General features: G+C 67.3%; 50 protein-coding genes (1 of these 50 cut by a window edge). 26 read left to right on the top strand and 24 right to left on the bottom strand.

Annotated elements, in window-relative coordinates:
• Nucleotides 1–879 (bottom strand): LysR substrate-binding domain-containing protein (locus tag HTY53_RS10660; protein WP_174106472.1); only part of this gene is annotated, 879 nt, incomplete at its 3' end.
• Between the two features lie 133 nt (nt 880–1,012).
• Between HTY53_RS10660 and HTY53_RS10665 the strand changes: the two genes are divergently transcribed.
• The 3 genes from HTY53_RS10665 to HTY53_RS10675 all read left to right on the top strand — a co-directional run bounded on the left by HTY53_RS10665 (nt 1,013) and on the right by HTY53_RS10675 (nt 4,279).
• A complete protein-coding gene (locus tag HTY53_RS10665; protein ID WP_174106473.1) occupies nt 1,013–2,506 on the top strand; it encodes an amidase in 1,494 nt (497 codons plus the stop codon).
• 75 nt (nt 2,507–2,581) lie between these two features.
• A complete protein-coding gene (locus HTY53_RS10670) occupies nt 2,582–3,571 on the top strand; it encodes a Bug family tripartite tricarboxylate transporter substrate binding protein (protein ID WP_174106474.1) in 990 nt (329 codons plus the stop codon).
• A 219-nt stretch (nt 3,572–3,790) separates the two neighbouring features.
• Nucleotides 3,791–4,279: a Rid family hydrolase gene (locus tag HTY53_RS10675; RefSeq protein WP_174106475.1), complete on the top strand. Its 489-nt coding sequence runs from the start codon at nt 3,791–3,793 to the stop codon at nt 4,277–4,279.
• Nucleotides 4,280–4,332: 53 nt separating this feature from the next.
• Here HTY53_RS10675 and HTY53_RS10680 read toward each other — a convergent pair whose 3' ends face one another.
• On the bottom strand, nt 4,333–4,941 hold the full coding sequence (locus tag HTY53_RS10680; RefSeq protein WP_174106476.1) for a glutathione S-transferase: 609 nt from the start codon (nt 4,939–4,941) through the stop codon (nt 4,333–4,335).
• Nucleotides 4,942–5,041: 100 nt separating this feature from the next.
• A complete protein-coding gene (locus HTY53_RS10685; protein WP_174106477.1) occupies nt 5,042–6,280 on the bottom strand; it encodes an L-dopachrome tautomerase-related protein in 1,239 nt (412 codons plus the stop codon).
• 322 nt (nt 6,281–6,602) lie between these two features.
• On the opposite strand from HTY53_RS10685, the gene HTY53_RS10690 reads away from it, so the two are divergent.
• Nucleotides 6,603–7,499 (top strand): LysR family transcriptional regulator, encoded by an 897-nt coding sequence (locus HTY53_RS10690; protein ID WP_174106478.1) that lies wholly within the window; start codon nt 6,603–6,605, stop codon nt 7,497–7,499.
• A gap of 16 nt (nt 7,500–7,515) precedes the next feature.
• Here HTY53_RS10690 and HTY53_RS10695 read toward each other — a convergent pair whose 3' ends face one another.
• Nucleotides 7,516–8,304, bottom strand: a complete 789-nt coding sequence (locus tag HTY53_RS10695; RefSeq protein ID WP_174106479.1) for an aldolase — start codon at nt 8,302–8,304, stop codon at nt 7,516–7,518.
• A gap of 11 nt (nt 8,305–8,315) precedes the next feature.
• Entirely contained in the window at nt 8,316–9,023 is a 708-nt protein-coding gene (locus HTY53_RS10700; RefSeq protein WP_174106480.1) for an HAD family hydrolase, read from the bottom strand.
• Between the two features lie 102 nt (nt 9,024–9,125).
• On the opposite strand from HTY53_RS10700, the gene HTY53_RS10705 reads away from it, so the two are divergent.
• The gene (locus HTY53_RS10705; RefSeq protein ID WP_174106481.1) at nt 9,126–9,995 is read left to right on the top strand and encodes a LysR substrate-binding domain-containing protein; all 870 of its coding nucleotides are present in this window, start codon (nt 9,126–9,128) and stop codon (nt 9,993–9,995) included.
• Here the strand turns inward: HTY53_RS10705 and HTY53_RS10710 are convergent.
• Nucleotides 9,978–10,643 (bottom strand): Vgb family protein, encoded by a 666-nt coding sequence (locus HTY53_RS10710; protein WP_174106482.1) that lies wholly within the window; start codon nt 10,641–10,643, stop codon nt 9,978–9,980. The two genes, HTY53_RS10705 and HTY53_RS10710, sit on opposite strands and share 18 nt — an antisense overlap.
• A gap of 88 nt (nt 10,644–10,731) precedes the next feature.
• On the bottom strand, nt 10,732–11,952 hold the full coding sequence (locus HTY53_RS10715) for a helix-turn-helix domain-containing protein (protein WP_174106483.1): 1,221 nt from the start codon (nt 11,950–11,952) through the stop codon (nt 10,732–10,734).
• A gap of 151 nt (nt 11,953–12,103) precedes the next feature.
• Between HTY53_RS10715 and HTY53_RS10720 the strand changes: the two genes are divergently transcribed.
• Together HTY53_RS10720 and HTY53_RS10725 are read left to right on the top strand one after the other, a co-directional pair.
• Entirely contained in the window at nt 12,104–12,883 is a 780-nt protein-coding gene (locus HTY53_RS10720; protein ID WP_174106484.1) for a DUF899 domain-containing protein, read from the top strand.
• Nucleotides 12,884–12,956: 73 nt separating this feature from the next.
• Complete coding sequence (locus HTY53_RS10725) at nt 12,957–13,700, top strand: DUF2182 domain-containing protein (RefSeq protein WP_368040969.1); 744 nt, start codon at nt 12,957–12,959, stop codon at nt 13,698–13,700.
• Nucleotides 13,701–13,747: 47 nt separating this feature from the next.
• Here HTY53_RS10725 and HTY53_RS10730 read toward each other — a convergent pair whose 3' ends face one another.
• The 7 genes from HTY53_RS10730 to HTY53_RS10760 form a co-directional block, all read right to left on the bottom strand.
• Nucleotides 13,748–14,701, bottom strand: coding sequence for a phosphatidate cytidylyltransferase (locus tag HTY53_RS10730; protein WP_174106486.1), 954 nt, complete (start codon nt 14,699–14,701; stop codon nt 13,748–13,750).
• Between the two features lie 6 nt (nt 14,702–14,707).
• Complete coding sequence (locus HTY53_RS10735) at nt 14,708–15,334, bottom strand: lysophospholipid acyltransferase family protein (RefSeq protein WP_174106487.1); 627 nt, start codon at nt 15,332–15,334, stop codon at nt 14,708–14,710.
• 4 nt (nt 15,335–15,338) lie between these two features.
• Nucleotides 15,339–15,809, bottom strand: a complete 471-nt coding sequence (locus tag HTY53_RS10740) for a hypothetical protein (protein ID WP_254599901.1) — start codon at nt 15,807–15,809, stop codon at nt 15,339–15,341.
• The gene (locus HTY53_RS10745; protein ID WP_174106722.1) at nt 15,799–17,205 is read right to left on the bottom strand and encodes a phosphatase PAP2/dual specificity phosphatase family protein; all 1,407 of its coding nucleotides are present in this window, start codon (nt 17,203–17,205) and stop codon (nt 15,799–15,801) included. Before HTY53_RS10745 ends, HTY53_RS10740 begins: the two co-directional genes overlap by 11 nt.
• Nucleotides 17,206–17,258: 53 nt before the next feature.
• Nucleotides 17,259–19,022, bottom strand: a complete 1,764-nt coding sequence (locus HTY53_RS10750) for a bifunctional alpha/beta hydrolase/class I SAM-dependent methyltransferase (protein WP_174106488.1) — start codon at nt 19,020–19,022, stop codon at nt 17,259–17,261.
• A 3-nt stretch (nt 19,023–19,025) separates the two neighbouring features.
• Nucleotides 19,026–19,676: a CDP-alcohol phosphatidyltransferase family protein gene (locus HTY53_RS10755; protein ID WP_174106489.1), complete on the bottom strand. Its 651-nt coding sequence runs from the start codon at nt 19,674–19,676 to the stop codon at nt 19,026–19,028.
• A 275-nt stretch (nt 19,677–19,951) separates the two neighbouring features.
• Nucleotides 19,952–20,365, bottom strand: coding sequence for a GFA family protein (locus HTY53_RS10760; RefSeq protein ID WP_174106490.1), 414 nt, complete (start codon nt 20,363–20,365; stop codon nt 19,952–19,954).
• Between the two features lie 254 nt (nt 20,366–20,619).
• Between HTY53_RS10760 and HTY53_RS10765 the strand changes: the two genes are divergently transcribed.
• From HTY53_RS10765 to HTY53_RS10775, 3 genes are all read left to right on the top strand, one after another.
• Nucleotides 20,620–20,961: a winged helix-turn-helix transcriptional regulator gene (locus HTY53_RS10765; RefSeq protein WP_174106491.1), complete on the top strand. Its 342-nt coding sequence runs from the start codon at nt 20,620–20,622 to the stop codon at nt 20,959–20,961.
• Between the two features lie 44 nt (nt 20,962–21,005).
• Complete coding sequence (locus HTY53_RS10770) at nt 21,006–21,893, top strand: alpha/beta hydrolase (RefSeq protein ID WP_174106492.1); 888 nt, start codon at nt 21,006–21,008, stop codon at nt 21,891–21,893.
• Between the two features lie 213 nt (nt 21,894–22,106).
• Nucleotides 22,107–23,663, top strand: coding sequence for a serine hydrolase (locus HTY53_RS10775; RefSeq protein ID WP_174106493.1), 1,557 nt, complete (start codon nt 22,107–22,109; stop codon nt 23,661–23,663).
• A 55-nt stretch (nt 23,664–23,718) separates the two neighbouring features.
• Here the strand turns inward: HTY53_RS10775 and HTY53_RS10780 are convergent, their stop codons facing one another.
• The 4 genes from HTY53_RS10780 to HTY53_RS10795 all read right to left on the bottom strand — a co-directional run bounded on the left by HTY53_RS10780 (nt 23,719) and on the right by HTY53_RS10795 (nt 38,033).
• Entirely contained in the window at nt 23,719–25,923 is a 2,205-nt protein-coding gene (locus HTY53_RS10780; RefSeq protein ID WP_174106494.1) for a phosphocholine-specific phospholipase C, read from the bottom strand.
• 33 nt (nt 25,924–25,956) lie between these two features.
• Nucleotides 25,957–26,163, bottom strand: a complete 207-nt coding sequence (locus HTY53_RS10785) for a hypothetical protein (RefSeq protein WP_174106495.1) — start codon at nt 26,161–26,163, stop codon at nt 25,957–25,959.
• Nucleotides 26,164–26,451: 288 nt separating this feature from the next.
• Entirely contained in the window at nt 26,452–31,542 is a 5,091-nt protein-coding gene (locus HTY53_RS10790) for an autotransporter-associated beta strand repeat-containing protein (protein ID WP_174106496.1), read from the bottom strand.
• Nucleotides 31,437–38,033: an autotransporter-associated beta strand repeat-containing protein gene (locus HTY53_RS10795; protein WP_174106497.1), complete on the bottom strand. Its 6,597-nt coding sequence runs from the start codon at nt 38,031–38,033 to the stop codon at nt 31,437–31,439. Before HTY53_RS10795 ends, HTY53_RS10790 begins: the two co-directional genes overlap by 106 nt.
• A 313-nt stretch (nt 38,034–38,346) precedes the next feature.
• Between HTY53_RS10795 and HTY53_RS10800 the strand changes: the two genes are divergently transcribed.
• From HTY53_RS10800 to HTY53_RS10820, 5 genes are all read left to right on the top strand, one after another.
• On the top strand, nt 38,347–38,562 hold the full coding sequence (locus tag HTY53_RS10800; RefSeq protein ID WP_371558059.1) for a DUF2905 domain-containing protein: 216 nt from the start codon (nt 38,347–38,349) through the stop codon (nt 38,560–38,562).
• Between the two features lie 126 nt (nt 38,563–38,688).
• Complete coding sequence (gene phnC, locus HTY53_RS10805; protein ID WP_174106498.1) at nt 38,689–39,540, top strand: phosphonate ABC transporter ATP-binding protein; 852 nt, start codon at nt 38,689–38,691, stop codon at nt 39,538–39,540.
• Between the two features lie 74 nt (nt 39,541–39,614).
• Nucleotides 39,615–40,595 (top strand): phosphonate ABC transporter substrate-binding protein, encoded by a 981-nt coding sequence (phnD, locus tag HTY53_RS10810; protein ID WP_174106499.1) that lies wholly within the window; start codon nt 39,615–39,617, stop codon nt 40,593–40,595.
• A gap of 106 nt (nt 40,596–40,701) precedes the next feature.
• Nucleotides 40,702–41,511, top strand: a complete 810-nt coding sequence (phnE, locus tag HTY53_RS10815; RefSeq protein WP_174106500.1) for a phosphonate ABC transporter, permease protein PhnE — start codon at nt 40,702–40,704, stop codon at nt 41,509–41,511.
• A 66-nt stretch (nt 41,512–41,577) separates the two neighbouring features.
• Nucleotides 41,578–42,045, top strand: a complete 468-nt coding sequence (locus HTY53_RS10820; protein ID WP_174106501.1) for a GNAT family N-acetyltransferase — start codon at nt 41,578–41,580, stop codon at nt 42,043–42,045.
• Between the two features lie 19 nt (nt 42,046–42,064).
• Here HTY53_RS10820 and phnN read toward each other — a convergent pair whose 3' ends face one another.
• From phnN to phnF, 3 genes are all read right to left on the bottom strand, one after another.
• Nucleotides 42,065–42,664: a phosphonate metabolism protein/1,5-bisphosphokinase (PRPP-forming) PhnN gene (gene phnN, locus HTY53_RS10825; protein ID WP_174106502.1), complete on the bottom strand. Its 600-nt coding sequence runs from the start codon at nt 42,662–42,664 to the stop codon at nt 42,065–42,067.
• Nucleotides 42,661–43,386: a DUF1045 domain-containing protein gene (locus tag HTY53_RS10830; RefSeq protein WP_174106503.1), complete on the bottom strand. Its 726-nt coding sequence runs from the start codon at nt 43,384–43,386 to the stop codon at nt 42,661–42,663. Before HTY53_RS10830 ends, phnN begins: the two co-directional genes overlap by 4 nt.
• A 127-nt stretch (nt 43,387–43,513) precedes the next feature.
• Nucleotides 43,514–44,248, bottom strand: a complete 735-nt coding sequence (gene phnF, locus HTY53_RS10835; RefSeq protein WP_174106504.1) for a phosphonate metabolism transcriptional regulator PhnF — start codon at nt 44,246–44,248, stop codon at nt 43,514–43,516.
• Nucleotides 44,249–44,502: 254 nt separating this feature from the next.
• Between phnF and phnG the strand changes: the two genes are divergently transcribed.
• The 8 genes from phnG to HTY53_RS10875 all read left to right on the top strand — a co-directional run bounded on the left by phnG (nt 44,503) and on the right by HTY53_RS10875 (nt 51,279).
• Nucleotides 44,503–45,030 carry a phosphonate C-P lyase system protein PhnG gene (phnG, locus tag HTY53_RS10840; protein WP_438820946.1) on the top strand — a complete coding sequence of 176 codons (528 nt, stop codon included), beginning with the start codon at nt 44,503–44,505 and terminating at the stop codon, nt 45,028–45,030.
• 1 nt (nt 45,031) lies between these two features.
• Entirely contained in the window at nt 45,032–45,649 is a 618-nt protein-coding gene (gene phnH, locus HTY53_RS10845) for a phosphonate C-P lyase system protein PhnH (protein WP_174106506.1), read from the top strand.
• A 1-nt stretch (nt 45,650) separates the two neighbouring features.
• Nucleotides 45,651–46,859: a carbon-phosphorus lyase complex subunit PhnI gene (locus HTY53_RS10850; RefSeq protein WP_174106507.1), complete on the top strand. Its 1,209-nt coding sequence runs from the start codon at nt 45,651–45,653 to the stop codon at nt 46,857–46,859.
• Nucleotides 46,856–47,770: an alpha-D-ribose 1-methylphosphonate 5-phosphate C-P-lyase PhnJ gene (locus tag HTY53_RS10855; RefSeq protein ID WP_174106508.1), complete on the top strand. Its 915-nt coding sequence runs from the start codon at nt 46,856–46,858 to the stop codon at nt 47,768–47,770. The genes HTY53_RS10850 and HTY53_RS10855 overlap by 4 nt, the downstream gene beginning before the upstream one ends.
• Complete coding sequence (gene phnK, locus HTY53_RS10860) at nt 47,767–48,543, top strand: phosphonate C-P lyase system protein PhnK (RefSeq protein ID WP_174106509.1); 777 nt, start codon at nt 47,767–47,769, stop codon at nt 48,541–48,543. Before HTY53_RS10855 ends, phnK begins: the two co-directional genes overlap by 4 nt.
• A 3-nt stretch (nt 48,544–48,546) precedes the next feature.
• Nucleotides 48,547–49,275: a phosphonate C-P lyase system protein PhnL gene (gene phnL, locus HTY53_RS10865; protein WP_174106510.1), complete on the top strand. Its 729-nt coding sequence runs from the start codon at nt 48,547–48,549 to the stop codon at nt 49,273–49,275.
• 69 nt (nt 49,276–49,344) lie between these two features.
• Nucleotides 49,345–50,559 (top strand): alpha-D-ribose 1-methylphosphonate 5-triphosphate diphosphatase, encoded by a 1,215-nt coding sequence (locus HTY53_RS10870; protein ID WP_174106511.1) that lies wholly within the window; start codon nt 49,345–49,347, stop codon nt 50,557–50,559.
• A gap of 228 nt (nt 50,560–50,787) precedes the next feature.
• Nucleotides 50,788–51,279 carry a flavodoxin family protein gene (locus HTY53_RS10875; protein ID WP_174106512.1) on the top strand — a complete coding sequence of 164 codons (492 nt, stop codon included), beginning with the start codon at nt 50,788–50,790 and terminating at the stop codon, nt 51,277–51,279.
• A 28-nt stretch (nt 51,280–51,307) separates the two neighbouring features.
• Here HTY53_RS10875 and HTY53_RS10880 read toward each other — a convergent pair whose 3' ends face one another.
• From HTY53_RS10880 to HTY53_RS10890, 3 genes are all read right to left on the bottom strand, one after another.
• Nucleotides 51,308–52,678: a HipA domain-containing protein gene (locus HTY53_RS10880; RefSeq protein WP_174106513.1), complete on the bottom strand. Its 1,371-nt coding sequence runs from the start codon at nt 52,676–52,678 to the stop codon at nt 51,308–51,310.
• Nucleotides 52,675–53,034 carry a helix-turn-helix domain-containing protein gene (locus tag HTY53_RS10885; RefSeq protein ID WP_371558071.1) on the bottom strand — a complete coding sequence of 120 codons (360 nt, stop codon included), beginning with the start codon at nt 53,032–53,034 and terminating at the stop codon, nt 52,675–52,677. Before HTY53_RS10885 ends, HTY53_RS10880 begins: the two co-directional genes overlap by 4 nt.
• Before the next feature lie 202 nt (nt 53,035–53,236).
• Nucleotides 53,237–54,130: a LysR family transcriptional regulator gene (locus tag HTY53_RS10890; protein ID WP_174106514.1), complete on the bottom strand. Its 894-nt coding sequence runs from the start codon at nt 54,128–54,130 to the stop codon at nt 53,237–53,239.
• Nucleotides 54,131–54,231: 101 nt separating this feature from the next.
• On the opposite strand from HTY53_RS10890, the gene HTY53_RS10895 reads away from it, so the two are divergent.
• From HTY53_RS10895 to HTY53_RS10905, 3 genes are all read left to right on the top strand, one after another.
• A complete protein-coding gene (locus HTY53_RS10895) occupies nt 54,232–55,149 on the top strand; it encodes a dihydrodipicolinate synthase family protein (protein ID WP_238509036.1) in 918 nt (305 codons plus the stop codon).
• Between the two features lie 137 nt (nt 55,150–55,286).
• Nucleotides 55,287–56,246, top strand: coding sequence for a Bug family tripartite tricarboxylate transporter substrate binding protein (locus tag HTY53_RS10900; RefSeq protein WP_174106516.1), 960 nt, complete (start codon nt 55,287–55,289; stop codon nt 56,244–56,246).
• A gap of 51 nt (nt 56,247–56,297) precedes the next feature.
• On the top strand, nt 56,298–57,274 hold the 5' portion of the coding sequence (locus HTY53_RS10905) for an aldehyde dehydrogenase family protein (RefSeq protein ID WP_174106517.1). 454 nt of this gene lie beyond the right edge of the window; 977 of the gene's 1,431 nt are visible here — the first part of the coding sequence; it begins with the start codon at nt 56,298–56,300; its stop codon lies off the right edge, out of view.

The following is a 57,274-nucleotide window of genomic DNA, read 5'->3' on the forward strand; positions in this document are numbered from 1 at the left end:
CCCCAAAAACCCCCTAACACCCTCCGGCAACGTCCGCCCCGCCAACGTCTGCAGTTCAATCGCCCTGCCCTTCATCCCCCGCTCCCGTATCACCGCAGCGTGCAGCTCCCCGCGACGCAGCCGGTCTCCCACCGTCACCGCACCCGAAATCGACAACCCGCCGCCATGCAGCACAAAGCTGGTCAGCGTCTCGAAATGATTGGTGACCAGCACCGGCTCGAACACGATGCCGCGTTCGCCGGCGGCGATATCGAACAGCTGGCGCACCGTGTTGTCAGCTTCCGGCAATGCCAGCGGATACGGCTGCATCTGCGCCAGCGTCACGGTGCGAAAGCGCGCCAGCGGATGGTCGGGTCGCATGATGGCGATCACGGGCGCGGGCTGGCGGTGTTCGACGCGAATCCCCTGCTCCCCGGCGCGGCTATAGGTGATGCCGATGTCGGCGTCGCCGTGCAGCACGATGCCGGTGACATCGGCGGGCGATGCCACGCGGACATGGAAATGCAGCCCGGGATAGCGCTCGCGGAATTCGGCGATGCACCGCGGCAGGAATTCGATGGCGAAGCCGGCGGAGCTTGCGATGCGCACTCGGCCGCGCCGCAGCCCCTGCAGGGCGGCGATTTCCGAGACGACGCGGTCCGCCTCCAGGGCGCCCCGCAGCGCATAAGCCGCCAGCACTTCCCCGGCCGCGCTGGCGACCATGCCGCGCGGGTGGCGGTCGAACAGCGGCACGCCCAGCAGGGTTTCCAGCGCGGCCACCTGGCGGCTGACTGCCGATACGGTGACATTGAGCCGTTGGGCCGCCTCGGTCAGCGAGCCGCTGCGTACCACTTCGAGGAAATAGCGCAGGGCTGTGTCCTGCAGGCGGTGCGACAGCATGGGTTCAGCTCCCTGGCGTGAAGGCCTGTTCTGGTTTGCGTTTTACGCAAGGATATTTGAAATAATCGTCGATTGTGCGAAACCCAGCCCGACCCGTATGCTTTCTCGCATCAACGAAGGAGACACCACGACCATGGCGCCCGACCAGACCGCTTCCGGCCAGCCCACCAACCCGCCCGCCAATCAGCCCACCAATCCGATCGTCGAACTCGACGCCGTCGCGCTGTCCCGCGCCATCCACGCGCGCGAGCTCTCGTGCGTCGAGGTGCTCGACGCCTTCTTTGACCAGATCGACCGCCACAACCCCCGCGTCAACGCCATCGTTGCCCCGATGGATCGTGACACGCTGCGCGCGCAGGCGGCCGAGCGCGATGCCGAGCTTGCACGCGGACAAAGCCGCGGACCCCTGCATGGCTTCCCGCAAGCCCCAAAGGACATCAGCCCGGCCGCTGGCATGGTTACCACCAAGGGCTCGCCGATCTTCGCCGGACAGGTCACGCAGACCGATGCTGCGATCTTCGAGCGCATGCGCAAGGCCGGCGCGCTGTTTGTCGGACGCACCAATTCGCCCGAATTCGGCCTGGGCGGTCATACCTACAACCCGGTCTATGGCACCACGCGCAACGCCTTCGACCCTTCGCGCTCCGCGGGCGGCAGCAGCGGCGGTGCGGCGGTCGCCGTCGCGCTGCGCATGCTGCCGGTGGCGGATGGGTCCGACATGATGGGATCGCTGCGCACGCCGGCGGCGTTCAATCACGTATACGGGCTGCGCACGTCGTTCGGGCTGGTGCCGCATGGTCCGACTGACGAGGTCTTCTTCCAGCAGTTCAGCGTGGCCGGCCCGATGGCGCGCAACGTGCCGGACCTCGCCATGCTGCTGTCGGTGCAGGCAGGTTTCGATGTGCGCCTGCCGCTGACGCGCCGCAGCGAGCCGCCGGGCAGTTTCGCGCTGCCGCCGGAGCGCGACTGGACCGGCGTACGCGTCGGCTGGCTGGGCGATATGAAAGGCCAATTGCCTACCGATCCGGGCCTGCTCGATACCTGTGCCCGCGCGCTGGACCACTTCCGTACGCTGGGCTGCAACGTCGAACCCGCGCTGCCCGCCTTCGATCTGGAGAAGCTGTGGCAGGCATGGATCGATCTGCGCAGCTTCTCGGTGGCCGGCGCCAATGCCGCGCTATGGCACGACCCTGCCAAGCGCGCGCTGCTCAAGCCCGAGGCCGCATGGGAGATCGAGCGCGGCATGGCGCTGCCCAGTGCGCGCGTCTACGAAGCGATGTGCGTGCGCAGCGCCTGGTATCAGGCGCTAGTGCAGCTGTTCGAGCGGCACGACTATCTGGTGCTGCCCGCCGCGCAGGTATTTCCGTTCGACGCCGATTGGGACTGGCCGCACGCCATCGACGGCCGCGACATGGACACCTATCACCGCTGGATGCAGACCGTGGTGCCGGCGACGATGGCGGGCCTGCCGGCTCTTGCCGCGCCGGCCGGCTTCGGTCCGCAGGGCCTGCCCGCCGGCATTCAGATCATCGGGCCCGCGCAGACCGATGCCGCGGTACTGCAGCTTGGCCACGCCTACGACCAGGCGGGCGGATTCTCGCGGGTCCGCAGTCCCTGGCTCGGCTGAACGCCATCCCCTTACGCAACAACGCCGCCCGTTGATCGATTTCGTACCTCACCACTGCTGGCAGGAGTGCCCTTGATGACCGCAATGCCCCCGAAGCGATTCTTCCTTGCATGCACCGGCCTGGTCGCCGTATTCGCCATGGCCACCGCGCCAGCCGCGGCGCAGACGTATCCGGATCGCCCGATCCGTCTGGTGGTGCCCTTTGCCGCTGGCGGCGCGACCGACGTGCTCGGGCGTCTGCTGGCAGTGGGACTGGGCGAGAAGCTCGGTCAAACCGTGGTGGTCGAAAACAAGCCGGGCGCCAGCACGGTGATCGGTGCCACCCAGGTCGCAAAGGCCGCGCCCGATGGCTACACCCTGTTGCTCGCGGCCAGCACCACGCTGACGCTGAACCCTGCAATCCGGCCCAACCTCGCCTATGACCCGATCAAGAGCTTCACGCCGCTCGGCCTGGTCGCCGATATGAGCCTGGTGCTGGTCGCCAATCCCGACACGTCGCTGCATTCGCTCAAGGATCTGGTGGCGCAGGCAAAGGCCGATCCAGACAAGTTCTCCTACGGGTCGTTCGGCACCGGTTCGTCGGTGCATTTCGGCGGCGAGATGCTGAAGTCGGTCGCCGGCATCCGCATGGTGCATGTGCCCTTCAACGGCAGCGCACCCAATCTGACGGCGCTGGCCGGCGGCCAGGTCCAGGTAGCGGTCGACACCGTGCCAGCGAGCCTGCCGCTGATCAAGGCCGGCAGGATTCGTCCGCTCGCGGCGCTGTCGCCGCAGCGGCTGCCGGCATTGCCGCAGGTCCCGACGGTGGCGGAGAGCGGGTACCCGGGCTTCCAGATGGGAACGTGGTTCGCGCTGATCGCACCGGCCGAGCTGCCCGCCCCGGTCCAGCAGAAGCTGGAGAAGGCTCTGGCGGACGTCGTCAATGCCCCGGCCACGCGCGCCCGGCTGGTCGAACTGGCGCTGACGCCGGCCTATGGCAATGCCGCCGCGGTCAAGGCCAGGGTCGAGAAGGAGCTGCCGGAGATGCGGGCCGTTGCAGCGCGCGCAAATATTCGGGCGGAGTAAGGCATCGCCGCTGCATGCCCGCACGCCCAACCGCGGGGACCAGCAGCGTCGCCCCGGCATTATTTGACTGATCGGTACAAAACAAATTATGCTGATCGGCACGTGCTCAATCGCCTGAGCGCTGTTGCTGCTCGAGCAACGATGCAACGGGTCTCACGCACCCGTTGTTTTTTGCCAATTTCTGTACCGATCGATAATTTTTAGCCGCCAAGAATACCGATGAGCCATCCCGTCAGCAACGACATTCGCCAGATTCCGACCGCCACCGGCATGGTGGCCATCCCGGCCGAACTTGAGCCCGATGTCGCGCAGTTTCACTATGCCCCTGCCCGCCGCGTCGGCGATTTCGTCTATCTCTCCGGCGTGGTCGCCTGCAACAGGCGCACCGAGCCGATGGACGAGCCGGCGTTCTGCGACGAATTGCGTGGGGTCTTCCGGCAGATCGAGCGCCTGCTGCTCGCCTGCGACGCACGGCTGGACGATGTCGTCGAACTGCAGATGTTCCATGTCTTCGGCAGCGAACGCCTCGCCCTGGACAAGGCAGGCCAGCTGGCGGCAATCGGCCGCGTTCGGGACGAGTTCTTTGCCGCGCCGTATCCGGTCGCGGTGGAACTGGGCGTCGCGGACCTGAACCCCGATGGTGGCCTGGTGGAAATCAAGGCCACCGCCTTTGCACCGCTGGACCGTACTGGCAGACAGCCGCGCTAGCGGGCCAGGCGGCAGGCGACGCCCCCAAGGCTGGCTCAAACAAGCTCAAAGGCTCAAACAGGCGGATACGCTTCGAACACCGCGAAGCGCTCCGCAGCCGCGGTCAGCGACGCGATGGCCGGGTGCTTTGCCGGATCGACCGCGCCCGGCAGCATGGCCTGCGTGAAGGTCCATACCACCGCAGTAGTCAGTTGCGCCTGCGACAGCGCGCTCTCCTGTACCGGCACCGCCAGGCGCGCGACCTCTTCCTCCAGCAAGGCAAAGGCGCTGGTGCGCTGGCCGTCGACGCGCTCCACCCACGGCCGGTGCTGTTTCTCGGCCGGCCGCAGCTGGTGCTCGTAGACGTGCTGCACCGCCTTCTCGCACGCGGCCAGCGCCAGGCCGATCACGCGCAAATCGCGCTGCCGCGCCGCGAGGTCCGCCGGCATCAGGCTACGTCCGGCCAGCGCCTCGACGTAGTCGATGATCAGCGTCGAGTCCATCAGCACCACGCCGTTGTCGCAGACCAGCGACGGCGCCTTGACCACCGGATTGATGGCGCGGAACTGCTCGAAGGTACGGAACACCGAGACCGGTTCATGGTGGAAGGACAACCCCAGCAGGCGCATCGTGATCGCGGCGCGGCGCACATAGGGGGAATCGAGCATGCCGATCAGTCTCATCGTTTTCACTCCAGGGGTCGGTTGACGGGGATGGCGCCTATCATCGTTTGTCCACGCCCCGCTTGCCAACCCCCATCGCGTCGAATCGGCCGCGCCGGGCTCAGTTGCGCCTGCCCCGGGATTGTTGCAGCGGTTGCAGCGGCAGGCGCCACAGGTCATAGCGCTCTTCGCCGGCCTTGACCGCCCCCGCGAAATGCCCGTTCAGATGGCTGGCGGTGAACACCAGGTCGCCGTTGGGCAGCAGCGCAGGCGTATCGGGCCAGAGCACGCCCTCGTCGGCCGCGAGCAGCGACATCGCGCCAGTGGCCGGGTCGTACTTGACGATGCCATTGCGCGTGACGTCCGTGATGTACAGATTGCCCTTCGCGTCGGTAACGATCCCATCGGTATTGCCGCCGACGTCGCCCAGATCCCGCACCGCGGCGGACAACGTCTGCGCGCTGGCACCCTTGTCGCGCAGCAGCCGCGTCGGAATGGCATAGGCGTGCGTGCCCGTGGTCACGGCCCAGTACAGCGTGCCGGCATCGGGCGACAGTGCGATGCCGTTGATGCCGAGCTTCAACGGGTTGCCCGGCCACACTTCGGCGCCATGCGAAACCACCTTTGCGCCAGGCTCCGGCAACAGGCTCGCGTGGCGGTCCAGCACGCGCCGCGCCTTGCCCGCGGCAAAGTCCACCACGATCAGCCCCGCCTGATTGTCCGGCGCGCTGCGCAGGCCGCTGTCGGAGATGTAGGCGATTCGGCGCCGCTCGTCGACGACGATATCGTTCAGGAAGCTGCCCTTGCGGTCCGCCACGCCATCGAGCGCGATGCGCCGGACCATGCGGCCGGTACGCAGGTCGTAGACCATCACCTTCTGCGCGCCGATCGGCGCCTCGGCCTGGCCGGCGACGAAACCCATGTCGAGCGCCCACAGCCAGCCGTTGCGGCGGTCGATATGAAAGCCGAGCACGTTGCGCAGATGCGTCTCCGGGGCGGCATCGACCGCATTGCCGTCCACCGACGGGAAAGCCGACAGACGAGCCGGCCCGCTCTGCGCGCTGGTATCGAGAACGCTCAGCGTCGCCGGCGCGTCGACGGATACCAGACGGGGCGTACTGACGAAGGCGCGGCCCCTTGCATCGAAATGAATGCCGGCGATCGGCGCGTTGACCGAGCCGGCGAAGGGCGCCGGGTCCGCGCCCTGCCGGGACGGCTCCCAGCTGACGCCCGCATAGCTGCGCCAGCGTTCGAGGGGGACTTGGGCGGTATCGGCGAATGCCGGGACGGCGGCGATGGCGGTGAACGCGGCAAAGGCGGTGAACGTCAGCGCGGCGAGACGGGGTCGGGTAAGCAGCATGATGATGTCCGGAAGGTTGGGCCGACAGGCAGCGACGGTGTGTGGCCGTGCCTGTCGGCGGTCGGTAGCGGTCGTGGTCGGAGGTCCGTGGTCGGCTATAGGTCAGTGATGAGCTATGAGCTATGAGCGATCAGCAATCAGCAATCAGCGGTGAGCAATCAGCGATCGGCAATCAAAGGCTTCCAATGGGGCTGCCGTCCGTGTCGAGGGCGGGTCGGTCCATGGGATTCCTCGTTGTCGGGTGGTGAAGCTGGACTTTATTACCCGCACCAACGGAGATAAACTCGCCCACCGGGAATTCATCTGTTCTTCGGAGGACATAATGGCGCGCCGCTTCGACCATCTTGGGGACGTGGAAGCCTTTCTGGCGGTGGTCGAGCACGGGTCGTTCACGGCGGGCGCGGTGGCGTTGTCGACCACGCCGTCGGTGCTGAGCCGCGCCATCGCCCGGCTGGAGGCCCGGCTCGGCAGCCAGTTGCTGCGCCGGACCACGCGGCGCATCGGGCTGACCGACGCGGGACGGCAGTACGTCGAACAGGCGCGGGCGGCCTTCACCCTGCTCGACGAGGCTGAGCGCGAGATCCAGGGTCAGGAAGGGGAACTGTCGGGAAGGGTCCGGCTCAGCGTGCCGACCACCTATGGGCACTACCGGCTGCCGCCGCTGCTGGCGCGCTTTACGCGGCAATACCCGCGCGTGCAGGTGGAGCTGAACATCACCAACCGCAACGTGGATCTGGTGGCAGAAGGCTTCGACCTCGCCATCCGTCTCGGCGACCTGCCCGACAGCGGGCTGGTCGCGCGCAAGCTGGAGGACGCGGCGCTATGCCTGGTCGCAGCGCCGGACTATTTGCGCCGCGCGGGCACGCCGCGCACGCTGGACGATCTGCATCGCCACGTCTGCCTGCCGTTCGTGCTGCCGAGGACTGGCCGCATCGCGCCCTGGGTGTTTCGGGACGGCGATCGGGATATCGACTGGACCACCGCCTCGCCCATCGCGATCTCCGACGATGTGCTGGGCGTGGTCTCGCTGGCCGAGCATGGCGCCGGCATCTGCCAGAGCTACGATTTCATCGTGCGCGACCGGATCGAACGCGGGCAGCTCGTCGAACTGCTGCCGCATCTGCGTGGACGCTCGCGGCCGTTTTCGCTGATCTACGCGCCGCACCGCCGTCAGTCCGCGGCGGCACGGGCAATGATCGATCTTCTGACCGCAAGTTGAGCGGCAACCGGCTGCCTCAATCGAGATAGTCCGGCTCCAGGCGCGCCAGTTGCCGATGGATACTGGCCAGATGCAGGCGCGCGCTGTCGGGATCGCCCTCGCGCATCTGCCGCGCGCACAGGGTGGCGACGTCAGCCGGCACGGGTACCAACTTGCGACCGGTGCCGTGCGCGCGCACCTGGACTTCGGCCGCGCGCTCCAGGTAGTAGAGATCGTCCCACGCCTGCGCGATGTTCGGCGCGGTCACCATCACGCCGTGGTTGCGCAGGAAGGCGATGTCCGCCTCCCCCATCGCGTCCGCGATGCGATCGCCCTCCAGTTCATCCAGCGCCAATCCGTTGAAGGGAACCGTGGCAACACGGCCGTAGAACTTGAGCGCAGTCTGCCCGGCCCACACCAACGGTTCGCCATCGACCATCGCCAGTGCGGTGGCGTTCGGCATGTGCGTATGAAAGGCCGCCACCGCCGCGGGTTTGCGCATATGCAGGCGGGCATGGATAAAGAAGGCCGTGGCCTCGGGCTCACCGTCGCCATCGACCACGCGGCCGTCGAAATGGCAGACCAGCAGGCGCGAGGCTGTAACCTCGCAGAAGGCCAGCCCCAGCGGATTGACCAGGAACAGCCCCGGGTGTCCCGGCAGGGTCGCCGAGAAATGGTTGCAGATCCCCTCCGCCATCCCGAGCCGCGCCGCCATGCGCAAGCACGCCGCCAGATCGATGCGGGCCTGCCGCACTGCGGGGTCGCCGCGCAGCGCTGCGGCCATCTCGGCGTCGCCCGCGGCCCGGCTGGAAAGTTGATGCGCCATCTATCGCTCCTTCACGGTTGCACCCACCGCAGCGTAGCAAATGTCTGGCGCAGCGCGGCGAGATCGGACAGCACGGCGTCCGGCCGATAGTCAGGCAAGGGCTTGCGTGCCGTGCCTCGGTCGATCCAGATGCAGCGAAAGCCCATGTCGCGCGCCGCCGCCAGATCGAGGTGCGGACTGGCGCAGATATGCACCAGCCGGTCTTTCGATACCCCGATCGCCTGATGTGCCTGCTCGAACAGCCTCGGCGACGGCTTGTACGCCCCCGCCTGCTGCGCGGTAACGACCCGGTCGATATGGCCGCCGAGCTGCGCCACGTTGCCCGCGATGATGGCGTCGTCGGTGTTCGACACGATGCATAGCTTGAATCCCTGCCCCTTCAGCCAGCCCAGCGTCGGCACGACCTCCGGAAACGGCGGCATCGCAGAGATATGGCGCGTCAGTGCATCGGCGTCGCCGGGTTCGAACGGCAGCCCGAACGCTTCCAGCGCGGCGCGCAGCGAGCGCGCGGACACCTCGGCGAACGAGAGATGCGGCGGCGTCTGTTCCAGCCGATGCTCGTGATCGTCATAGACCCTGATGAAGTCGTGCGGATCGACGCCTTGCAATCCCTTGCGGGCCAGCAGGCGGTCGACATAGGCCAACAGACCTTCGTCCCATTGGATCAGCGTGCCGTAGCAGTCGAAGGTCAGCCACTCGGGGCGATGGGAAGGTTGCATGATCGGGCTCCAGCGTTCGTGTGCGCAATGCAGGCATGCTAAGCTGGTCGTCGTGAATTCGAAAATTCGATTTTTAGCCGAACTTCATTTGCCGATCGAATCATGCTGGACCTGGAACTGCTCAAGACCTTTATCAGCGTCGTCGACGCGGGTGGCTTCACGCGCGCCGGGGAGCGGGTCCATCGCACCCAATCGACGGTGAGCCAGCAGATCCGCAAGCTCGAGGCGCAACTGGATCAGCCGCTGCTGCTGCGCCAGCGCGCCGGCAAGTCGGTTGCGCTGACGGAGGCTGGCGAGCGGCTGCTCGGCTACGCGCGCCGGCTGGTCGATCAGGCGCGCGAGGCGGAGACCGTGATGCAGAGCGGTGGCAATGCCGGCGTGATCCGGCTCGGCGTGCCGGACGATTTCGATGTGAAACGGCTGATTCCGCTGCTGTCCGGCTTTGCCGCGCGCCATCCGGCCATCCGGCTCGATACCGTCAATGGCCTCAGCGTGGACCTGCACAGCCGGATCGCCCGACAGGAGCTCGACCTGGCGCTGCTCAAGCGCGACGCCGATGGCGCATCCGTACTGCTGCGCCGCCCGGAAACGCTGAAATGGGTCGTGGGCCGGGACTTTGCGATGGACACCGACCCGCTGCCGCTGGTGGTGTTCGGCCATGGCTGCCTGTATCGGGATCGTGCGATCCACGCGCTCGAATCGTCGGGCCGCAGCTGGCGCATCGCCTTCACGAGCCAGAGCCTGGTCAGCATCCAGGCGGCGGTCGCGGCGAATCTCGGCCTGAGCCTGCTGCCGGCCACCGCGGTGCAGGACGATCATGTCGTGCTGGGTGCCAGGGCCGGATTGCCGGCCCCGCCGCCGACCGAGCTGGCGCTGGTCGGCAGCGCGCGCCTGCTGACGCCCGCGCAGCAGGCGCTGGTGGACTATCTCGATGAGAAGCTGCCCGGACGCCGCCTACGCGCGCGACGTTGACGTTTCGTTCGATCCACGCCCCTTGCGCCGTACCGCCCTGACCTTCCCGCTGGGGCCGCCGCCGCAGAAGAACCGATCCGCGCCATCGGATTCGAGCCCCGACACGCCCATGCCCGCCGGCATCTCGATGCGCTCGATCACTTCGCCGGTAGCGGGATCGACATGGCGCAGATCGCTGGCCTCGCCCTCCCACGTGCCGTGCCACAGTTCGCCATCGACCCAGGTGACGCCGGTGACGAAGCGGTCGGACGTCAGCGTGCGCAGGATCGCGCCGGTTTGCGGATCGAGCTGATGGATCTTGCGATCGCGCCACACGCCCACCCATAGCTTGCCTTCGGCCCAGGCCAATCCCGAGTTGCCGCCGTCGGTGGGCGCCGGGATGGTCGAGACGACTTCGCCGGTCTGCGGGTCGATCTTCTGGATACGGTCGCCGGCGATCTGGTACAGGTAGCGGCCGTCGAAGGCGGTGCCGGCATTGGCGGTGACATCGATGGAGCGAAGCATCTGGCCGCTGGCCGGATCCATCGCGTGGAGCCCGTCTCCGGACGCGACCCAGACATGCTTGCCGTCATACGATACGCCGTGGACGGCATCGATGCCGGGGAACGGGCCGTATTCGTGGAGGACTTCTGCGGGAATCGATTTCATGCTGGCTTCCTGGTGGATGTTGGTCAAACGACATGGCACGTCACCGATGGGCAGGCACGCTGCGCGATGACGTCTTCATGCTGGCATCCTAGTCCAGGCCGGAGATTGCCGGGAGTAACAAGGTCGTCGTGATTTCGGGCAATGGCGTCGTCATCCATCGGCGCGCGCGGCCGTGGCCGACCGCCTGCACCTTGCCCGCGTCCGCCAGCACGTCGAGCGCGCGTTGCACGGTGCGCTGGCTGGCCCCGAGCGCCAGTGCCAGTCCGGAGCTGGACCACGATTCGCCATCGGCCAGCAGGGCCAGCACCGCGGCGTGCCGTTCTTCTACCGGCCGCGCCAGCACCACGACCGGACGCGTGGCGCGCGGCACCAGGGCATAGCCGCGCGGTGTCGCGCGAATCTCCGCCATTGGCCGAAGGGCGGCACGCAACCGACCCATTTCGACGCGCAGACGGGCGCGATGGGAATCGTCGGCATGCTTCATCCGGAAGGCATGCGCGATCAGCCTGTCGCGCGGCACATCGTGGGGCCAGGCCTCACCGAGGGCGCGCGCGAGCACAAACAGGATCGGCCGCGTGGCGAGCGGGACCACCGTGCCGGCGTAGCGCACGGCATGGCGGCAGGCGTCGATGACCAGCCTGTTCGACGCCAGCAGGGTCTCCACTTCGTCCAGCCGCAGCTGTCGCGTTTCGCCGCGATCGATCAGGCGAGCGGCGGGACCTTCGAGCATCGCGGCGGTCCGATCGACTTCCGCGGCCAGGGCCGGGATGGCAGCGAGGCGGGCGGCGTGGCGCGCACGAGCCAGCGCAGCGGCGGCGCTGCGCGCGTGCACGCGGCGCATGGCAATGCCGGCAATGACCAACTCGTGCACGGTCCGCAGCGCGGGCGGCAGTTGCGCCGGCGCGATGCCGGTCAGCATTGCCTCGGCTTCTTCCAGCTGCCCGATCAGCAACAGACGACGGCTGGCCAGATACAGCGCATGCGCGGCATTGGTGCGGTCGCCGTGCTGCTCCAGCGTCAGGCGCGCGGCATCGAGCGCCTTGGCGGGCCAGCCGAGGTCCCGTGCGGCCAGTGCGATCTCCGCCTCGGCCACCACGCATCGGGCACACGCGACCGGGGCCCGGTTGCCGAAGGCCCGTGCGGCGCTGCGCACCAGGACCCTGGCGCGTGCAAACTCGCCGAGCTGCGCCATCGCGATGCCGCGCAGCGCCAACGCCGGGGCGTCCTCGCGCAGGGCAACGCAATTGAGCGCCCCGAGCGGGTCACCGACCGCGAGCGCGCGGGCCGCTGCCGAGATCGTCGGGTCCATTCGAATCACGCCACACTTGTCACTCCCTCCCTGTCGGGGCCGGCGCCTAATCTAGCACGACGATCAACCGACCCGGCGCGCCGCTGTGCATCGCACAAGACCGCATGACACCGCACGGCCGCCGACGCCACGTCCACATGGAGGAAGCACGATGACAACCCACCCCACCGCCAACCGGGAACAGTGGCTGGCCGCCCGCCTGGAACTGCTGGAGGCCGAGAAGGCCCTGACGCGGCGCAGCGACGAAATCGCGCGCCAGCGCCAGGCGCTGCCGTGGCTGCGGATCGACAAGACCTACCGCTTCGACACCGACGAAGGCCCCGCGACGCTTGCGGACCTGTTCGGTGGCCGCTCCCAACTGCTGGTCTACCACTTCATGTTCGGCCCCGACTACAAGGCCGGCTGCCCGTCGTGCTCGGCGATCGCCGACGGCTTCAACGGCTTTGCGGTCCACCTTGCCAACCACGACGTCGCGCTGACCGCCGTATCGCGCGCGCCACTGGCCAAGCTGCAGGCCTACAAGCAGCGCATGGGATGGACCTTTCCGTGGGCGTCGTCGCACGACAGCGACTTCAATGCGGACTTCAATGTCTCCTTCACGACCGCGCAGCAGCGCGACGGCGATATCGAATACAACTACCGCCGCGAACCTGCGGTGCGGGGATGGCGCCGCAACATGGAAGGCGGCGGCCAGGCCGCGGAAGACCGGATCGCCGCGATGTGTGGCACCGATACCGCAACCTTTCACCGCGATCGGCCCGGCCTGAGCGCCTTCGTGATGGAGGACGGCGTGGTCTATCACACCTACTCGGCGTATTCGCGCGGGCTGGACGGGCTCTGGGGCATGTACCAATGGCTGGACCGCGCGCCGAAGGGCCGCAACGAGACGGGTGTCTGGTGGCGCCGCCATGACGAGTACGGCGAGCGCTGAAACCGCGCACTGCTGCGCCGGCGAGCCTGCGTGCAGGGACGGGAGCCGGCGAGCCTTCTTCGGCGTCAGCGCCGTGCTGTTCGGCCTCAGCGCCGCGGCCATGGTGTCACTGCATGGCGCGCTGCATGGGTCGATGTCGTCGATGGCGGCCACGCCGATGCCCGGCGGCTGGACGCTGTCGATGGCCTGGGCGCCGACGTGCGGGCAGAACTGGGCCGGTGCCGCCGCGGCCTTCGTCGGCATGTGGGCCGTGATGATGGTGGCGATGATGCTGCCGTCGATGGCGCCCGCGCTGTGGCGCTATCGCGTGGCGGTCGAAGCAACCGGGCGCGCGACATGGCTTACGACCATGGCAGCGGCGGCCTATTTCCTGGTGTGGGCCGCGCTGGGATTGGCGGTGTTCATCCTCGGTGCCACGCTGGTCGCGCTCGCGATGCAGTGGCCGACGCTGGCACGCGCCATGCCGACCCTTGCCGGCCTCGTGGTGCTCGCCGCCGGCGGCCTGCAATTCACCGCGTGGAAGACCCGCTTGCTGACGGGCTGCCGGCACTCGTCCCCCGCAGCGTCACTGCAAAACGTGGCTGCCGCATGGCGGCATGGCGCTCGCCTCGGCCTGCATTGCATCCAGTGCTGCGCAGGCGTGACCGCAAGCCTGGCAGCGGTGGGCGTCATGGACCTTGACGCCATGGCGGTCGCTACCGTGGCAATCAGCGCCGAACGGCTGGCGCCGGCCGGCGAGCGGGTAGCCAGGGCCATCGGCACCCTCGGCATCGGCGCGGGCGCATGGCTGGCGCTGCGCGGTGCCGGGCTGCTCTAGCGCTGACGGCAACCGGGGGAATGGCCAACCGCGCGCAGCAACGGCCATCACGGCACCCACCAATACCGCGTGATATGAAAGAACACCGGGGCAGCGAACACCACCGAGTCGAGCCGGTCCAGCATGCCGCCGTGGCCCTGGATCATATGGCCCCAGTCCTTGATGCCGCGGTCGCGCTTGATCGCCGACATCACCAGCCCGCCGAGAAAGCCCATCAGCGCGATCACCAGCGCGATCGCGCCGGCCTGCCACGGCGCGAACGGCGTGATCCACCACAGCGCGGCACCGAGCGCCGTCGCGCTGGCGACGCCGCCGACGAAGCCCTCGACCGTCTTCGACGGCGACAGCAGCGGCGCGATCTTGCGCTTGCCGCACAGCTTGCCCCAGACGTACTGCAGCACGTCGCTGCCCTGCACGACGATCACCAGGAAGGCGATCAGCAGCAGATTGCGGCCCTCGAAGCCCGGGATCGGCAGCGTCAGCAGCGCAGGCACATGCGAGATGCAGAACACGCAGATCATCACCGCCCATTGCACGCCCGCGCAGCGTTCCAGAAAGCGCGTGGTCTCGGCCGACAGCGCAGCCAGGATCGGCAGCAGCAGGAAGGCGTAGACCGGAATCAGGATCGAGAACATGCCGTACCAGTCCACATAGACCAGCACGTACTGCAGCGGCAGGAACAGGAAGAAGGCGGCGACGATCGCGCGATGGTCGCCGCGCCGGGTGGTCGTGATGGTGACGAACTCGCGCAGCGCGAAGAACGACAGCAGATAAAACAGCACGATCACCGCGGTGCGGCCCAGCGCGAAGGCCACGCCCATCGCGCCGATCATCCACCACCAGGCCCAGACCCGCTGCGCCAGGTTGTCGATCACCGGGTGCGCGCCGCCGCCGGCGAGCCGCCAGCGCAGCAGCAGCGTCACGGTCGAGGCGAGCAGCAGCACGGCGAACAGGCCGCCAAACAGCAGCCAGGTTTCGTGGTTCCAATGCAGGGTCGGCATGGCGGGTCAATCCAGTACGGGGGCGAGCGCGAGCAGGCCGTCGCGGCATCGGGCGAGGAAGCAATCCTTGTCGTCGTCCGGGGCCAGCAGCACAGGCTGGCCGAACGTCACCGTGCACAGCAGCGGCACCGGCACGAATTCGCCCTTGGGCATCACGCGGTTCAGGTTGTCGATCCAGACCGGCACGAACTCCACCGACGGGCAGGCGCGCGCCAGATGGAAGATGCCGCTCTTGAACGGCAGCAGCCGCGCGTCGGTGGTGTTGCGCGTGCCCTCGGGGAACAGGATCAGCGAATCGCCGCCTTCGAGCGCGCCGCGCATCAGCGCGACCGGATCGCTGCCCGGATCGCTGCGGGTGCGGTCGATCAGCAGCGCGCGAAAGACATCGCGCCCGATGAAGCGCCGCAGCGGCGAGCGGTCCCAGTAGTCGGCGCCGGCCACCGGACGCGTGCGCGGCCGCAGCTCCGGCGGCAGACAGCCCCAGATCAGCACGAAGTCGCCGTGGCTGCTGTGATTGGCAAAGTAAACGCGCTGCACCGCCGCCGGCACGCAGCCCTGCCAGTTGGCCCGCATGCCGGTCAGCAGGCGGGCGAAGACGATGATGGCGCGCGCAGTGACGCGGGCAACCCACATGGTGCTATCCCAGGATCGATGTGAGAAAGGTCAGGACAAGCTGGATCACGGCCAGCGCGCCGCAGATCCGTACCAGGCGCAGCGCACCGCGGGCGCGGTCGGCCATCGTGCGGCCCTGGCGGTTCGGCGCAATCCAGCCCAGCTGCATCAGCGCCGCGTCCAGGCCCGCCAGATCGGCGGCGCCGTGGCGACTCGCGTACGCTGCCAGCGCCTCGAACAGGCGGCGGTCGATCGCCACGCGCAGCAGCAGCCAGAGTTCGGCCAGTGCCAGCAGCACCGGCACGGCCGTGAGCCAGCCCGGCAGGTCGGCGGCGATGAGGAGCCAGACGGTGGCAAGGCTGAATACCAGCCCCCCGCCCGCCATCCAGATGGCGCCCGACAGCGCGCCGGCAACGGCATGCGCGGTCCAGGCGTCGATGTTGGCGTCGGCCTCGATGTTGGTGCGGGGCCCTTTCTGCATCGGATCAGCTTGCATGGTCGATCTCCGTGGCCCGGGCCTGCACGAGCCAGCGCCGCAACGCATCGGCATGGGCGTCGCCCAGCACGACCGCGGAACGGTGCGTACGCAATTGGGCCAGCGCCGCGTCGACCGCGGCCGCGGCGTCGGCCTCGGTCCGATGCCGCGCCAGCCAGGCGGCGACCACCATCGCGCTGCGCGAATAACCAAGCGCGCAACTGACCAGCACGCGCCTTCCGGCCGCGTGCCAGCCACCGAGCTGGACCACCGCCTGATCGAGCTGCGCGGCGGTGGGCACGGTCAGGTCCAGCATCGGCACGCAACGATAGGCAAGCGAATCGCCGCCCACCGCCCGCGGCAGTTCGGCGCTCAGGTCCAGCACGGCATCGACGCCGGATGCGCGCAGATCGGCATGCGTGGGAAAGCGCCCGACCCAGACACCGTCCGCGACCGCGCTCGCCTGCGGGGCGCGCCGCGTCCACCAGCGCGAATTGAGGAAGGCGCCGAGCAGATACGGCGCCAGCACCCAGCGCGCGGCAATCGCCATGGTGCCGTCGCTGTCCTTCTGGAACCAGGCCGGCGCGGCCAACACATAGATCCGCGCGACACAGGCCAGCGCCAGCGCGCCCCACAGCAGCAACAGCGCGAGCGTGACAGAGGCAGTCAACGCCAGCACCGCGCACAGCAGCGTCGCCACCGCACCCATGGCGTAGCGGCGCGCGAGCCGGCGCGTGGCCGCATCCGGCGCACTGGCCGCGATCGCGGGCAGGCGCAGCGGAAACAGATAGACGCACAGCCAGCCGACCAGCGCGCCGGTCGGCACGTCGACCAGATGGTGCTGCCAGGTAGTCAGCACCGATACGCCGATCAGCGCGAACCAGCCATGCATCAGCCAACGCCAGCGGTTGGGCAGATGCGCGGCGAACGCGACCCACAGGATGATCAGCAGGCTGATATGCAGCGACGGCGCCTGGTTGAACGGCAGGTCGAAGCCGCCGAGCAGCGTGAACAGCTGCCCTGGCAGCCCGTCCGCCTCGGGGCGCGTGAAGGCGAAGCGCAACGGGAACGCGATGAAGCAGGCGACCGAGATCAATTGCGCCGCAACGAGGCGCTTGACGTGCGTCAGCAGCGCGGCGCGCGTGCGCCACAGGAAGAACGAGATGCCGTACAGCAGGTCGATCGACCAGTACGGCACGATGGTCCACGGCACGAATGGAATGCCACGCTCCCAGCTGAAGTAGAACGACGGCACGTCCGCGCGCTGGCTGGCCAGCCAGTTGGCAAAGCCGTAGCTCGAGAAGAACAGCGCGCCGGCCAGCGCGAGCAGCACGCAGGCCAGGGTCCAGGGACGGGGCTCCTCGGTAGCCGGTTGCGGCGCATCGGGTTGCGAACCGGGTTGCAAACCGGGCCGCATGCCGGGCCGCATTCCGGGCCGCGTACCGGACTGCGTGGGGGCTGGCAAGGCGCTCATGCCTCGCGCCTGCGCGCCAGGCTGACAGTGAAGATACCCCAGCGGTCGATCCGCTGCGTCACCTTGTCGAAGCCGGCAGTGCGCACCAGTTCGTCCATCTCGGCCTGCGAGCGGCGCCGCATCACCCACGCCGCGCCGGCCCGGTGGCTGGTCAGCGCGCGGGCAATGAACTCCAGTTGCGGATGCCACGGCTGGCCCGTGTAGACCAGATAGCCGCCCGGCGGCACCGCGCACGCCAGGCCGCCGAGCGAGCGGCGGATCATCGCGTTGTCGGGGAACAGTTCGTACAGGCCGGAGACGACCGCCAGGGTCGGCGCCGGCGACAGCGCGGCCAGATCCTCGCCATCGAAGGCGTCACCCTGTTCGAAGCGGGCGATGCCGCCCAGACCCTTGGCTGCGATCAATGCCCTGCCCTGCTCGACGTTCAGCGCGCTGTAGTCGCGCAGCAGGATCGATTCGACCGCGTCCCGGTCGAGCTTCTCCAGCGCCTCGAGCACGTAGCGCCCGTGGCCGGCGGCGATATCGACCATCCGCACCGGCATGCCGGCCGCATGCAGCCGGCGCACGGCCTCGGCAATCAGTTCCTCGGCGTGGACCTTGCGCTGGCGGATGCCGCGCCAGCCGATCGCATCGAGGTATTGGCGGTCGGCCATCCGCCCCAGCGCGCCGCGCCCCGACGGCGTGTTGCGATAGACGTAGTCGAGCGTCGAGCCCGAATCGAAGCCGGTTTCATGACCGAGGCGCACGCCATCGGACAGCAGGCCGCCGAGCTTGAGATTGGCGCGTGCGGCGCGCCAGTACCAGGCGGCAAGGCCGGTCGGCGGCGAGGCGAGCCGGTCCGATTCCTCGCGGAACGGCCCGATCTGGTCGGCATCGAGCAGCGAGCGCGGCGCCGACGGCGAGTCGAACTCGCGCACGATGAAGCGCCGCGCCGCGTCGACTGCGCGCTGGCGGTCGCGTTCGCCCAGCGTGTCGTGATAGAAGCCATCGAGCACGATGCGCTCCTTGGTCCGGCTGCCCAGCCGTTCGTAGAAACGGTCCTGCGGTCCGCGATGGACCACCCAGTCGGCGCCGGAGATCAGCAGTTGCGTCGGCACGGTGATCGCGGCCGCGTCGGCGACGACCCGTTCGGCGGTCTCGTACAGATCGAGCAGGATATTGACCGCGATCGGCCGCGCGATCAGCGGATCGCGTTCATAGCTGGCGATGCGCTCGGGATCGTGCGTCAGGAACTTCGCCTTGACATAGCTGTTGACGAAGAACTTGCCGCGCAGCCGGTGCATCAGCTTCAGGCCTGGGCGCGCGAACGGCACGTACAGCTTGACCTTGAACGCGGGCGAGGCCAGGACCAGCGCGCGGATCGACGGCGCGTAGTCGTGCACCCACGTCGCGGCCAGCACCGCGCCGACGCTTTGCGCGACCACTGCGATGCGCTCCAGCGCGATGCCGTGGCTGGCGGCGATATGCTCGGTAAAGGTCTGGATGTCGCGTACGGAATCGGCCAGGCTGGGGCTGTAGCCACGCTCTCCCGGCGAGCGGCCATGGCCCCGCGCGTCCCAGGCAAAGATGTCGTAGCCGGGCAGATTCAATTCGTCGGCAAGGTGGGCGACACGGCCGGAATGCTCGTGCCCGCGATGGAACAGCACCACCGCGCCGCGCGGTTGTCCCTCGACCGCCGGCCAGTGCCGATAGAACAGCGTCTGCCCGTCGTGAGTCTGGAACTGCAGCTCCAGCGGCTGGCGCATCGGCAGTCCGTCCATGCCTTACTCCGCGGTCTGGCTCGGCGCTCGAGCCCGCACCTGGGCCTGCGCTTCGGCGACGCCGCGGCGGACCCGGTTGACGATGGTGAGTACCGACAGCAAAGACAGCAGCAGCCACAGCCACGGCCCGACTGTGCCGAAGCCGAGGCCGACGCCGGCCCACAGCGCGATCGCGCCCACCACCAGCGCGCGGTCGCTCTTGCCGAAGGGGCCGTCGTAGCGGCGGCTTGCACCGGCCAGCGGACCGATCAGCCCCGCGGCCTCGACGATCACCGCCAGCAGGGCAAATGGTCCGACCTGGACGAGATTGAAGTCCGGCAGCGCGGCCAGCGGCAGGATCAGCGCGATATCGGAGACGATGTCGCCGAGTTCGTTCAGATAGGCACCCAGCGCGCTCTTCTGGCCGTGCTCGCGCGCCAGCATGCCGTCGATCGCATTGAGCGCCATCCGCGCAAACAGCCACAGCGGGAACAGCAGGAACAGCACGGACGTCTCGGCCACCAGCGCGCCGATCGCCGCCAGCGCACCGATGGCCAGCGAGCCGGCCGCGGCGACCAGCGTCACCTGATTGGCGGTGGCCCCGCGCTCGGCCAGATCCTGGACCAGCGGGCGCAGCCACGCCTGGAATCTGGGCTTGAGTTCGTAGAGCGTCATTGCGCCGGCCTCCCGCAGAGCTTGCGCCGGAAGCGGCATGGCGATGCGCCAGGCTGAGCCGGAACCCGGCGCGCTGTGCGGCCGGTGAACCGGGACCCCCCTTCCGGATTTATTGGTATTGGTATCTGGTCTTGGCTCGACGCCCGGCATGCCGTAGCGGCTGGCCGGGGCGTCAAGGCCGAGACATTACCAGAACTGGGGTCGGCGGTGAATTCAGCGATTGTGAATTCGCTCGCAGGACGTGGGTCAGCGCAACGCTTCCACGTTGCGGCCGTTCAAGCCGGGGCGGCTACGTCAATTCCCTGCAAACAAAGCCATCGGTGCTTGCGCTGCGCCCAATGCAACAATTGCGGCGCCGGGAAATCCCTGTCCTCAAGGCATCCGGCCGATACCGAAATGGCGTCCTTCAACGCCTCGGCTCGCATCAGCACCACGGACCCGCACGTGGTGCAGAATTCCTGTTCCAGCCATTGTCCCGATGTCCCGGTGCGCCGCCACGTCCTGGTTTCGCCTTTTTGGCTGACGATGGCCGAATCGGCATAGATTGCGCGGTAGGAGAACGCGGAGCCCGTGCAGCGCTGGCATTCGAGGCAACTGCAGGCATAAACGCGGCGCGGCTCGCCGGCGAGAACCAGTTCGACGCCGCGACACGAACATGCCGCGGTCCGCATGCGGGCTTCAACTTGCATTGGCCAACTCGGTCGTGTCATGCCAATCAGGCAGAAAGCACGGGTTCATTAGAATGCGGACGACGGCTGAGCCGATCCGCTGCGCAGCGCGCAGGGGAAAATACGATGTCATGGAAGTTCTCCGGCGGTCCAATCGCGATGTTTCGACCGCGCCAGCTTTTTGGGATGGGCCGATTCGATGATATCGATTCGCCCCGGCACCGGGAAGAACGCACTTCGAGGTAAGTATCGATCCATCGATGGAGTGTCTTGCAATGAGGAACAAGGAGCCGGACGGTTGCGGATTTGCCTCCGCGCTGCAGGCAATCGGCGGCAAATGGAAGACTTCGGTGCTTTGGGAATTGCACCTGCGTCCGCATCGCTTCGCCGAACTGCGCCGGGTATTGCCCGGTGTCAGCGAAAAAGTCCTGGCGCAGCAATTGCGGCAAATGGAGGCGGACGGTTTGATCCACCGTCATGATTACGGCGAAGTCCCGCCTCGCGTCGAATATTCGATCACGCCGTTGGGGCTGAGCCTGAATGACGCGGTAACGGCGATGTCGGCCTGGGGCAAGCGGCACGAGGCATGGAAGGCCGAGCGGATGGCAGCGGCCTGAAGCAGCGGCCTGAAGCAGCGGCCTGAAGCAGCGGAGAAACGACGATGGTGGAAAAGACCGTAACGCGCTTCCGTGTCGATGACATCGACTGCGTCGGGTATCTCTATCGTCCGCCGCGCGAACCGCTGCCAGGCTGCATCGTGATGGCGCACGGCTTCGGCGGAACGCAACAGGGCTCGCTGGCCCGCACCGCCGAGGACTTTGCCGCAGCGGGCTTCGTCGTGCTGACCTTCGACTACCGCTACTTTGGCGAAAGCGGCGGCACGCCGCGCCAACTGATCTCGATCGCGGCACAGAAGGCGGACTGGCATGCCGCGATCGCGCATGCCCGGAACCTTCCAGGCGCCGATGCGCAGTGCATCGCGTTGTGGGGCAGCTCCCTGAGCGGTGGCCATGTCGTCGAGGTCGCCGCCGAAGATTCGCGTATCGCGGCGGTGGTCGCACAGGTGCCGTTCAACGGTTTTCCACGCAAGGTCGAAGGCAGGACCTCTGCCGAGACGCGCCAATTGCTGCGGGCTATCCTCAAAGACTGGTGGCATGGCCGGACCGGCAAGCCGCCGCACTACGTGCCCGCGGTTGCGCCGCGCGGCCAACTGGCCGTCATGGCGTTCGACGAGGCCGACGACGTGGTCCGCTCGATGCAGAACGACAGCTGGCGCAACGAGATCACGCCGCGCGTGCTGCTCGACATGATGCTGTGGTATCGGCCCGGACGGCGAGCGCATCGCGTCAAGGCGCCGATTCTTGTCTGCCTGGCCGAGCGCGACTCGCAAACGCCGTCGCATCTGGGGCGCCGGATCGCGGACCGGGCCCCGCGTGGCGAATTGCGACGCTATCCGTGCGCGCATTTCGACTTCTACAAGGACGCGGTGCGCCGGATCGTGGTGGCGGATCAGATCAGTTTTCTGCGCACGCAATTGGCCTGGCGCTGAAGGCAAGCAGGATTCGCCTGAAGCCGACGCGATGCGTCGGGACACGACACGACGGTCAGTGTGCGGCATCTCGTCCGGCACATCTGACCTCGTGTCAGTCTCATCCCCACTTCTGCCCTCGACTTTCCCGGCCGCAGCTTCTACTGTCCAGCAAGAGTGGAACGCGGCGTCGCAGCGCATCGGTCTGCCAGAACAAGACGAAGGGGACCCGCTATGACGACATTGCACTCGCGCCGCTCGTTTCTCGTCGCAACGCTTGGGACCGCCCTTGCCGCCTGCGGAGGCGACGACGACGATCCGCCGCCCTCAAAAGATCCACCCGCCCCGCCGGTGCCGGAGGCGCAAATCACGCAAGCGATTGCCCGACTCGACACGCTGGTCACCGACCAGATGTCCCGCACCGGCGTGCCGGGGGTGGCAACGGCGGTGGTCCGCGGCAACCAGGTCGTTTACGCCAGGGGATTCGGCAAGCGGGCCGTCGACGAGGCCGCGGCGGTCGACGCCGATACCGTGTTCCAGCTCGCCTCGATGTCGAAATCGCTCGGCGCCATGGTGGTCGCGCATCAAGTCGGGATCGGGCGCATCCGGTGGGACACGCCTGTGCAATCGCAATTGCCGTGGTTCGCCTTGTCCGATCCGGAGGTCAATCCGGTGCTGACGGTGGCGGACCTGTACTCGCACCGCTCGGGCCTGCCCGACCATGCGGGCGATCGTCTCGAGGACATGGGTTATGACCGTCGCCAGGTACTGGAACGATTGCGCTTTCTGCCGCTGCATCCGTTTCGCGCCTCGTACCAGTACACCAATTTCGGCCTGACCGCCGCCGCCGAAGCGGTGGCGACGGCGGCGGCGATGGACTGGGCCACGCTGTCCGAGCAGACCCTCTATCGTCCGCTCGGCATGACGCGCACCAGTTCGCGCCACGCCGACTATCTGGCCCGCGACAATCGCGCGGTGGGCCACGTGCGGGAGAACGGCGTGTGGATACGCGGTCCTGTGCGCGATGCCGATGCGCAATCGCCGGCAGGCGGCGTCAGCGCGTCGATCAACGACGTGGCGCGCTGGCTCGTCATGATGCTCGGCGAAGGCATGTTCGAAGGCAGGCGCGTGGTCGATGCCGGCGCGCTGAAGGAAGCGATCGCGCCGCACAACCAGTCCACGCCGCCAGCCGACGGGCGTCCGGCGGGCTTCTACGGCTATGGCTTCAACGTCGGCACCAATCCTGCCGGCCGCGCGATGTACAACCACTCCGGTGCGTTTGCGCTCGGCGCCGCGACGGCCTTCCTCGCGGTGCCCTCGCTGAATCTGGCGATCGTCACGCTGACCAACGGCTTTCCAATCGGCGTGCCGGAGACGATCAACAACCAGTTCTTCGATCTGGTCGACTTCGGTGCGATCCAGCGCGACTGGGCCACGATCATCGAGGAGGCGCTGGCGCCCGTGCTGGCGCCGGAAGGGGGGCTGGTGGGCGCCACGCCGCCGGCCTCGCCGCTGCCGCCGCGCGCGCTGTCGGTCTATGCCGGCGACTACGCCAACGATTACTACGGGCCGATCACGGTACGCGAATCCGCCGGTGCACTGGTGCTGACGATCGGACCCGCTCCGCTGGTGTTACCGTTGTCGCACTGGGACGGCGACGTCTACACGTTCCGTCTGCGCAACGAAAACGCGACGCCGGGTACGATCTCTCGCGTCTGGTTCGGCAGCGATCGGCTGACGCTCGAGTACTACGACCGCGAGGGCCTGGGCACGTTCATGCGGACAGGCTGAAGCGCACCCCGGCCGGAACCGGGATGCGCTGCGTCAAACGATCGTCAGACCGGCGTCAGACCTGTCCCATCGCCGGATCGCTGACCAGGTCCTTGCCGGTTTCCATCCGTCCCGCAAAGCGGCGGCGGAATGCCGGGCTGGCGTCGCAGGTCACGACGAAGTCGTACCAGCATCCCGACTCTCCGATGGCCCATTCGAACTCGACCACCTTGCCGGGGGCAACCATCTTCGTCCATGGACCGTCGTTGCGATATGCCAGCGCCTCCGCCGTGAAGCGGATCGGCCGGCGACCGTTGTTATGCAGCTTGACCTGCACGGTGGGCCGCTCGCACGGGTTGTAGCAGACCTGGATTTCGGGCATCGCATCGCCCTGCTCCGCCGCGTCGCCGACAAAGCTGCGGTGATAGCCGTTCGGACCGAGCACCCACAGGTCGTACTTGCCGCCGTCGCCGCTCAGATCCCAGACGTCGTCCAGCATCTTGCCGGCTTCGACCACGATGCGCCGCGGAATGCGGTCCAGATGCAGGCGATCGTAGACGTGGAACACCGCGCCCACGCTGCGGGCGCTGGCGTTGGCGAACAGCAGCTGCAGCCTGTTGTTGCGGGCGTCGACCCGGGCGCTGGTGTGCAGCTCGTACGGCAGCGCACGGGACGGACGCACGCCGGCGTCCTGCACCGGCAATGCGGGCGTGACCGGCACCGGAATCTTCGGCATCGCCTGCTGCGCGGCCGTCAGGCTGGTGGCCTCGGCGCGCGTGGTGCGGCCCGCCAGCTCCGGCAGCGGGTTGGCGTTCGGCGTCGCGAAGTTGAACGCGCTGGTCAGGTCGCCGCACACCGCACGGCGATACGGGCTGATCTGCGGCTCCATCACGCCGAAGCGCGCCTCGAGGAAGCGGATCACCGAGGTATGGTCGAACACCTCCGAATTGACCCAGCCGCCGCGGCTCCATGGCGAGACGATCCACATCGGCACCCGCGGCCCCGGGCCGTAGGGCCGGCCATCGCGGGCCGGCTGCTTCGGCGTGGCCGGCTGATAGTCGTGGTATTCGAAGGCCATCTGCGCATCGGTCAGCGTCGATTTGCCGGCCACCGTGCCATTGGGATTGCGCGACGGCGCGGTCGGCGGCGGCAGATGGTCGAAGAAACCGTCGTTCTCGTCGTAATTGATGATCAGCGCCGTCTTGCTCCAGACCTCCGGGTCCGAGGTCAGCGCGTCGAGAATCGCCTGCACGTACCAGCCGCCCTTGGCCGGGCTCGACGGCCCCGGGTGTTCGCTGAACTCGGCCGGCGGGATGATCCAGGAGACTTCCGGCAGGCGGCCGTTCTGCACGTCGTCGCGCAGCGACTGCAAGAAGCCGCCATCGGCCATGGTGTTGCAGAAGCCCTTGGCGAACGGGCTGTAGCGATCGTCGATGGCCGGATCGTACGGCGGATTGAAGCCCGGGGCGTTGGTGTTCGACACCTGCCGTCCGGCCGGCATCTTCTCCATCTCGGCGCGCCAATGACGAAAACTCATCATCTGGTTGCAGCCGAAGTTGTCCGGGATGTTCTGGTAGACCTTCCAGCTGACGCCGGCAGCCTGCAGGCGGTCCGCATAGGTCTCCCAGGTCCAGCCTTCGGTCGACGGCCCCACGTCGGCGCCGCCGTTGAACTCGTTGACCGTCACCGCGACGTTGTCGCCGGTCGGGCCATTGGTGCCGGTCCAGTAGAACAGACGGTTGGCGATGGTGCCGGTATGAATACCGCAATGGTAGGCGTCGCACAGCGTGAAGGCGTCGGCCAGCGCGCGCTGGAACGTCACCTCCTCGTCGTCGTAATAGCCCATCGACAACGGCTGCTTGGCCACCGGCCAGCGATCCATGCGGCCGTGGTCCCACGCCGCCTGCGAGTCGCCCCAGTTGTGCGGCGTGCCGCCGGCGCGCTGCGCATTGCCGGCCGTCTCGTCGAGGTGGTACGGCGTGATGATGTTGCCGTTCGCATCGGTCTGGTACAGCGCGGTGCGGCCGTTGCGCAGCGGGATCGGGAAGCGGTCGCCGTAGCCGCGCACGCCCTTGAACGTGCCGAAATAGCTGTCGAACGAACGGTTTTCGAGCATCACCATCACGACGTGCTTGACGTCCTTGATGGTGCCGGTCGCGTTGTGGGCCTCGATCGCGAGCGCGCGCCGGATGCTGGGCGGGAAGCTCGCCAGCACGGCGGCCGCGGCGCCGGTGCCCAGCGAAGCCTTCAGGAATTGTCGCTTCGACGGATTGAATGTCATGGCGGATTCTTTTTCGTTGGGGACAGAGGAGAGTCAGGGCGCGCAGCGGCTCGAGCAGTTGCCGGGCTTGCCGGGCAACTTGCCGCTCGGATTGGTGGTGTCGGGAGCGGCCGAGGGCGACAGGGTCGCACCATCGTCGCCGCCGCCGCAGCCGGCCAGCATCAGCGCGGTGACAAGGGCACCGGCCGCGAGCCGTAGCGTCGGACGGCGCAGCGATGGCGGCGGGAATGTGGGGAGCATGGGTCGAGTCTCCAGGAGGTGGGGGACGGGGACAGCATCGTTTGCGTCGTGCCTTCTGCCTGGCGTCGACACGGCAAGCACCGAATCGATACACGACCGCCAGCGGGCAGGACCGCTCCATTGTTGATAGGTCAAATGTCAGTTCCTTGACACAACCTCGCGACTACGAATCTTCGTGACCTGCATGCTCCATGGGTGGCGCCAATAAAAAAGCGCACGGAGAAAATCCGTGCGCTCCCTTGTCCGTCGGTATCGCAAGGCCGGCCGCGAAGCCGGACCTTGCGCACGTCAGAACAACACCTTCAGCGACGCCTTGACGGTCTGCGCCCTCGAATTGCCCGCAAACTGGCCGCTATAGCTCAGCCCCATCGTCGTGGCCTTGCCGACCTTGATGTCGAGCCCGGCATTGACGACCGCCGCATCGTCGGCGATCGGCACGCCGGCCACGCCGAACTGGTCTCCGCCGCGCAACGCCAGCGTCGACATCGGCGTGCGATCCCCGAAGGCATGGCGCCAGCCGAGCGAGCCCCGCAGCGTGCCGGTCAGGCGGCCCAGCGAGATGTCCGCCGTGGTACGCAGGCCCAGCGTGCTGAAGGTAACGTCGCTGGTGTTGCCCGGGCTGGCCAGCGCCGCTGCCCCGCCCTGCTCATCGAATCCGCGAGTATCGAGATTGACGTGGGCGACATTGACGAACGGCTCGTACGAGTACCGGCCGGCATCGATGCGGTAACCCAGGTCGCCGAAGACCTGCGCCATGCCGGCGCGGTAGTCCGCCCTCGCATGATCGCGGAAGCCAGCGAAGTTGACCGAGCGCGATGTGCCGATGTCCTGCCAGGTATAGGCCGCGCCGGTGCGCAGCCCCAGCGCGCCCCATTGCCCGCCGCCATAGATGCCGGCGTGGTAGTTGTCGATCGAGCCGGACGAATGGCGCGAATCGACGTCGACGTTGGTGTGGCTGTAGCCTGCCAGCACACCGACGCGCCAGTTCTGCGATACCGCGGAATCCGCGCCGAGCAGAATGCCGCCGGTGGAGCTATGCATGGCGCCAGCATTGCCGTTGCCATCGTGGCTGCCCCAGGCGCCGAACACCCGCACCCAACCGCTCGGACGGCTCGACTCCGGTCCGCAGTGGGCTGTGCCGCGCGCATCGCGCTTGTCCTGCTCCGAGCCAACCGCGCAGAACGCATCGCGCAGGCGATCGGTGGCCGCGTCGCGAACGAAGCGGCTCTCCTCGATCGAAGCGGTCCGGATCGAGGCGCGGATCTCGCCGGACAGCTGGTCGAGCGCGTTGCGCGCCGCTGCGTCGTCGGTCAGATTCAGCACCGCGATCTTCAGCGGATCGTTGCCGGCCAGGCTGTCGACACCGCGGCCTGCCGCAATCTGGTTGGGCGTCTGGCCGGCGTTGTCGATCGCGCGGGCTTGCTGCACGACCAGATACGCGTTGTTGGCATCGTAGTCGCCGCGCAGGCCCATGAAGGCGGTCACGGCGGTATCGCCGGCCAGCGTGAAGGCACCATTCAGGCCGCCTGCCGCGGTCAGCACGGTGTAGCGCGTGCCGGCCACGTAGGCGGCATTGCTGGTCTTGGTCACGTTCAGGCGCGCGCCCTCGGCCAGCGTGGCGCTGCCCGACACCGCGATGCGATCCGACGCGCTGGAGGTCGGGTCCACATGCGCCTGGTAGACGCCGTCCGCCTGCTGCACGTAGTTGCCGTTGACGTTCAGCGTGCCGCTGCCGCTGCCGTTGCCCGCCGGCGCGATCGTCGCGCCGCCGGCGACCGTGGTCGCTCCCACCGTGCCGGTGCCGGCCAGCGTCGCGCCTTGCTGCACCGAGACCGGCGAGCTGGCGATCGCGCCGTTGACCGTCAGCGTGCCGCCAGCCACCGTGGTGGCGCCGCTGTAGTCGCTGGTGCCGCCCAGCACCAGCGTGCCGGCATCGGTCTTGGTCAGTCCGCTGGTGCCGCTCAGTGCCGCATTGATCGTCGCGACATAGTTCGCCCCACCGGCGGTGCCGTCGCCGACGCGGATCGTGGCGTCGGAACCGGTCAGCACGAGGCGATCGCCCTCGACGGTATAGCCGTTGGTGGCGAACTGCATGCCGGACGCCTCGACCTGCCCCTGGCTGTTGTCGACGGTGACCTTGCCGGCGGTACCGGCGAAGACCGCGAAGCCGCCATTGCCGAATGCGGCATTGGTGCCGCCATCAGCCTCGGTCCAGTTGTCGTCGCCCGCGGCACGCCAGACGCCGTCGCCGCCGGTGATGCGGCCATCGCCGCGGCCACCGGCATCGCCGTCCCAGAAGTTCAGCGCGTTGTTCGAGGCGTTGACCAGGTTGACCTGCTTGTCGATCGCCGTCTGCACGGTCGCGCGCGAGCCGGTCGGCAACGAGCCAAGACCCAGCGTGCCGCCGAGCAGGTTGCCGCCATAGCTGATCACACGGTACACGCCCGGACCGAAAGCGCCGCCCGCGGCGGTCTTGACGTTCAGCGTGCCGCCCAGGCTCAGGTCGCCCACCACCTCGACCAGGTCGTTCAGCGGACCGCCAACGGTGTTGGCGCGGCCGAAGTCGTAGTCGAGCATCGCGCCAGCTTGCAGCGCGAGGTCGCCGTTGATCGTCAGCGTGTCGGGGTTGCCAGCCGCCGCGCCCGGCGACAGGGTCGCGCCGCCGGCCACGGTGACATCGCCGCCGATGATGCCGGTGCCGCCCAGCATGCCGGCGTTGACGGCGGTCGCGCCAGTAGCGGCGGACTGATCGCCCTGGATCAGCAGCGTGCCGTTGTTGACCGTGGTCGTGCCGCCGTAATTGTTGGCCGCGGTCAGGATGGTCGTGCCGGCGCCGTCCTGGCGGATGCCGCCGGTGCCGGAGACGGTGCCGCCGAAGGTCACTGTATCGGCGCGGTTGAACGCCAGTGTGCCGTGGTTGGTGACGTTGCCGGCGATCGTGCCGCTGGTGCCGCCATTGCCGAGCTGCAGCGTGCCCGCCTCGATCGTCGTGCCGCCGCTGTAGCTGTGGTCGGCGGTCAGGATCGTGGTGCCGCTGCCCGCTTGCCTGAGCGCGCCGGTCCCCGAGATCGTGCCGTCGAACGTGTAGGCATCGCTGCGATCGAAGGCCAGCGTGCCGTTGTTGGTCACGTTGCCCGCCAGGCTGCCGGTGGTGCCGCCCGCGCCGATCTGCAGCGTGCCGGCGGCGATGGTGGTGCCGCCGTTGTGCGTGGCATCGCCGGAGAGCGCCAGCGTGCCCGCGCCGTCCTTGGTCAGCGCACCCGGCCCGGCCACCGTACCGCCGAAGGTTGCCGTGGTGCCCGCATCGGTGAGGATCGTGCCATTGCCGGCCAGCGTCACCGTGCGCGTGCTCGACAGATCCGCCGTGGTTTGCAGCGTGCCACCGTTGAGCGTCAGGCCGCCGGATGCGTCGCCCAGATTGGCATCGGCCGCGATGCTGACCGTGCCGCCGTCGATGCGGGTGCCGCCGGCGTAGGTGTTGGCGCCTTCGAGCACGAGCTTGCCCAGATCGGTCTTGACCAGCTCGCTGCCGCCGCTCAGGTTCGATGCGATGGTCGCTGTATAGCCCGCGCCATCGGCGGTACCGTCGCCCACGCGAATCGTCGCCTGCGTGCCGGACAGCCCGATCGCGTCGCCTTCGATCCGATAACCGTCGGCGGCGAACTGCATGCCAGCCACGTTCACGTTGCCCTGGCTGTCGTCGACCGTGACGGTGCCCGCATTGCCGGCGAAGACGGCGAAGCTCTGGTCCTGGAACGGCGCATTGGCGCTGCCGCTGTCCGTGGTCCAGTTGTCCTGGCTCAGGCCGGCCTGCCAGGTGCCGTTGCCACCGGCGATCTGGCCGTCGTTCCTGCCGCCCGCATCGCCGTCCCAATAGTTCAGCGTCAGACCCGCGGTGTTGACCAGGTTGACCTGCTTGTCGATCGAGGTCTGCAGGAAGTAGTCGGGCGAGCTGACCGCGACCGGGTTGTCGGTCAACGTGCCGCCATAGCTGATCACGCGATACAGACCTGGGCCGAAGTTGCCGCCGGCGCTTTCGGAGACGTTCAGCGTGCCGCCCAGCGTCAGGTCGCCGCCGACCTCGATCAGATCGTTGTAGGCGCCGCCCACCACGCCGGCCTGGCCGAAGTCGTATTTCATGTTGGCCGCCGACGCCAGCGTCAGGTCGCCGCGGATGGCCAGCGTGCCCGGCACGTTCGTGGTGCCGCCCGGGGCCACGCTGGCGCCATCGACCACGGTCACGTCGCCGCCGATGATGCCGGTGCCGCCCAGCGTGCCCGCGTTGACGGTGGTCGCGCCGGTGGCGCCCGACTGATCGCCCTGGATCAGCAGCGTGCCGTTGTTGACCGTGGTCGTGCCGCCGTAGCCGTTGGCCGCGGTCAGGATGGTCGTGCCCGTGCCGTCCTGGCTCAGGCCGCCGGTGCCGGTGATGGTGCCGCCAAACGTCACCGTATCGGCGCGGTTGAACGCCAGCCTGCCGTTCGTCGTCACGTCGCCCGCGATCATGCCGCTGGCGCCGCCATTGCCCAGCTGCAGCGTGCCGGCCTCGATCGTGGTGCCGCCGCTGTAGCTGTGGTCGGCGGTGAGGATCGTGATGCCGCTGCCCGCTTGCCTGAGCGCACCGGTGCCGGAGACCGTGCCGTCGAACGTTACGGTGTCGGTCCGGTTGAACGCCAGCGTGCCGTTGTTGGTCACATTGCCGGCGAGGCTCCCTGTGGTGCCGCCCGCGCCGACCTGCAGCGTGCCGGCGGTGACGGTGGTGCCGCCGGTGTGGGTGGCATCGCCGGCCAGCGCCAGCGTGCCGGCGCCGTCCTTGGTCAGCGCGCCCAACCCCGCGACCCCGCCGCTCAGCGTCGCCGTGGTACCGGCATCGGTCAGCATCGTGCCGTTGCCGGCCAGCGTCACCGCGCGCGCGCTGGACAGATCCCCCGTGGTCTGCAGCGTGCCGTTGTTCAGCGTCAGGCCGCCGGACGCATCGCCCAGATTGGCGTCCGCCGCAATGCTGATCGTGCCGCCGTCGATGCGGGTGCCGCCGGTGTAGGTGTTGGTGCCTTCGAGCACCAGCTTGCCCAGATCGGTCTTGACCAGTTCGCTCGTGCCGCTCAGGTTCGACGCCACCGTGGCCGTGTAGCCGGCGCCGACGCTGCTGCCATCGCCCACACGCATGGTCGCCTGCGTGCCGGCGAGCGCAATCTCGTCCCCCTGGATGCGGTAGCCGTCGGAGGCGAACTGCATGCCGGAGGCTTGCACGGCGCCGTTGCCGTTGTCGACCGTCACCGTGCCGGCGGTGCCGGCGAAGACGGCGAAGCTGCCGTTGGCGTAGACGCCGTTGATCGTGCCCGCTTCCCGGTCCAGTTGGTGTCGCCGGTAGCACGCCATGTTCCGTTGCCGCCGTTGACCGCCGCATTGTTCTTGGGACCGGCATCGCCGTCCCAGAAGTTCAGCGACAGCCCGTTGGCGTTGACGAGGTTCACCTGGTTGGCAATAGACGTCTGCAGCGAGAGCCCGCTCGACGGCGACAGCGTCGCGCCCTGGTCGTTGAGCGCGCCCGCATAGCTGATCACGCGATAGATGCCGGGGCCGAAGTTGCCACCCGAACTTTGCGAGACGTTGATGGTGCCGTCCAGCGTCAGATTGCCCCCCACGTTGACCAGATCGTTCCACTGGCCACCGACCACGTTGGCCTCGCCGAAATTGACGTCGAGGTTGGCATTCGGGCCCAATTGCAGGCCGCCGTTGATGGAGAGCGTGCCCGGTGCCCCCGCTGCATTGCCGGGGCTCAGGGTGCCGCCATCGGCAACGGTCACGCCGCCGCCGATGGTGCCGATGCCGCCGAGCGTCGCACCGCTGGCAACCGAGGTCATGCCGGTGGCGCCGGACTGGTTGCCGTTGACCAGCAAGGTGCCCGACTGCACGTTGGTGGGGCCGGTATAGGTATTGGTGCCGGTCAGCGTCGTCGTGCCCGTTCCCACCTGGTTGACGGCACCGCTACCCGAGATCGTCCCGGCAAAGGTGTACGCGTCCGACCGGTTGAAGGCTAGCGCGCCGTTGTTGGCGACGTTGCCGGTCAGCGTGCCCGTGGTCGTACCGTTGCCGATCTGCAGCGTGCCGGCATCGATGGTCGTGCCGCCGGAATAGCCGTGATTACCGGTCAGCGTCAACACACCGCTGTTCTGCTTGTTCAGCGTTTCGAATGCGCTGATACGGGCGCCGTCGAGCGTGAGCGCCGCCGCATTGTTGACGGCCAGCGTATCGGTGCCGGCGCCGCCCGTCACACCCGTGCTCGCCAGCGTCGCGCCGTCGTTGAGCCGGAGCGTGTCGTTGCCTGCGCCGAGGCTCAATGCGGTCGCGCCGGAATCGAGCGTACCGGCGACATTGATGGTATCCGCACCGTCGCCGAGATCGCCCGTGGCGCGCAGCAGACCGGCCGTGCCCACCGTGATCGTGTTGGCTCCGGCATCGCCTGTCAGCGCCGCGGCCGCGCCGGCAGCGCCGGTCATGGTGCCGTTCACCGTCAATGCCGACGTGCCGGTCATGCCGATGGTGGCGCTCGCCAGGCTGCCGTCGACCTGAAGCGTGCCGGCGCCGACACGCGTGGCGCCGATGCTGTTGCCGGTGGAAGCCAGCACCGTGGTGCCGGTGCCGATCTGCGACAGTGCCCCGGCACCGCTGAGCGTGCCGTTGATATTGAAGGTGTCGCTGCGATTGACCGCGAGCGTCGACGTGCTGGCGTGGACGATCACGTTGCCGGTGCCCACATTGCCCGACGTGCCGCCGTTGCCGACCACCAGCGTGCCATCGTTGACGACAGTATTGCCGGAATAGGTGTTGTTGCCGGTCAGCACCCAGGTACCGGTGCCGTTCTTGGCCAGCACGGTCTTGCCGGTGCCGTTGTCGCCCATGGTGCCGCCCATGGTGTTGTTGCCGGTATTGGTGCCACCGAGCGCGATGGTGCGGCCAGTGTCGGTCCCAGTCAGCGTCACCGGCCCCGTGTTGCTGAAGACGAGCGCGCCGGTGCCCGACGATTCGATGAAGGTCGTGCCGACGTCCAGCGTGAACTGGCGGTCAGTGGTATCGCCCGCGCCGGTGTAGCGCAGGGTCGAGCCATTGCCGATCACCAGGTTCGACGCGGCGCTGGAAGAGTCGCCGATGCTGCTTGCCTGATTGCCGTCGGCGAGCTTGGTCACAGCCAGGACGCCGCCGCTGATCGTGGTCGGTCCGCTGTAGTCGCTGTTGATGTTTTCGAGAACCCAGGTACCGGTGCCGGTCTTTGTCAGTGCCGTGGCACCGCCCGCATCGTCGGTGATCTGCGCCGCCAGGCCGTTGTTGGCGGTGCTGGTGCCACTGAGCGTCAACGTACGGCTGCCCGCGCCATCAAGGGCGGTCGCGGCCGTATTGGTGAAGCGCACTGCGCCGCTGCCCGACGCATCGAGGGTCCCTCCCCCCGCGCCGAGAGTGAACTGTCGATTGGTGCTGTCACCGGTGCCGGCATAAGACAGCGTGCCGCCGTTCAGCACCAGGTTGCCGGCATCCGCCAGCGACGCACCGATCGAGCTGTTGATGCCGCCGTCCTTCAGCGAATGGACCACCAGCGTACCGCCGCTGATGACAGTCGCGCCGGTATAGCTGCTGGCCGAACCCGACAGCGCTTGCGTACTACCGGCGCCGGTCTTGACCAAGCCACCACTGCCGCTGATCGCACCGCTGAAAGTCCTGGACTGGCCATGGCTGATCCCGAGCGTGCCGGAGCCGAGCGTCACATTGCCGGCACCACCAAGGCTCAGCACGGTGTTGCTGAAGTTCGCAAGATCGGCCGTGCCCGCGTTGACGATCAGCGCCCCCGTGCCGAAGGCGCTGGTCGAGCCGGCGCGCAGGATGCCCTGCTGGATCGTCGTGCCACCGCTATAGGTGTTGTTCCCGCTCAGCTCCAGGGTGCCGGCTCCCAGCTTGACGAGCTGACCGCCGCCAATCGCCTGCCCCCGGAAGGTCAGCGTGGTTCCGGAGTTCGCGACGCCGATCCATCCGCCGGTCGTGAAGCCACGATCCGTGATGACGCTGTTGCCGGTGTAGTTCAGCGTGCCACCGGCCAGCACGAGATTGCTGGAGGCGGAGTCGGATGTACCGATATCGCTGACTTCACCACCGTTGGCCAGGCACGACACATTGAGCGTGCCCCAAATGGTGGTGGGGCCGGCATAGGTGTTCTTGCAACCGCTGAAGGTCTGCGCGCCGGAACCAAGCGTCACTCCACCCGCACCGCCGATGATGCCGCTGAACGTGTTGCCGGTGCCGTCCATGATGTAGCGCGTCGTGGACAGGACACCGAGGTTCAAGGTGCCGTCGCCCCCGAGCCCGCCGGTTCTGACGTTCGCGATATCGGCGATGTCGAGCGTGGCCCCACTATTGACCGTCACGGGCCCGGTGCCAAAGGGCTTTGCGGACCCGGCCCGCAGCGTGCCGGCACTGACCGTGGTACCGCCCGTATAGTCGTTCGTCCCCGACAGAATCAGCGTGCCGCCTCCGGTCTTCGTGAAGCCGCCGCTACCTGTCGCGGTACCGCTGACGGTCAACGTCGCCCCGCCGTCCATCACGCCGATGCCGCCGCCATTGGTCAGCGTGAAGCCGCGATTCGATGAGTTCGTCCCGCCTGCGTAGGCCAGTCTGCCGCCGTCTTGCAGCACCAGGTTCGACGAGGCGTTGGAGGAGGCCCCGATGCTGCTGTTGGTGCCACCATTGGCCAGCGTGCCGACCTCGAGGGTGCCGCCATTGATCGTAGTCGGTCCCGTGTAGTCGCTGCCGCCGTTCGACAGTACCAGCGTACCGGGGCCGGTCTTGGTCAATCCCGCGCCATCGGCGCTTGTCACCACGCCACCGAACTCGAGCCGGGCCGCTGGATCGCTGACGGCGATGGTCGCGTTGGTAACGGTTCCCGATCGTGCGATGGTGAAGCTGCGGTCGCTGACATCACCATCGCCCGTGTATTCCAGCGTCGCGCCCTGGATGATCAGGTTCGAAGCATCCGGGCCGGAGGCGCCGATGGAACTGGCGCCCCCGCCGTTGGCGATCGTATCGACAGACAGCGTACCGCCGGCGATGGTGGTCCCGCCCGTGTAGCTGTTCGCAGCGTTGTCCAGCGTGACCCGACCCGTTCCACCCTTTGTGAATCCGACCGAGGCTCCCTGGTTATCGGTGATCTGCGAGGCGATGGTGAAATTGCCGTCGCTGTTCTGCTGCACGCCGAGGATGCCGCCGCCCGTGGTTCCGGTGATCGTGCCGCCGGTAATGGTCTGATCGTTGGCGCCCACCGAGGGGGCCACGATGATCGTGCCGTCGACTCCAAGCGTCTGGCCGTCGGCGACCGTCACCGTGGTCGAGACCGGCGCGGTGTAGCGCAGGCCAGCCAGCTGCACCGTGCTTCCGACCGTGCCGAAGAATCCGTCGACGTCGGTGATGTACTGCCCGGCGCCCCAGGTGGCGGCGTTGTCCATGTCCGTATAGTCGGACTCGGTGAAGGCGACGATGTTGCCGGCATCGACCTTGGCATAGTCGGAGCCGTTGACCGTCGCCCAGCCGCCGACGGATGCGCTGTCGGTCTTGATGTTGCCGCTGGTGGGAACCTGGAAGTCCACCAGGCCGCCATTGTGGGTGATAGTGCCGAGGTCCAGCGTGATGCTGCCGCCGGTGCCAGCCACTGCGCCCACCGTGTTGCTGCCACCGTTCACGGTCAGCCCGGCCAGTTCCTGCGTATTGCTTTCGCCGTCGTCGCCAGTGACCAGCAGCGAGCCGCCGGACATGGTCACCGTCGAGGTGCTTGCCAGGATGTTGTTGGCCGGGGCGCTGTCAGGGGTGAAATCGAGCGCCAGCGTGCCACCGTTGATCTGGGTGGTGCCGGTGTAGGCGTTGGCGCCGCTGAGCGTCAGCGTGCCGCCGCCATCCTTGATCAGGTTGCCGGCGCCCTGGATCGAGCCGGCATAGCTGCTGCTCGCCCCCGTAACGACGTTGAGCGAGAGGTCGCCGCCACCGAGCGCCACGGTGCCGCCGTTGCCGTTGAGCGAGCTGGCGCTGAGGTCGTGACCACCGAGATCCAGCGTGCCGCCATCGACGCGGACATCCGTGGTGGTGCCGAAGGCGGTGGCGCTGCCCGCGCGCAGTGTGCCGTTGGTGACGGTCAGCTTGCCCGTGCGGGTATTGTTGCCGCTCAGCACCCAGGTCCCGGCGCCGTCGCTGACGAGATCGCCATTGCCTGCGATCGTCCCGCTGATGGTGTTGTCGGCGCCGGTAAAGCTTCCTCCCAACGTCAGCGTATCGGTCGCGGCCGCCGCATCGAAATTGACCGGGCCCGTCAGTGACAGTGCGCCCGTACCATCATTGCTGAGCGTGGCGGTCGTGGTGGCCGCAGTGACCGTCCAGGTACGATCGGTGGTGGCCCCGGCGCCCGTATAGCTGAGAACGCCGTTGTCGGTCAGCAGGACCGTGCTGCCTGCACCAAGCGAGCTGTTGGCACCGGCGTTGGCAAGCGTCGCGGCCTTTACCGTGACGTTGCCGATCGACGCTGGCCCCGCAAAGGTGTTGGCACCGCCGAGCGTGATGGTGCGATTGCTGCCGCCGCCCTCGAAGCGGAACAGGCGGGTTGCGCTGGCACTGCTGATCGTCCCCGTCAGACCAAGGTCGGACGTCGATGCCCGGAAGGTCATCGCAATGGGGTTGCCGCTGGCGACAGAGATATTGCCGCTGATGTTGAGCGCACCGGTTCCGCTGTTGGCGAATACTGTCCCCGAGGGGGACGACCCTGTCGTAAAGTGGTCGATCACCCAATCGCGATTGGAGCTGTCGCCGGTGCCGACGTAACTGACGCTGTCGGCGTACTGAAGCGCCGACGTGAAGCGGATCGTGCCATTGGGTCCGGTGCCCGCCCCCAGCGAACTCGCCTGGCCGTAGTCGCGCACGGACGTGAATGCCGCGGCGCCGTTCGACCAGAACCAGGCTTGACCCGTAAAGTCGTTGGTGTCGTCTTTCATCGTGACACCGGCGCCGATCTGGACACCGCCGGTGCCGGTGTAGTGCGCGTCGCCGACTCCCCCGCCTTGCAGCGAAGGCGCCGCCCCGACCAGGTTGATTGTCCGGCCCTGCAGCGATCCGCTGGCGGAGAGGGTGCCCGCATTCATGGTCACCACGTTGCCCGCGTCGCCCAGCGCGGCATTGCTATTGACATTCAAGGTGCCGGCATTGACGTTGACGCCTCCCGAGAATGTATTGGCACCGGTGAGAAACAGCGTGCCAGCGCCCGCCTTCGTGAGGCCCGCCGTACCGGCAATGGACGCGCCGATGGTGGCCCCGCCCGTGTCCGTCGTGACCGTCGGCGCAACGCCCGTCAACGTCAGCGGATTGCTGCCGGTCAACGTATAGCCATTGCCGCTGAACCGCAGGTTGTGCACGCTGATCGGGGCACCGAGGGTGACAGCGCCGCCAGCACCAGTAAAGATGGCGTCATCGCTGCGGCTGTTGTCCCACGCAGAGAAAGGACCGCTGACGCCGTCGTCATTCGCACTCCAGCGCGATGTGCTGGTGTCCCAGGTGCCGGCGCCTCCCGAACCGACGGCGGTCCCGTTCGGATCCCAGTACCGCTGCTCGGCGAAGGCCGGGGTGCCGAGCGCGCCGAGGGCCGACAGAAAGACCGCGAACATCACGCCGGGGCTGGGCGCCTGGAACAAGTCCAGGGAAAGCGGTGGACAGCTGACCAGTTGTCCTTTCCACCGGGTCAAGCGACCGCCGCGCAGGAAGCGCGTCAAGGCCGACCGTTGGGCCGCCGCGTCGGCCGCGGGCGAGTTAATCGTGGTGGGTTGCGCATTGTCTGCCCCATCGTTGTGCATCAAATTCTCCTCTTGTGGCGTCGGGCACCTTTTGGCTCGTCAAAGTGTCCGGCCGAACATGTCGTTATGTAAGCAATTTGATACAAGTATGTCAGAGGCTTTCGCCGTCGAATGCGTCACCTTTCGTCGGACAACGGATCACTTTGTAAATAACTGTTACAGGATCCGCGCAAGGGGGGGACTTCGGCGACCAGTACGACAAAAGTAAAATGAGAAGTAAAAATTACTTTGTTGCGCATGTCCGTTTTTGAGGGAAATCCCTGATTCGAAACTCGACGGCATTTCGTGTTGTCGAACCAATCGGTCGAACTCAGTGATCGCCGTCGCCATGCAGCGCCTTCTCGTCATCGCCGGTGTGATCCTCGTCGTCGCGGGCCTGCTGTGGCCCTGGCTGTCGCGTCTTCCGTTCGGCCGCCTGCCCGGCGATATCCATATCGTTCGGGAAGGGTTCAGCTTCCATTTCCCCATCACCACCTGCATCGTGATTTCGCTGATCGTGTCGCTGGCGATCTGGCTGTTCCGGCGCTAAGGCGCCTGTGGAAGGGTTCCCTGAAAAAAGGCGACCGTCTCCAACGCGCAAACGCCTCGCCACCGTCATCGCACTGTCATTCCCTCCCTCCAGAATGCGCCACGTCATTCCAGCAAGGGAGCCGACATGACCCACGCAATTGAAGTCCGCGGCCTGAGCAAATCGTTCCGTGCCGATCGCAAGGCGCTGGACGACGTCACGCTGCAAGTGGCGCCCGGCGAAATGGTGGCCCTGCTAGGGGCATCGGGTTCGGGCAAGTCCACGCTGCTGCGCCATGTGGCCGGCTTCGTCGCCGCCGACAGTGGCGAGATTCTGGTCCATGGCCGCGCCGTGCAGCGCAATGGCCGGCTGGCGGCCGACGTGCGCAAGGCCCGCGCCGAAATCGGTTTCGTCTTCCAGCAATTCAATCTGGTCGGACGGCTGCCGGTGATCACCAACGTGATGATCGGCATGCTGAGCCGGATCCCGAAGTGGCGCGGCCTGCTTCGATTCTTCAAGGCCGATGAGCTGCGCGCCGGGCTCGATGCGCTTGCGCAAGTTGGTATAGACGACTATGCCTTTCAACGTGCTTCGACGCTGTCGGGCGGCCAGCAGCAACGCGCCGCGATCGCCCGGACGCTGGTGCAGAACGCCCGCGTGATCCTGGCCGACGAGCCGATCGCCTCGCTCGATCCCGAGTCGTCGCGCCGCGTGATGGCGCTGCTCACGCAGATCAACCGCACGCACAAGGTCGCCGTGGTGGTGTCGCTGCATCAGGTCGACATCGCGATGCGCTACTGCCCGCGCGTGGTGGCGTTGCGCCATGGCAAGGTGGTCTACGACGGCCCGTCGCATGCGTTGACGCAGAGCATGCTGCGCGATCTCTACGGCACGGAGGCCGACGAGCTGCTGCATGACCTGGTGCCAGACCGGATCGCGATGCCGATCGACGGCTCGCTGGTACCGGCCACCATCAGGATGGACCTCGCGGCCGCCTGATGCCCTGCGTGTTCCCGCTTCCGCACCACATTCAGGCTCACGCTCTGCCCCACATTCCGCACCGGAGACAATCCATGCTTCGCAGAACCTTCTTCGCCCTGATCGCTTCGGCGATCGCCGCCGCCCCCGCCCTGGCGCAGGACGCCAAACCGCTCAGCATCGGCTTTATCTCGACCGAATCCTCGTCCAATCTGAAGACCGCGTGGCAGCCGCTGATCGACGACCTGAGCAAGGCGCTGGGCGTGCCGATCAAGCCGTTCTTCGCTTCCGACTACGCCGGCATCATCGAGGGCATGCGCTTCAACAAGGTCCAGATCGCCTGGTTCGGCAACAAGTCTGCGATGGAGGCGGTCGATCGCGCCAACGGCGAGGTGTTTGCTTCGGTGATCGACAAGGATGGCAACCCCGGTTACTGGTCGCTGCTGATCGTCAGCAAGGACAGCGACCTGAAGTCGGTCGAGGACGTGATCAAGCGCGGCAAGGAGCTGTCCTACGGCGCCGGCGATCCGAATTCGACCTCGGGCACGCTGGTTCCCGGCTACTACCTGTGGGCCGCCAACAAGGTCGAACCGAAGACGCTGTTCAAGGCCGTGCGCATCGGCAACCACGAGGCGAACCTGCTGTCCGTGCTGAACAAGCAGGTCGACGTCGCGGTCAACAATACCGAGAACCTTGAGCGTTATCGCGTCAACACCGGCAAGAACCCCTACGACCAGGTGCGCGTGCTGTGGAAATCGCCGCTGATTCCAGCCGATCCGATGGTGTATCGCAAGGACCTGCCGGCCGACATGAAGAAGAAGATCCAGACCTTCTTCGTCAACTACGGCAAGGGCACCGACGCCGCGCGCGAAAAGCAGGTGCTGGCCACGCTCACCTATCAGGGCTTCCGCCCGTCCAGCGACGCGCAGCTGGTGCCGATCCGCCAGATCGAACTGGCCAAGGAGAAGGCCCGGATCGAAACGGACGGGACGCTGGCCGCTGCCGACAAGGAGAAGCGTCTGGCGGACGTGTCGCGTCGCCTGGCCGAGCTCGACAAGGCCGTCAGCACGCAATGATCGCGCCGTAATCGCGCCCTGTTCTGGCCCCACCGTCTGGCCCCGCCATGCGCGGCGGGCCAGCGCCCTACGTCTCTGTCCTCTTTCCCTCTACCGGATTGCCCTCATGACCGCCACCGCCAAGCCCGGCCTGCCTTCGCCGCAAGCGAACGGACGGCCACCGCGCGCTTCCCTGTCCGCGATGCTCGTCTGGGCCATCGTGCTCGCGATGCTAGCCTTGTCCTGGCAGGGCGCCGACATGCGCCCGCTGGATCTGCTGCGCGACTCCGGCAATATGGCGCAGTTCGCCGCCGACTTCTTCCCGCCGGACTTCCGCGACTGGCGCCATTATCTCGACGAGATGCTGGTCACCGTGCAGATCGCGGTCTGGGGTACCGCACTGGCAGTCGCCGTTGCCGTGCCGCTCGGCCTGTTGTGTTCCGCCAATATCGTGCCTGCCTGGATCTATCAGCCGGCACGACGGCTGATGGACGCCTCGCGCGCCATCAACGAGATGGTCTTCGCGATGCTGTTTATCGTCGCGGTGGGCCTGGGGCCGTTTGCCGGCGTGCTGGCGATCTGGATCCACACCACCGGCGTGCTGGCCAAGCTGTTCGCCGAGGCGGTGGAGGCAATCGATCCGCGGCCCGTCGAAGGCGTACGTGCGACCGGTGCGGGCCGGCTGGAGGAGATCATCTATGGCGTGATTCCGCAGGTGCTGCCGCTGTGGCTGTCGTTCGCGCTGTACCGCTTCGAGTCGAATGTCCGCTCGGCATCGGTGGTCGGCATCGTCGGCGCCGGGGGAATCGGCACCGTGCTGTGGGAGATCATCCGCAGCTTCCAGTATGCGCAGACCTGCGCCGTGATGATTCTGATCATCGTGTTCGTGACGGTGATCGATCTGCTGTCGGCGCAGATCCGCAAGGTGCTGGTCTGAGGCCAACGCGTTAGACTTCACTCCGTTGACCCGTCTCGCACACCGTCGCTACCCCACTACAAGCCTATGCAAGACACCGACCTGATCCTGCGCGAAGTCTCGGGCTCCGACACGGAGCTGCAGCAGCTCGCCGCCCTGCTCGCCACGATGGACGACGAGCCGCCGCTGCCGCTGGCGACCATGCGGGAGCGTTATGCTGAGATGCGCCGCTATCCCAACTATCGGTGCTACTTCATCGGCGAGGCCGGCGCCGGCGCGGCCTGGGTGCCGCTGGGCACCTTCGCGCTGCTGGTGTTTCCGGTGATGGTCCACGACGGCCGCCCCGAGGCCATCATCGAATCCGTGGTGGTGGCACCGGCCGCGCGCGGCAAGGGCATCGGCAAGGCGATGATGATCGAAGCGATGCGGCTGGCGCGCGAAGCGGGCGCGGCGAAGCTGGCGCTCTCGTCGAATGCCCGGCGCCTGCGCGCGCACGAGTTCTATCGCAGACTTGGCTTCACAGAGCACGGCCTGAGCTTCAGTACCGCGCTCTGATCGTCAGACCACTTCGTCGTCAGGTCGGTGCGCCGGCTGGTTTCGCGGCCTGCGCCATGCCGATGGCGTTTGCCAGCGCATCGGCCGCGGACTGCAGCGCCCCGCTGTTGTCGATTTCCACGACGGGGCAATGGGCCGGCACATCGAACGATGCGGCCGCGCGCGCCAGGCGCCGTGCGATCGCCTCTTCCGATTCGCGGCCACGCTGGCGCAGCCGCGCGGCCAGCGCTTCCGGCGACACGCGCACATGCAGCGCGCACAGCTTCGGATAGCGTGCCGCCGCTTGCGGCAAGTATTCGCGCGAGCCGTTGACAATGACCTTCACGCCCCGCTCTAGCCATTGCTCGATCTCGATGCCGATGCCGTAGTGCAGGCCGTGGCTTTGCCAGTGCATCGCCATGCAGCCCAGCGCGACGCGACGATGGAATTCCTCGCTCGTCAGCGCGACAGACGCTTCGTTCGCATCCGCCGGGCGGGTGATATAGCGGTGCGCCACGACAAGGCGATCCTCGGCGCTCAGGCGCTCACGCAGCGCCTGCAGCAGCGAATCCTTGCCGCTGCCCGAGGGGCCCATCAGATAGAACAGGCCGCTGCCGTCCACGCGTGGCGGCGCGCTCATGCCGACAGATACGCCGCGCCGGCGCCATCGGTGCAGCGGCCATCGAAGCCATAGTGGCGTGCGACGACAAAGGGGGGGCCGGGCTCCGGCTGTACGAACACGCTGACGCTGTCGACCCACAGCGGCGTGTCCAGCAGCACGCCGGCCGCCGACGACAGCTGGGTCAGCGCCGCTGCCTGCTGCTCCGGATCGAGCATGCCGGTCAGCGTGATATGAAAGGTGAAGGTCTCGAGCACATAGGGATAGCCCCAGTCGCGCAGCATTTGCTGCTCCAGCGTGGATAGCCGCTCGGGCTGGCGCCGCGCGATCTCGTCCGGCGTGGCTGGCGCGCGGAACCGATCGAGTTCCCGCACGCTTGCATCGGCAAGCTCGTGCATGCGGCGTACGGCGTCGGGCCGATCGGCCAGGCACCACGCCACGAAGCCGCGCAGCGCGCGCAGCGTCAGGGGAACCTCGAATGGATGCCGGTCGCGGGCGAAGTCCCGCATCGCACTGTCCAGCATCGCGGGCTCGATGCCTTTGGCCAGCCTGAACGGCGGCTTCAGCGTGGCGTGCAGACCGTAACGGGCCGGGGCCTCGACCCACTCGGCCGGACGCGCCGCCATCCCGGGCGGGAGCGACACCGGCACGCCGCTGTCGGCATCGCGGCCGAGCCAATGGGTGCCGAAGGTGCGGAACGGCTCATTGGGAGCCAGGTAGATGGCGTATCGATGCGCCGGCATGGTCGTGCTCGCTCGTAGGTCGGTATGTCCAATCGGCAGGCTAGCCCGGCAAGGTGACAGGCAGATGTCTAGACCAATCGACGAACCGGTCGACCAGCCGAACGCCAGCACCTGCTCCCGCTGTGGCTCAGTCGGCGTCCGACACCGTCAGCTGAACCCAGTCGCCGGCGAAGCGCGTGACACTGTACTGCACCGGCGCGCCGTCGATATCGACATTCAATGCCTCGACCTGCAGCACCGGCCTGGTCTTGGGCTGGTTCAGCAGCCGCGCCACCGGCGCGCTGGGCAGCGCCGCCGTGATGCGCGACCACTTGCGAGTGTAGTCGGCGATGCCGCATTGCGCGAGGGCGCGCGAGATCGAACGCTGCTCGCGCAATTGGGCATCGAGCTGCGGGAAACGCTGGTAGTCGAAATAGTGTTCGGCCACGTCGATGGGGCGGCCCTCTGCCTTGCCGACCATCTGAACATGCAGCACCGGTGCGGTGCGGGCGAGCCCGAGATGCCGCGCGACCTCGGGCAGGCGGCTAACCTGGCTGGTGACGACCTCGGTATGGCCGCGCATCCCTTGCGCGGCCAGGTTCTGCGAGAAGCGGGTGCGCCTGGCGATTGCGTAGTCGATCGCATGCTCCTGCACGAAGGTGCCGCGCCCCTGCTCGATCCGCACCAGGCCGCTCTGCTCGAGCTCGCTCATGGCGCGCCGCACGGTGTGGCGATTGACGGCGAAGCGCATCGCCAGTTCGGACTCTGGCGGCAGCTGCTCGCCCGGACCATACAGCTTCTTGCGGATGTCATCGGCCAGCGCCTCCCCGATCTGGCGCCATACCGCAACGCCCGAGCCCCGTTCGACTTCTCGATCCGACATCGTTGTGATTCCTCTCGTCATTGAAGCGCGGTCATTCCACACGTCATCGCGCACTGTTATCGCGCGCTGTTATCGCGCGCTGTCATCACGCGCTGTCATTCAGCGGCCATCGTAGCGTGCGATTGTGCCCGAGCGGCGTGCTCTCGTGCCAGGTGTCCGATCACGCTTCGGGTTCGTCATCAAACAGTCATCCTGCCGTGGTCTAGTAGCGCCGTGCTGTTGCAAATGACATCTACACGTATAGACGTATAGGGATGACGATGAAAGGCGAGACGGGCAATACCCGCGGCAATCCCGGCGGCAATGCCGCCGAAGCGGCTCGGGCCGCATGGCTGCGGATCCTGGCGCTGGCGGACACCGACGCGCTCGACGGTGCTTACCGTCGACTGGGTCAGCAGGCACCGCTGCCGGCCTACCGGCTGCTGCGCAAGCCCGAGTCCGGCATGGCGATGGTGCGCGGGCGTACCGGCGGCACCGGTGCGCAATTCAATCTCGGCGAGATCACCGTCACGCGTTGCGCGGTGGTGCTGGAACCGGATACGACACAGACCGAAGCGGCGGCGATCGCAGGCGTGGCTTATGTGATGGGCCGCTGCCGCCGCCATGTCGAACAGGCCGCCGTGCTGGACGCGCTGCTGCAGCGGCCGGAGTGGCACTCGCGCGTACAGCAGCTCGTGCTCGATCCGTTGGCGCGCGCCCTCGCCGAACGCGACGCGACCGAGGCGGCCACGGCCGCGCAGACCCGCGTCGAATTTTTCACGATGGCCCGCGGAGAAGACTGAGATGCCGGCCCTCCATGCCATACCGAGCCAATCCACCGCGGCACTGCTGCCCGGCTTCGACAACCCGGTCGACGACGCGCAGCAGGTCTTCCGCGCAACGCTGCAGGCTTTCTCCCATCCTGGCCGCGTCGAAACGCTGGCCGCCGATTGCGGCGTGCCCGACGGCCTGTCGCCGGCCATGACGGCGCTGCTGCTGACGCTGGCCGATCCCGATACGCCGGTCTGGCTGCCGGCCGACATGGCCGCATCGGGGGGCGCGTTCCTGCGCTTTCACTGCGGCTGCCCGCTGGTGGACGATGTCGCCGCGGCGCAATTCGTCTGCGTGCCGGCAGGCCATGTCTGGCCTGCGTTGAATCGCTGTGCGCAAGGCGATCCGGCGTTTCCGGACCGCTCGGCCACGCTGATCGCCGAGGTCGCTTCGCTGGACCACGGCGACACGCTGACGCTGCGCGGCCCCGGCATCGAGACCACGCGCAATCTGCGGGCCGGCGGCCTGCCGGACGACTTCCGCCGGCAATGGCAAGCCAACCATGCCGCCTTCCCGCTCGGCGTAGACCTGCTGCTCACCGCCGGCGAGCGCATTTGCGCGCTGCCGCGCACCACATTGGTGGAGGACTGATATGTACGTTGCAGTCAAGGGCGGAGAACGCGCCATCCTCAACTCGTACCGGCTGGTCGACATGTACCGCCGCGGCGATCCCTCGGTGCCGGAATTGACGCTGGCGCAGATCCGCGAACAGATGCCGCTCGCCGTGTCGCGCGTGATGGCCGAAGGCTCGCTGTACGACCCGCATCTGGCCGCACTGGCATTGAAGCAGGCCGCCGGAGACCAGATCGAGGCGGTCTTCCTGCTGCGCGCGTATCGCACCACGCTGGCACGCTTCGGCTATACGGTGCCGCTCGACACCGGCGCGATGCGGCTGCGCCGGCGAATCTCGTCGACGTTCAAGGATGTGCCGGGCGGGCAGATCCTCGGCCCGACCTACGACTACACGCAGCGGCTGCTCGACTTCTCGCTCGAAGCCGAGGGCGCCACGCATCCGCCCGCCGCCGCAGTGGCTACAGCTGCGGCGAGCACCGCCGAAGTGCAACGGATGCCGCGTGTGACCGACCTGCTGCAAGCCGACGATCTGATCGAGGCCGAGCCGGTTCCGCCCGGCGATCCGGCCCCGACGGATCTGACGCGCGAGCCGCTGACTTTCCCGGCCGACCGTCCGGCGCGGCTGCAGAATCTGGCACGGGCCGACGAGGGCTTCCTGTTGTCGATGGGCTATTCGACGCAGCGCGGCTACGGCAATTCGCATCCGTTCGCGGCCGAGATCCGCTACGGCACCGCGGAGGTCGAGCTGTTCGTCGAAGAGCTCGGCTTTGCCGTGACGATCGGCGAGATCGAGCTGACCGAATGCCAGATGATCAACGACTTCGCCGGCAACGCCGAGGAAGCGCCCTGCTTTACCCGCGGCTATGGCCTGGTGTTCGGCTACAACGAGCGCAAGGCGATGTCGATGGCGCTGGTCGATCGCGCGATGCGCGCCGCGGAACTGGGCGAAGCCGCCGACAATCCGGCCAACGATATCGAGTTCATGCTGTACCACAGCGACAACGTCGAGGCCTCGGGCTTCGTCCAGCATCTGAAGCTGCCGCATTACGTAGACTTCCAGACCAATCTCGAACTGCTGCGCCGGCTGCGCGCCCAGCGGCAAGCGGCCGAACCTGTTGCCAGTGCGCCAACGGGACCTGCCGCGATGACGGCAACGACTACGACAACGGCAACGGGCCGCAACGAAGCGGCGCAGCAGTGCCAAACGCACGAGGAGAGCGTCGCATGACGACCGCCATCGCGTCCCCTTCGGTGGAAAGCACCACGCCGGATGGCCACTACAACTTCGGCTACCTCGACGAATCGACCAAGCGCATGCTGCGGCGCGCCCTGCTGAAGGCGGTGGCGATTCCCGGCTACCAGGTCCCGTTCGGCAGCCGCGAGATGCCGCTGCCCTATGGCTGGGGCACCGGCGGCATCCAGGTGACCGCGGCCATCATCGGCCGCCAGGACGTGCTCAAGGTCATCGACCAGGGCTCGGACGACACCACCAATGCGATCAATATCCGCCGCTTCTTCGGCAGGGTGACCGGCGTACGGACCACGGAACGCACGGCGGAGGCGAGCATCATCCAGACCCGCCATCGGATCCCCGAAACGCCGCTGCGCGAAGGCCAGACGATGGTGTTCCAGGTACCGATTCCCGAGCCGTTGCGCTGGCTGGAGCCCAGCGAAACGGAGACGCGCACGATGCATGCGCTGGCCGAATACGGCGCCATGCACGTCAAGCTCTACGAAGACATCGCACGTCACGGCCATATCGCCACGACGTACGACTACCCCGTCATCGTCAACCAGCGCTACATGATGCGGCCGTCGCCGATCCCGAAGTTCGACAATCCGAAGCTCGACCGCAACCCGGCGCTGATGCTGTTCGGCGCCGGCCGCGAAAAACGCGTCTACGCGGTGCCGCCCTACACCTCGGTCAGGAGCCTGGACTTCGTCGACCATCCCTTCACGGTCGAGAAGTGGTCGAACTGCTGCGCGCAGTGCGGCGCCGCCGACAGCTATCTCGATGAGATCATCACCGACGACGCCGGTACGCGCATGTTCGTCTGCTCCGACACCGAGTACTGCGCCGATCGCCAGGCCCGGCAGGCTGCCGGCGCCATGGAAGCGGCTGCGGGAGGTGCGCAATGAACGCGACGCCCTTGCTGTCGGTGCGCGGACTGACCCGCACCTGGGACGGTACCCACGGTTGCCATGACGTCAGCTTCGACCTGTATCCCGGCGAAGTGCTGTGCATCGTCGGCGAATCCGGTTCGGGCAAAAGCACCTTGCTGCAGGCGCTGTCGATGCAGGCGCCGGCCCAGCGCGGCACCGTCAGCTACGACATGCGCGAGTCCGGCCTGACGGACCTTGCCACGCTGTCGAACGCGAGGCTGCGCCTGCTCGCTCGTACCGACTGGGGCTTCGTGCATCAGCACGCCCGCGACGGTCTCCGGATGCAGGTCAGCGCCGGCGCCAATATCGCCGAGCGGCTGATGGCGGTCGGCCAGCGCCATTACGGCGAGCTGCGCGAGATTGCCGGCACCTGGCTGGAGAAGATGGAGATCGACCTCGCGCGCCTGGACGACACGCCGCATGCGTTCTCCGGCGGCATGCAGCAGCGCCTGCAGATCGCCCGCAATCTGGTCACGCATCCGCGCCTGGTCTTCATGGACGAGCCCACCGCATCGCTGGACGTCTCAGTACAAGCCCGGCTGCTCGATCTGCTGCGCCGGCTGGTATCGGACCTCGGGCTTGCCGCCATTCTGGTCACGCACGATCTTGCCGTGGCACGCCTGCTGGCCCATCGCACGCTGGTAATGCAGGGCGGCCGCGTGGTCGAGCAAGGCCTGACCGATCAGATTCTCGACGATCCGCAGCATCCGTATACGCAGCTGTTGGTCTCTTCCATTCTGCAGGGTTGAACCATGACGCAAGCAGAGCGCGCACAGACGCTGATCGAGGTCCGCGGCCTCGGCAAGATGTTCACCTTGCACAACCAGGGCGGCATTCGCCTGCCGGTGCTGCAGACGGTCGATTTCGACGCCGCGCGGGGCGAATGCCTGGTATTGTCGGGCCGCTCCGGCACCGGCAAGAGCACCTTGCTGCGATGCCTGTATGGCAACTATCTGGCCACCGAAGGCAGCATCCGGCTGCGCGATACCAGTGCGGACGGCGCGCCCTGGGTCGAACTGACCGACGCGCCGGAGCAGCGCGTGCTGAAGTTGCGCCGCGACGTGATCGGCTACGTCAGCCAGTTCCTGCGCGCGATTCCGCGTGTCGGCGCGCTCGACATCGTTGCCGAACCGCTGCAGCAGCGTGGCGTCGACCGCCAGGTGGCGCGCGAGCGCGCCGCGGCACTGCTGGAACGTCTGAACCTGCCGCGCCGGCTGTGGGACCTGCCGCCCGCGACCTTTTCCGGCGGCGAGCAGCAGCGTGTCAATATCGCCCGCGGGCTGGTTGGCGGCCATTCGATCCTGCTGCTGGACGAGCCCACCGCCTCGCTCGATGCCGACAACCGTGCCGTGGTGATCGCGCTGATCCGGGAAGCGCTGGCCGAGGGGCGCTGCCTGATCGGCATCTTCCACGACGAGGCGGTCCGCGATGCGGTCGCCACGCGCCTGCTGCCCCTGCAGCCGGCCACCGCCGTCGCATGACGGGAACCCGAACGACCTTATCCGCATCTCAGCCCCGCATCCAGACCGAAAAACGACACGGAGCCGCACATGTCCGCCACTTATCTGACGCACGTTACCCTGGTGCTGCCCGATCGCGTGCTGCAAGACAGCGCGCTGCTGATCGAGGATGGCCGCATCGCCGCGATCGAGCCCGACCCCGCTTCGGTGCCGGCGCTTGCCAGCGTGATGGCGCTGCCGGGCTACACGGTAATGCCCGGCCTGATCGACGTCCATTGCGACGCGATCGAAAAGGAAGTGGAACCGCGCGCCAGCGTGCTGTTCCCGATGGATTTCGCGGTCGCGCAGGTCGACCGGCGCAATGCGGCGGCCGGCATCACGACGCCCTATCACGCACTGTCCTTCGCCAACAACCAGTTCGGCGTGCGCAACAACGACACGGCCGCCGCGCTGGTGCGCACCGTGGCGGCCTATCGTGACCATAGCCTGGTCGACAACCGCATCCACTGCCGCTATGAAGTGACCGATGCCGCCGCGGTGCCGGTGCTCGAAATGCTGATGCTGGAAGGGATCGTCGATCTGCTTTCGGTAATGGACCATTCGCCGGGACAGGGTCAGTTCAAGACCCTCGACGCGTACCTCGCCTACATGATGGGCAATCACGGCATGAGCCGCGAGGAAGCGGCCGATGCCGCGGCCAAGAAGGTCGAACAGCGCGAAGGCGCGCACGAACGCGTCGGCCGGCTGCTGTCGAGGGCCCACGAGCTCGGCGTTCCGACCGCCAGCCACGACGACGACTCCGCGCAGCGGATCGCGGCGATGCAAGCCCTGGGCGTGCGCATGAGCGAGTTTCCGATCAACCTCGAGACCGCGCAGGCCGCCGCCGAACGCGCGTTGCCGACTATCCTCGGCGCCCCGAATGTGCTGCGCGGCCGCAGCCAGAGCGGTTCGATGCGCGCGATCGATGCGATTCAGGCGGGCGTGGGCCATATCCTCTGTTCGGACTACCAGCCTTCGACGCTGATCGCCGCTGCCTTTGCCGCGGCGCGCCTGGCAGACCTGCCGCTGAACGAGGCGGCCGCCCTGGTCACCGCCAATCCGGCGGACGCCTGCCAGTTGCACGATCGCGGCCGGCTGGCGCCGGGACTGCGCGCGGACGTGATTGCGGTGGCCCATGTTGCCGGGCAACCGTTGGTCACACATACCTGGGTGGCGGGGCGGCTGGTGTTTGCCGCGGGGTATCGGGCCTTGCCGGACGGTGCGGGACGGCTGCAGACGCGCGAGAAGGTCTTCGAGGCGGCGTGAATCGCGCACGGCGCGAAGAGGCAGGTCCGGCCCGGGTCAGAACGCCGTGCGGTCAGTCACCGAGCGAATGAAGTCGACCACCGGGGCCTGCCCGGACGCCAGGCAGTCCGCCCCGATCACCGGCTCCCGGAACGCCTCGGAGCCGTGGACCATGCGCCATGGCAGGCACGGCACGCCCGAGTCAGCGTGCTACATTGCCCTCGTCACCCCACCCGCCCACACGCACCGATGAAGACGCTGCTGATCGTCTACCACACGATGACCGGAGGCACGCAGCAAATGGCCGAAGCCGCGGCCCACGCCGCGCAGACGCAGCCGGACATCGCGGTCCGGCTGCTCCGCGCCACCGAGGCGCAGCCCGACGATGTCCTGAATGCCGACGGCTATCTGTTCGCCACGCCGGAAAATCTCGCCGCAATGGCGGGGCTGATGAAGGACTTCTTCGACCGCTGCTATTACCCGGTCCTCGACCGCATCAATGGCCGCCCGTATGCCGTGATGATCTGCGCCGGCAGCGATGGCCAGAACGCGCTGCGGCAGATCGACCGCATCGCGACCGGCTGGCGCCTGCGATCCGTGGCGCCGGGGCTGATCGTCTGCACGCATGCGCAGACGCCGGAGCGGATCCTCGCGCCCAAGCAGATTGGCGGCGAAGACCTCGCAAGATGCGCGGAGCTCGGGGAAGGAATGGCAAGCGGTCTGGCGCTGGGGGTGTTCTGAGGCAACGGATCTTGCGGCCTCGATCCATTCAGAGCATGTCCGCCTTGACTCGACGGACCTGTTTTGCCATTTGCCCCATGCGGTCCGCCTGCGTCTCGACGAATCGGCAAATCCGCTTCACGAGATCGCGCTCCCTGCCAACATAGACATCCGATTCGGCCAGCCGGGGCGCAATGCTGCTTCCCGCGGCAGCCATTCGTTCCATTTCACGCTGCAACAGACTCAGGTTGACGCCGATACGGCTGCCGAAATCCGCCATCGCAAAGGGGGTCAACCCCTGCAATAGAAATTCGTCGCCATAAGCCATGGCCAGTTCCTGCTCGACGGCATCGCCATAGACTCCCACAGAAACGAGGTCGTACAGCGGTGCGGGGTGGATGCCGTTTGCGCTGACAAAGAAAGAGATGTTCTTTCCATGCGCATCGCAGTTCCCAATCAGGATGTTGAGCAGCGCCCAGCGCAGCATGAAAAGACGCGCGGTGGCGGGCACCAAAAAATAGGGTGTCAGTGCAAACAGCCTCTCGAAGCTTGCGCCATCTCTGACATGCATGACGTCCCTGGTGCTGCCGAAGTTGCGCTCGTATTTGTAGCCCACTGGCAAATCCAACGCCTGGCATCCGTCAATGACGTGCAATCGCTGCACACGTCGTACCGTTTCGTTGTCCGCAAGCAGCGACACAATGCGATCGAAACGCTGGATCAGCAGTATGGGCGCAGGAATCCGCCATATCTGGACCGGTGCAACGGGCAGGCCAATCTCCGCAGCGAGCGTCATGCAGTAGTGTTCGTTCGCGACGAGGCTTTCCCACTTCGCATTGATGGACTCCGGCTTCAGGATGTGGGTAGAGCTGAGGCGGCCCTCCGCCAACGCAACGCGGTCCCCTTCCACCAACACCTGCAACTTGTCCTGAAACCCTGCAACAGAAAGCCGGACTCTGCCATCCCAGACAGGAAAGGGCACATCGCGATTGCGATCTGCAATGCGCTGATTCAGTTCCTCCCGCGTTATCTCGCGTTTTTCCGGTATCGCTTCGGCCTGCTGCTGTACCGGATCCGAGGAAGACTCATCCTCCGGCACAAAACTCAGCGCGCCAACCGGCTCCTTGCCGAGCAAGCGAATCAGCGCAAAGGTATTCGACTTCGCGATGTGATGATGCGCGGCGGCGACCTCCAGCGCCCTGCCCTCAGGCAATAGATTGGCAAGAAAGCGCGCCACAGTATCTGGATCGCTCGGCTCTCCGCGCAGCGGCAGGTGTGGGGAAAGCGGAAACCGATCGTCGCGGTGAAGCCAGGCCGGGTCGTACGCGAAGGAGTAACGACCGGCCAGGCCGTGGTGGGGTTCGTAAGTCAGGCGCCCCACGGTCGCCTGCTCCGAAACCACACGGAGCGAGTAGGTCATGCGATGCCCTTGTCAGTGGAATGCGCGGCGCGCTCGGCAAGTTGCTCCTCGACGAGCGAGGCGTCCCCCTTGGGCAGGACAAGCATCTTCAGGCCCAAGCCGTCCAGCACCTTCATCAGGCTGTCCAGACCGACGGACTTGCCGTTCTCCAAACGGGACAGCAGATCCTTCGACACCCCAAGCAAATCGGCCGCATCGTCGATCCGCAGCTGTCCCCGGGCGCGCTGACTGCGCACCAGCGCGCCGAGCGATTCCAGAGTTTCCACCACCGGACTCAAGGAGTCGTCGGGCAGCGGCAGTTTTCTCACCATGGTTGACATTCCGAGATCGAGAAACGACGCCGCCTGCTGCGGCACGACTCTATAGTTCCGAAATAGGCGGAATAATGCACCAACGCTCAAACCGTACCACATTATTCCGCGATTTCAATGAACAATCAGCTAGAGTGCGCAGAAGCGTCCATAATTCCTAATTTTGCGGAACTAAACGGGCCAAGCCCGAATCGCGACTATCGTTCCTGAAATGCGGAACAAAGGCGGGCAGTGCCCGCGCCCTTGTTCACTGCGTCGATGACGTCCGCTCGAGCAATTCCCGCACCGTGGCCGCCACCCGATGCGGATTGCCCCGCCGCCAGACAAGATGCAGTTCCACATCCAGTCCCACCTGATCGTCGATCGGCCGGAATCGCACACCTGCATAGCCGAGCCGCCATGCCGACTGCGGCACCAGTGCGAGGCCCATGCCGGCATCGACCAGCGACAGGATCGAATGCGTATGGCTAAGCGTCTGCACCGTCTCGGGCGCGACGCCTTCCGCACGCAGGCGGCCGGCCACGATCTCGTACAGATAGCGCGACTCCGAGCGGCAGAACTCGATGAATGGCTGGCCTTCGAGCGCCGACAACGGCAGCCGGTCGGCCTGCAGCAGCGGGTGTCCGACCGGCGCGGCCAGGACGAACGGCTCGCGCAGCAGCGGCGCCGATTCGACGAAGCTGCGCGGCGCGAACGGTCGCACCAGGCCCAGTTCGATACGGTCGGCGGCGATGGCCTCCAGCTGCGCATCGGTCTGCATTTCCCGCAGCGACACGTGGACCTCCGGCAGGCTGGCGCGAATTGCGCCGAGCAATTGCGGCAGCAGCGCGAAGCTTGCCGCCGGAATGAATCCCATGGACACGCTGCCGGCATCGGCGCGCATCGCCCGGCGCGCGGCGAGTTTGGCCGCCTGGCTGCGGCGCAGGATGTCCTCGGCCTCGCGCAGGAAGATCGCGCCCGCCGGCGTCAGGCGCACCGCACCGCCCGAACGATCGAGCAATTGCACGCCCACCTCATGTTCGAGCAGCTGGATATGCCGCGTCAGGGGCGGCTGTGTCATGTTCAGCAAGGCGGCCGCGCGGCCGAAATGCAGTTCGGTCGCGACGGCCACAAAGCTGCGCAGATGAGATAGCTGGAACACGATTCAAATCTTGAATTGGGTAATCGCCAGTTTGGATTGGACGGCGGGACCGGTGGCTTTCTACAGTAGCGCCTCTCATGTCCATTCCATCAGGAGTTCAAGTGGCGACTTTCGAAGGTTCCGCGCTGCGCGAGGCGCTCAATGGCATTTCCGGAATCCTGGTCACGCCGTTCGACGCGAATGATACCGTCTCGCCGGGCCCGCTTTCGGCCGTGGTCGACCGGGCCGTCGACGCCGGCGTGCATGTGCTCGTCGCCAATGGCAATACCAGCGAGTTCTACGGCCTGCGCGAGCAGGAGGCGGTGCGCATGGTCCATGCCGCCGCCGAATGCGTGGCCGGCCGGGTGCCGCTGCTGGCGGGTGTCGGCCGCAGCGTGCACGAAGCCTGCGCGCTCGCCCGCGCCTCTCGCGAAGCCGGCGCCGACGCGCTGATGATCCATCAGCCGCCCGATCCCTTCGTCGCGCCGCGCGGCGTGGTCGCTTACGTACAGAAGATCGCCGAGGCCGCCCAGGGGCTGCCGCTGGTGCTCTATCTGCGCAACGACAACATCGGCCTGGCCGCCATCGAGGCGCTGTGCCGCATCCCCGAGGTCGTCGGCGTCAAGTGGGCCTCCCCGACGCCGATGGTGCTGGCCGAAGCGATCCGCCGCACCGCGGATCGCGGTCTGGCCTGGGTTGGGGGACTGGCCGAAGTCTGGGCGCCGCCCTTCTATGCGGTGGGCGCACGCGGCTTTACCTCCGGCCTGATCAACGTGATGCCCGAACGCTCGGTGGCGATCCACCGCGCGCTGGAAGACGGCGATCATGCGGTGGCAATGCGCCTGATCGGCGAGATGCTGCCCTTCGAGGACCTGCGCGCGCAGGAGAACAACGGCACCAACGTCACGGTCGTCAAGGCAGCGCTGCAGCTGATGGGCAACGACTGCGGCGCCGCACGGCCGCCCTCGGCGTGGCCGCTGGCCGACGCGCAGCAGCGTCGCCTGCACGAGCTGATGTCCGGCTGGGGGCTTGCGCGCTGATTCTGCGCCGATTCTGCGCCGATTCTGCGCTGACTCTGCGCTGACTCTGCGCCGATCCCATCGCGGGCGCTCGCCCGCTTCGTACCCAAGGGGACCGGCGCGTCCCCCACTACAAGAACTTTCATTGGAGACCAACCATGCCATTTCGTCGCACCCTGCTCGCCTTCTGCGCCTTCGCCTCGCTGACGGGCGGCGCCCTCGCGGAGACCTATCCCGCCCGTCCCATCACCATCGTGATCGGCTCCAGCCCCGGCAGCGCCACCGACGGCCTGGCCCGCGCGCTCGGCAATGAGGTGACCCGGCTGACCGGCCAGGCCGTGGTGATCGAGAACCGTGCCGGCGCCATGGGCGGAATTGCCGCGCAGACCGTGGCCCGCGCGAAGCCTGACGGCTATACGCTGTTCATGACGACCAACACCACGCAGGCCGCCAATCCGCACCTGCTGAAGAAGCTGCCCTACGATCCGATCAAGGATTTCACGCCGGTTTCGATGCTGACCAAGGGCTACCAGCTGCTGGTGGTCAATCAGAACGTCAAGGCCAACAGCGTCGCCGAACTGGTCGCACTGGCGAAAAAGGAGCCGGGCAAGCTGACCTACGGTTCGGGCAGCTCGTCGGCACGCGTCGCGGCCGAGCTGTTCCAGCAGATGAGCGGCACCGAGATGACGCACGTTCCCTACAAGGCGAATCCCCCGGCGGTGGTGGATCTGGTCGCGGGCCAGACCGATCTGATGATCGTCGACCTGCCCGCCAGTCTGCCGCAGGTGCGCTCCGGCAAGCTGCGTGCGCTGGGCTTCAGTGGCCCCAAGCGCTCGGCCCTGGTGCCCAACGTGCCCACCATCGCCGACACGCTGCCGGGCTATGAAGCCGGCTACTGGAACGCGCTGTATGCCCCTGCCAACACGCCGCAACCGGTGGTGCAGCGACTGACCGAGCTGGTCCATCGTGCGCTGGCCACGCCGAGCGTGCGGCAGGTCGTGGAGCAAAGCGGCCAGGAAATCGCGCTGTCGAGCCCCGAGGAGCTCGGCCGCTTCCAGCTCGCGGAACTCGATCGGTGGGGCCGCATCATCCGCACCGCCGGCATCGAGAAGGAATAAGCCGTGCGCGGCGCCGACCGGCGCCGCGCTCTCGCCAACAAGGAAGCCACCGTGAAATCGCACTACATCGCCGGCGAATGGGTCGCCGGCACCGACAGCAGCGCTAACGTCAACCCGTCCGACCTGTCGGACATCATCGACCACTACGCGCAGGGCGATGCCGCCCTCGTCGATCAGGCGGTGCAGGCCGCGCGGCAGGCCTTCGGCAAGTGGTCGCTGTCGACGCCGCAGCAGCGCTTCGACGTGCTGGATTTCGTCGGCAACGAGCTGCTGCAGCGTCGTGCCGAACTCGGCGACCTGCTGGCGCGGGAGGAAGGCAAGACGCTGCCGGAAGCGACCGGCGAGGTAGTCCGTGCCGCGCAGATATTCAAGTTCTTCGCGGGTGAGGCACTCCGGACGGCAGGCGAGGTGTTGCCCTCCGTACGCCCCGGCATCGGAGTGGAGGTGACCCGCGAGCCCATCGGCGTGGTCGCGCTGATTGCGCCGTGGAACTTCCCGATCGCGATTCCCGCGTGGAAGATCGCGCCGGCGCTGGCCTACGGCAATTGCGTGGTGTTCAAGCCGGCGGAGCTGGTGCCGGGCTCGAGCTGGGCGCTTGCCGAGATTCTGAGCCGCTCCGGTCTGCCGGCCGGCGCCTTCAACCTCGTGATGGGCCGCGGTCGCGCTGTCGGTCAGCGCATGGTCGAACATCCGCAGGTCGATGCGATCAGCTTCACGGGTTCGGTGCCAACCGGGCGAAGCATCGCCGCGCAGGCCTGCCAGCGCATGGCGAAGTTCCAGCTGGAAATGGGCGGCAAGAACCCGCTGGTGGTCACCGACGACGCCGATCTCGAACTCGCAGTCGAGGTCGCGCTGCAGGGCTCGTTCTATTCGACGGGCCAGCGTTGCACCGCATCGAGCCGGATCATCGTCACGCAGGGCATCCACGACCGCTTCGTCGCCCGCCTCGCTGAGCGTACCGCGGCGCTGGTGGTCGGCGACGCCCGCGACGCCGGCACGCAGATCGGCCCGGTGGTCGACGCGCGCCA

This window comes from Cupriavidus gilardii (assembly GCF_013314895.1).
Lineage (GTDB): Bacteria > Pseudomonadota > Gammaproteobacteria > Burkholderiales > Burkholderiaceae > Cupriavidus > Cupriavidus gilardii_C.

Excerpts from the sequence above, each read along its gene's own strand:
- HTY53_RS10665 (WP_174106473.1), top strand. The coding sequence starts at position 1,013 with ATGGCGCCCGACCAGACCGCTTCCGGCCAGCCCACCAACCCGCCCGCC.
- HTY53_RS10670 (WP_174106474.1), top strand. The coding sequence starts at position 2,582 with ATGACCGCAATGCCCCCGAAGCGATTCTTCCTTGCATGCACCGGCCTG.
- HTY53_RS10675 (WP_174106475.1), top strand. The coding sequence starts at position 3,791 with ATGAGCCATCCCGTCAGCAACGACATTCGCCAGATTCCGACCGCCACC.
- HTY53_RS10680 (WP_174106476.1), bottom strand. The coding sequence starts at position 4,941 with ATGAGACTGATCGGCATGCTCGATTCCCCCTATGTGCGCCGCGCCGCG.
- HTY53_RS10685 (WP_174106477.1), bottom strand. The coding sequence starts at position 6,280 with ATGCTGCTTACCCGACCCCGTCTCGCCGCGCTGACGTTCACCGCCTTT.
- HTY53_RS10690 (WP_174106478.1), top strand. The coding sequence starts at position 6,603 with ATGGCGCGCCGCTTCGACCATCTTGGGGACGTGGAAGCCTTTCTGGCG.
- HTY53_RS10695 (WP_174106479.1), bottom strand. The coding sequence starts at position 8,304 with ATGGCGCATCAACTTTCCAGCCGGGCCGCGGGCGACGCCGAGATGGCC.
- HTY53_RS10700 (WP_174106480.1), bottom strand. The coding sequence starts at position 9,023 with ATGCAACCTTCCCATCGCCCCGAGTGGCTGACCTTCGACTGCTACGGC.
- HTY53_RS10705 (WP_174106481.1), top strand. The coding sequence starts at position 9,126 with ATGCTGGACCTGGAACTGCTCAAGACCTTTATCAGCGTCGTCGACGCG.
- HTY53_RS10710 (WP_174106482.1), bottom strand. The coding sequence starts at position 10,643 with ATGAAATCGATTCCCGCAGAAGTCCTCCACGAATACGGCCCGTTCCCC.
- HTY53_RS10715 (WP_174106483.1), bottom strand. The coding sequence starts at position 11,952 with ATGGACCCGACGATCTCGGCAGCGGCCCGCGCGCTCGCGGTCGGTGAC.
- HTY53_RS10720 (WP_174106484.1), top strand. The coding sequence starts at position 12,104 with ATGACAACCCACCCCACCGCCAACCGGGAACAGTGGCTGGCCGCCCGC.
- HTY53_RS10730 (WP_174106486.1), bottom strand. The coding sequence starts at position 14,701 with ATGCCGACCCTGCATTGGAACCACGAAACCTGGCTGCTGTTTGGCGGC.
- HTY53_RS10735 (WP_174106487.1), bottom strand. The coding sequence starts at position 15,334 with ATGTGGGTTGCCCGCGTCACTGCGCGCGCCATCATCGTCTTCGCCCGC.
- HTY53_RS10740 (WP_254599901.1), bottom strand. The coding sequence starts at position 15,809 with ATGCAAGCTGATCCGATGCAGAAAGGGCCCCGCACCAACATCGAGGCC.
- HTY53_RS10745 (WP_174106722.1), bottom strand. The coding sequence starts at position 17,205 with ATGCGGCCCGGTTTGCAACCCGGTTCGCAACCCGATGCGCCGCAACCG.
- HTY53_RS10750 (WP_174106488.1), bottom strand. The coding sequence starts at position 19,022 with ATGGACGGACTGCCGATGCGCCAGCCGCTGGAGCTGCAGTTCCAGACT.
- HTY53_RS10755 (WP_174106489.1), bottom strand. The coding sequence starts at position 19,676 with ATGACGCTCTACGAACTCAAGCCCAGATTCCAGGCGTGGCTGCGCCCG.
- HTY53_RS10760 (WP_174106490.1), bottom strand. The coding sequence starts at position 20,365 with ATGCAAGTTGAAGCCCGCATGCGGACCGCGGCATGTTCGTGTCGCGGC.
- HTY53_RS10765 (WP_174106491.1), top strand. The coding sequence starts at position 20,620 with ATGAGGAACAAGGAGCCGGACGGTTGCGGATTTGCCTCCGCGCTGCAG.
- HTY53_RS10770 (WP_174106492.1), top strand. The coding sequence starts at position 21,006 with ATGGTGGAAAAGACCGTAACGCGCTTCCGTGTCGATGACATCGACTGC.
- HTY53_RS10775 (WP_174106493.1), top strand. The coding sequence starts at position 22,107 with ATGACGACATTGCACTCGCGCCGCTCGTTTCTCGTCGCAACGCTTGGG.
- HTY53_RS10780 (WP_174106494.1), bottom strand. The coding sequence starts at position 25,923 with ATGACATTCAATCCGTCGAAGCGACAATTCCTGAAGGCTTCGCTGGGC.
- HTY53_RS10785 (WP_174106495.1), bottom strand. The coding sequence starts at position 26,163 with ATGCTCCCCACATTCCCGCCGCCATCGCTGCGCCGTCCGACGCTACGG.
- HTY53_RS10790 (WP_174106496.1), bottom strand. The coding sequence starts at position 31,542 with ATGGCGTGCTACCGGCGACACCAACTGGACCGGGAAGCGGGCACGATC.
- HTY53_RS10795 (WP_174106497.1), bottom strand. The coding sequence starts at position 38,033 with ATGCACAACGATGGGGCAGACAATGCGCAACCCACCACGATTAACTCG.
- phnC (WP_174106498.1), top strand. The coding sequence starts at position 38,689 with ATGACCCACGCAATTGAAGTCCGCGGCCTGAGCAAATCGTTCCGTGCC.
- phnD (WP_174106499.1), top strand. The coding sequence starts at position 39,615 with ATGCTTCGCAGAACCTTCTTCGCCCTGATCGCTTCGGCGATCGCCGCC.
- phnE (WP_174106500.1), top strand. The coding sequence starts at position 40,702 with ATGACCGCCACCGCCAAGCCCGGCCTGCCTTCGCCGCAAGCGAACGGA.
- HTY53_RS10820 (WP_174106501.1), top strand. The coding sequence starts at position 41,578 with ATGCAAGACACCGACCTGATCCTGCGCGAAGTCTCGGGCTCCGACACG.
- phnN (WP_174106502.1), bottom strand. The coding sequence starts at position 42,664 with ATGAGCGCGCCGCCACGCGTGGACGGCAGCGGCCTGTTCTATCTGATG.
- HTY53_RS10830 (WP_174106503.1), bottom strand. The coding sequence starts at position 43,386 with ATGCCGGCGCATCGATACGCCATCTACCTGGCTCCCAATGAGCCGTTC.
- phnF (WP_174106504.1), bottom strand. The coding sequence starts at position 44,248 with ATGTCGGATCGAGAAGTCGAACGGGGCTCGGGCGTTGCGGTATGGCGC.
- phnG (WP_438820946.1), top strand. The coding sequence starts at position 44,503 with ATGACGATGAAAGGCGAGACGGGCAATACCCGCGGCAATCCCGGCGGC.
- phnH (WP_174106506.1), top strand. The coding sequence starts at position 45,032 with ATGCCGGCCCTCCATGCCATACCGAGCCAATCCACCGCGGCACTGCTG.
- HTY53_RS10850 (WP_174106507.1), top strand. The coding sequence starts at position 45,651 with ATGTACGTTGCAGTCAAGGGCGGAGAACGCGCCATCCTCAACTCGTAC.
- HTY53_RS10855 (WP_174106508.1), top strand. The coding sequence starts at position 46,856 with ATGACGACCGCCATCGCGTCCCCTTCGGTGGAAAGCACCACGCCGGAT.
- phnK (WP_174106509.1), top strand. The coding sequence starts at position 47,767 with ATGAACGCGACGCCCTTGCTGTCGGTGCGCGGACTGACCCGCACCTGG.
- phnL (WP_174106510.1), top strand. The coding sequence starts at position 48,547 with ATGACGCAAGCAGAGCGCGCACAGACGCTGATCGAGGTCCGCGGCCTC.
- HTY53_RS10870 (WP_174106511.1), top strand. The coding sequence starts at position 49,345 with ATGTCCGCCACTTATCTGACGCACGTTACCCTGGTGCTGCCCGATCGC.
- HTY53_RS10875 (WP_174106512.1), top strand. The coding sequence starts at position 50,788 with ATGAAGACGCTGCTGATCGTCTACCACACGATGACCGGAGGCACGCAG.
- HTY53_RS10880 (WP_174106513.1), bottom strand. The coding sequence starts at position 52,678 with ATGACCTACTCGCTCCGTGTGGTTTCGGAGCAGGCGACCGTGGGGCGC.
- HTY53_RS10900 (WP_174106516.1), top strand. The coding sequence starts at position 55,287 with ATGCCATTTCGTCGCACCCTGCTCGCCTTCTGCGCCTTCGCCTCGCTG.